At 71.7% G+C, this 50,116-nt stretch carries 31 protein-coding genes and 1 rRNA gene; 20 read left to right on the forward strand and 12 right to left on the reverse strand.

Going from position 1 to position 50,116, the window contains the following annotated elements; genetic code table 11:
• Together rrf and ACWDY5_RS35975 are read left to right on the forward strand one after the other, a co-directional pair.
• Positions 1-90, forward strand: a 5S ribosomal RNA gene (gene rrf / locus ACWDY5_RS35970); the annotation flags it as partial.
• 223 nt (positions 91-313) lie between these two features.
• Positions 314-1,909: a diguanylate cyclase domain-containing protein gene (locus ACWDY5_RS35975; protein ID WP_449726588.1), complete on the forward strand. Its 1,596-nt coding sequence runs from the start codon at positions 314-316 to the stop codon at positions 1,907-1,909.
• Between the two features lie 29 nt (positions 1,910-1,938).
• On the opposite strand, the gene ACWDY5_RS35980 is transcribed toward ACWDY5_RS35975, so the two are convergent.
• Positions 1,939-2,478, reverse strand: coding sequence for a hypothetical protein (locus ACWDY5_RS35980; RefSeq protein WP_449726589.1), 540 nt, complete (start codon positions 2,476-2,478; stop codon positions 1,939-1,941).
• A 137-nt stretch (positions 2,479-2,615) separates the two neighbouring features.
• On the opposite strand from ACWDY5_RS35980, the gene ACWDY5_RS35985 reads away from it, so the two are divergent.
• From ACWDY5_RS35985 to ACWDY5_RS36015, 7 genes are read left to right on the forward strand one after another with little or no spacing between them, the layout of a single operon-like run.
• Positions 2,616-4,121 (forward strand): ABC transporter substrate-binding protein, encoded by a 1,506-nt coding sequence (locus ACWDY5_RS35985; RefSeq protein WP_449726590.1) that lies wholly within the window; start codon positions 2,616-2,618, stop codon positions 4,119-4,121.
• An 8-nt stretch (positions 4,122-4,129) separates the two neighbouring features.
• Positions 4,130-5,077: an ABC transporter permease gene (locus tag ACWDY5_RS35990; RefSeq protein ID WP_449726591.1), complete on the forward strand. Its 948-nt coding sequence runs from the start codon at positions 4,130-4,132 to the stop codon at positions 5,075-5,077.
• Positions 5,074-5,901, forward strand: a complete 828-nt coding sequence (locus ACWDY5_RS35995) for an ABC transporter permease (RefSeq protein WP_449726592.1) — start codon at positions 5,074-5,076, stop codon at positions 5,899-5,901. Before ACWDY5_RS35990 ends, ACWDY5_RS35995 begins: the two co-directional genes overlap by 4 nt.
• Positions 5,898-6,722: an ABC transporter ATP-binding protein gene (locus ACWDY5_RS36000; protein ID WP_449726593.1), complete on the forward strand. Its 825-nt coding sequence runs from the start codon at positions 5,898-5,900 to the stop codon at positions 6,720-6,722. The genes ACWDY5_RS35995 and ACWDY5_RS36000 overlap by 4 nt, the downstream gene beginning before the upstream one ends.
• The gene (locus ACWDY5_RS36005; RefSeq protein ID WP_449726594.1) at positions 6,715-7,518 is read left to right on the forward strand and encodes an ATP-binding cassette domain-containing protein; all 804 of its coding nucleotides are present in this window, start codon (positions 6,715-6,717) and stop codon (positions 7,516-7,518) included. Before ACWDY5_RS36000 ends, ACWDY5_RS36005 begins: the two co-directional genes overlap by 8 nt.
• A 12-nt stretch (positions 7,519-7,530) precedes the next feature.
• Entirely contained in the window at positions 7,531-8,304 is a 774-nt protein-coding gene (locus ACWDY5_RS36010) for an SDR family NAD(P)-dependent oxidoreductase (protein ID WP_449726595.1), read from the forward strand.
• A 14-nt stretch (positions 8,305-8,318) separates the two neighbouring features.
• Positions 8,319-9,707: an amidase gene (locus ACWDY5_RS36015; protein ID WP_449726596.1), complete on the forward strand. Its 1,389-nt coding sequence runs from the start codon at positions 8,319-8,321 to the stop codon at positions 9,705-9,707.
• Here the strand turns inward: ACWDY5_RS36015 and ACWDY5_RS36020 are convergent.
• Positions 9,704-11,038 carry a salicylate synthase gene (locus tag ACWDY5_RS36020; protein WP_449726597.1) on the reverse strand — a complete coding sequence of 445 codons (1,335 nt, stop codon included), beginning with the start codon at positions 11,036-11,038 and terminating at the stop codon, positions 9,704-9,706. The two genes, ACWDY5_RS36015 and ACWDY5_RS36020, sit on opposite strands and share 4 nt — an antisense overlap.
• A gap of 197 nt (positions 11,039-11,235) precedes the next feature.
• On the opposite strand from ACWDY5_RS36020, the gene ACWDY5_RS36025 reads away from it, so the two are divergent.
• Positions 11,236-12,579 carry a lysine N(6)-hydroxylase/L-ornithine N(5)-oxygenase family protein gene (locus ACWDY5_RS36025; protein ID WP_449726598.1) on the forward strand — a complete coding sequence of 448 codons (1,344 nt, stop codon included), beginning with the start codon at positions 11,236-11,238 and terminating at the stop codon, positions 12,577-12,579.
• 77 nt (positions 12,580-12,656) lie between these two features.
• Here the strand turns inward: ACWDY5_RS36025 and ACWDY5_RS36030 are convergent, their stop codons facing one another.
• Entirely contained in the window at positions 12,657-13,391 is a 735-nt protein-coding gene (locus ACWDY5_RS36030) for an ABC transporter permease (RefSeq protein ID WP_449726599.1), read from the reverse strand.
• A 5-nt stretch (positions 13,392-13,396) separates the two neighbouring features.
• Positions 13,397-14,290: an ABC transporter ATP-binding protein gene (locus ACWDY5_RS36035; protein WP_449726600.1), complete on the reverse strand. Its 894-nt coding sequence runs from the start codon at positions 14,288-14,290 to the stop codon at positions 13,397-13,399.
• A 136-nt stretch (positions 14,291-14,426) separates the two neighbouring features.
• On the opposite strand from ACWDY5_RS36035, the gene ACWDY5_RS36040 reads away from it, so the two are divergent.
• Genes ACWDY5_RS36040 through ACWDY5_RS36050 form a run of 3 tightly spaced genes read left to right on the forward strand, consistent with a single transcriptional unit; the run spans position 14,427 to position 17,740 of the window.
• Positions 14,427-15,599 carry a sensor histidine kinase gene (locus ACWDY5_RS36040; RefSeq protein ID WP_449726601.1) on the forward strand — a complete coding sequence of 391 codons (1,173 nt, stop codon included), beginning with the start codon at positions 14,427-14,429 and terminating at the stop codon, positions 15,597-15,599.
• Positions 15,596-16,201 carry a response regulator transcription factor gene (locus ACWDY5_RS36045; protein ID WP_449726602.1) on the forward strand — a complete coding sequence of 202 codons (606 nt, stop codon included), beginning with the start codon at positions 15,596-15,598 and terminating at the stop codon, positions 16,199-16,201. The genes ACWDY5_RS36040 and ACWDY5_RS36045 overlap by 4 nt, the downstream gene beginning before the upstream one ends.
• Before the next feature lie 51 nt (positions 16,202-16,252).
• Positions 16,253-17,740 carry an amidohydrolase family protein gene (locus ACWDY5_RS36050; protein ID WP_449726603.1) on the forward strand — a complete coding sequence of 496 codons (1,488 nt, stop codon included), beginning with the start codon at positions 16,253-16,255 and terminating at the stop codon, positions 17,738-17,740.
• Between the two features lie 63 nt (positions 17,741-17,803).
• Here ACWDY5_RS36050 and ACWDY5_RS36055 read toward each other — a convergent pair whose 3' ends face one another.
• Together ACWDY5_RS36055 and ACWDY5_RS36060 are read right to left on the reverse strand one after the other, a co-directional pair.
• Positions 17,804-18,274, reverse strand: a complete 471-nt coding sequence (locus tag ACWDY5_RS36055; protein WP_449726604.1) for a hypothetical protein — start codon at positions 18,272-18,274, stop codon at positions 17,804-17,806.
• 125 nt (positions 18,275-18,399) lie between these two features.
• On the reverse strand, positions 18,400-18,822 hold the full coding sequence (locus ACWDY5_RS36060) for a winged helix-turn-helix transcriptional regulator (RefSeq protein ID WP_449726605.1): 423 nt from the start codon (positions 18,820-18,822) through the stop codon (positions 18,400-18,402).
• A 39-nt stretch (positions 18,823-18,861) separates the two neighbouring features.
• On the opposite strand from ACWDY5_RS36060, the gene ACWDY5_RS36065 reads away from it, so the two are divergent.
• Complete coding sequence (locus tag ACWDY5_RS36065; RefSeq protein WP_449726606.1) at positions 18,862-19,791, forward strand: NADP-dependent oxidoreductase; 930 nt, start codon at positions 18,862-18,864, stop codon at positions 19,789-19,791.
• On the opposite strand, the gene ACWDY5_RS36070 is transcribed toward ACWDY5_RS36065, so the two are convergent.
• The gene (locus ACWDY5_RS36070; protein WP_283664428.1) at positions 19,788-20,234 is read right to left on the reverse strand and encodes a hypothetical protein; all 447 of its coding nucleotides are present in this window, start codon (positions 20,232-20,234) and stop codon (positions 19,788-19,790) included. The genes ACWDY5_RS36065 and ACWDY5_RS36070 overlap by 4 nt on opposite strands.
• 290 nt (positions 20,235-20,524) lie before the next feature.
• Between ACWDY5_RS36070 and ACWDY5_RS36075 the strand changes: the two genes are divergently transcribed.
• Positions 20,525-22,207 (forward strand): fatty acyl-AMP ligase, encoded by a 1,683-nt coding sequence (locus ACWDY5_RS36075; RefSeq protein WP_449726607.1) that lies wholly within the window; start codon positions 20,525-20,527, stop codon positions 22,205-22,207.
• On the opposite strand, the gene ACWDY5_RS36080 is transcribed toward ACWDY5_RS36075, so the two are convergent.
• A complete protein-coding gene (locus ACWDY5_RS36080) occupies positions 22,183-23,388 on the reverse strand; it encodes a PucR family transcriptional regulator (RefSeq protein WP_449726608.1) in 1,206 nt (401 codons plus the stop codon). The genes ACWDY5_RS36075 and ACWDY5_RS36080 overlap by 25 nt on opposite strands.
• Before the next feature lie 265 nt (positions 23,389-23,653).
• Between ACWDY5_RS36080 and entS the strand changes: the two genes are divergently transcribed.
• The 3 genes from entS to panD are packed head-to-tail and all read left to right on the forward strand — an operon-like array spanning position 23,654 to position 25,652.
• Positions 23,654-24,937: an enterobactin transporter EntS gene (entS, locus tag ACWDY5_RS36085; protein ID WP_449726609.1), complete on the forward strand. Its 1,284-nt coding sequence runs from the start codon at positions 23,654-23,656 to the stop codon at positions 24,935-24,937.
• Positions 24,938-24,979: 42 nt separating this feature from the next.
• Positions 24,980-25,192 (forward strand): MbtH family protein, encoded by a 213-nt coding sequence (locus ACWDY5_RS36090; protein WP_305884042.1) that lies wholly within the window; start codon positions 24,980-24,982, stop codon positions 25,190-25,192.
• Between the two features lie 37 nt (positions 25,193-25,229).
• Positions 25,230-25,652 (forward strand): aspartate 1-decarboxylase, encoded by a 423-nt coding sequence (gene panD, locus ACWDY5_RS36095; RefSeq protein ID WP_449726610.1) that lies wholly within the window; start codon positions 25,230-25,232, stop codon positions 25,650-25,652.
• A 99-nt stretch (positions 25,653-25,751) separates the two neighbouring features.
• Here the strand turns inward: panD and ACWDY5_RS36100 are convergent, their stop codons facing one another.
• The 4 genes from ACWDY5_RS36100 to ACWDY5_RS36115 all read right to left on the reverse strand — a co-directional run bounded on the left by ACWDY5_RS36100 (position 25,752) and on the right by ACWDY5_RS36115 (position 44,650).
• Positions 25,752-26,621, reverse strand: coding sequence for an iron-siderophore ABC transporter substrate-binding protein (locus ACWDY5_RS36100; protein WP_449726611.1), 870 nt, complete (start codon positions 26,619-26,621; stop codon positions 25,752-25,754).
• A gap of 141 nt (positions 26,622-26,762) precedes the next feature.
• Positions 26,763-27,749, reverse strand: coding sequence for an iron-siderophore ABC transporter substrate-binding protein (locus ACWDY5_RS36105; protein WP_449726612.1), 987 nt, complete (start codon positions 27,747-27,749; stop codon positions 26,763-26,765).
• Between the two features lie 141 nt (positions 27,750-27,890).
• The gene (locus ACWDY5_RS36110; protein WP_449726613.1) at positions 27,891-37,304 is read right to left on the reverse strand and encodes an amino acid adenylation domain-containing protein; all 9,414 of its coding nucleotides are present in this window, start codon (positions 37,302-37,304) and stop codon (positions 27,891-27,893) included.
• Complete coding sequence (locus ACWDY5_RS36115) at positions 37,301-44,650, reverse strand: amino acid adenylation domain-containing protein (protein ID WP_449726614.1); 7,350 nt, start codon at positions 44,648-44,650, stop codon at positions 37,301-37,303. Before ACWDY5_RS36115 ends, ACWDY5_RS36110 begins: the two co-directional genes overlap by 4 nt.
• 122 nt (positions 44,651-44,772) lie before the next feature.
• Here ACWDY5_RS36115 and ACWDY5_RS36120 point away from each other — a divergent pair, with 122 nt between their 5' ends.
• Together ACWDY5_RS36120 and ACWDY5_RS36125 are read left to right on the forward strand one after the other, a co-directional pair.
• Complete coding sequence (locus ACWDY5_RS36120) at positions 44,773-48,201, forward strand: non-ribosomal peptide synthetase (protein WP_449726615.1); 3,429 nt, start codon at positions 44,773-44,775, stop codon at positions 48,199-48,201.
• Positions 48,202-48,208: 7 nt separating this feature from the next.
• Entirely contained in the window at positions 48,209-49,828 is a 1,620-nt protein-coding gene (locus ACWDY5_RS36125) for a (2,3-dihydroxybenzoyl)adenylate synthase (protein WP_449726616.1), read from the forward strand.
• The last annotated feature ends 288 nt before the right edge of the window (positions 49,829-50,116 follow it).

Below are 50,116 nucleotides of genomic sequence, written 5' to 3' on the forward strand. Positions count from 1 at the left end.
CCCGGTCCCATTCCGAACCCGGAAGCTAAGTCCTCCAGCGCCGATGGTACTGCATGCGTGAGTGTGTGGGAGAGTAGGACGCCGCCGAACTAAATTTGATGAGGCTTCCGGCCCCGTGGGTTCGCCCCGGGGCCGGAAGCTTTTTCACTTTTCCCATTTGTGCATTGAATTTATTGACCGAAATTCGCAGAGTGCATGTTGCACATTGCCGGTCATGGGTGTTCTTGTCACCCGATCAGGTCGACAGTTCTTGCGGGTATTACTACAGTGGTCCGGTCCCTGCATATCCGCGCTTTAGTCGACGGCTGGAGCAATGGCCGCACGAACGTTCCGTGTGCTGACCACGACGGCCCTGGCCGGGCTGGCGCTACTGGTGGTCGTCACCAGCTCGGGGATGCTCTCCTGGTGGGCATCGATGATCACGGACAAGGCGTTCCAGCTGGTGGCGGCGCTGTTCGCGGTGTTCGGATACGCCTGGACCGCACGCGGCCGCACCGGTGTCGGGCGCAGGTGGCGGTGGTGGATGGCCGCGGCCAGTGTCGGCCTGGCATTCGGGCTGGGGGCGCTGACCGTCGGCTCGGTGTTCGGGATGAGCCGGACCATCGCCATTCTCGCCTCGGTCGCCTTTGTCGTGGCGCCATTGCTCTCCATGGCCGGCGTGGTCGAGTTCGCCAGGGGCGAGCATTCCGAGGTGGCCGCGCCGGTGATGAAACGGCGCTACGGCGGCGCGATGCTGCTGGTGGACGCGCTGATCATCCTCGGTTCGCTGTCCTTCCTGGTCTGGGTGGCCTCGGCCATCCCGAGCGGGGCGCCGCGGTCCTGGTTCAACGGCGGGGCCGGGATGATCACGCTGCTGATCCACCCGGCCGCCTACGTGGTGCTGCTCGGTGTGGTGGCCACCCTGTCCCGGGTGCGCCTGCCGGCCCGGCAGCTGCCGGTGGTGTTCCTGAGCATCTCCTTCGCCTGCCAGTCCGCCTCCGGGTGGCTGTTCGCCTACCTGATCTCCAAGGGCACCGGGCACGTGCCGCCGATCGCCGACATCGGCTTCATGGCGGGCACGCTGGTCTTCGCGCTGGCGCCGTGGGCGCCGGTGGAGCAGAAGCCGGGCGCGCGGGAGTCGGTGCGGCTACAGGCCGGGGACTACCTGCACCTGGTGGTGCCGTACGTGCCGCTGGTGATCACCGGCGTGTTCATCGCGATCGGCACCGCACTGGGCATCCAGCTCGGCATCTGGCAGGTCTACCTCGGGCTGTTCTGCGTCGGGCTGATCATGATCCGTCAGCTGCTGACCTCCGCGGACAACATGCGACTGCTCAAGCGCCTGCAGGACAGCCAGCGACAGCTGGAGTACCAGGCCTACCACGACTCGCTCACCGGACTGGCCAACCGGGTCGTCTTCCGGGACCGGCTGGCCAAGGCGATCCACAGCCGGATCGAGGAACACCGGCCGCTGATGCTGCTGTTCATCGACGTGGACGACTTCAAGGCCGTCAATGACAGGTTCGGACATGCCGCGGGTGACGCGGTGCTGCGCGCGGTCGGCGAACGGCTCCGCGGCTGTGTGGTCGCCACCGACACGGTGGCCCGGCTCGGCGGCGACGAGTTCGGCGTGCTGCTCGACGGCACCGAGTACCCGCCGGAGGAAGTCGGCGAGCGGGTGCTGGCCGCGCTGCAGGTGCCGTACGCGATCGCCGGGCAGCAGCACGTGGCCAGGGCGAGCATCGGCGTGGTGTGCCTGACCGTGTTCGAGCACGACCTGACCGCGGACAAGCTGCTCGGCCTGGCCGACGCGGCGATGTACTCGGCGAAGCGGCGCGGCAAGGGCAGGCTCATCGTGCACGGCACCGGGATCGAGGTCACCGCCGCTGAAGGTCGGGGCCAGTCGCGCCCGCTGGGCATCAGCGGCTGAGGGCACCCGCCGGCGGCTGGGCGCGTGGTTCAGCAGCCGCCCAGATTTACCCGGAACGGGTCCAGCGAACCCACCGGCGCGGACTCGCCGAACTGGAGCAGCTCGACCATCCGATGCGACCGGAACGGCTCGCTGACCGGCGGGAACGTCCGGGCGCGGCCGAGCAGCTGCAATGGCGTGGCCGTGCGCAGGCGCAGTGGCCTGCCCGAGCCGGGGGAGCGTTCGATGTCCACCGCGCAGTGCAGGAACAACGCGCTCACGCCGGGGAGCTCGGCGCCGCCGTTGTCGACCAGGCTGGTGGGCGCGGAGTCCGGTTCGGTGCGGGTGATGGTCACCTTGCCCAGCTGCGGGTGGTCGGCCAGCAGGTGGAAGCCCAGCACGCGCAGCCGGGTGCGGCCGTCGACGGCGGGTTCGGCGCGCAGGCGCAGGCCGCCGGAGAGGAACAGGTGCAGGCAGCGGTGGCCGAGTTGCAGGCCGACCCGGGGTGCGAAGGCCAGCAGCGGCACCTCGGCGCCCGGCTTCGGCGGTGCGGACCGCCGGGCGAGCTGTACTGATGCGTTGCCCTCCACGATCAACCTCCCTACCCCAGTACTGACAACGCCTTCTCTGCGCAAGCTAACCCGGGATGACAGATGCCACCGGACTCACTGCGGATTTGCACCCGTTGGGGGCGGCCAACGGTCGGTGAAAGCCGTAGTGTGCCGACATGCGACGATCATCGAGCCGACTGCGCGGTGTCGCGTCGCTTCTCGTCCTCAGCCTCGTTTTCGCCGGTTGCACGGCAGGCAACCTGGCCACCGCGCCAGCCGATCCGAACACCGTCAGCATCGGATTCACCGCTGAGCCGCAGAACTTCGACTTCACCCGAACCGACGGCGCCGCGATCTCGCAGGTGCTGCTCGGCAACGTCTACGAGGGGCTGGTGAAGCGGGACGACAGCGGCCGGATCGTGCCGGGACTGGCCGAGAAGTGGGAGATCAGTCCGGAGGGGACGGTCTACGACTTCTGGCTGCGGCCCAACGTGCGCTTCGCCAACGGGGCGCCGTTCACCGCCGAGGACGTGAAGTTCAGCCTGGAGCGGGTGCGCACCGACTGGGCGGTCTCCCTGAAGTCCACAATGGACGTTCTGAAGCAGGTCGACGTGGTCTCGCCGCTGCACGCCAGGGTGGTGCTGCAGCGGCCGAGCAACGGCTGGCTGTTCGCGATGACCGGGCGGGTCGGCGCCATGTTCAGCCCGACCGGGGTCAACGAGCTGGGCACCCGGCCGGTGGGCACCGGGCCGTACGAGGTGCTCTCCCGGACCAGGGGTGACTCCATCGTGCTGCGGGCCAGGGACGGCTACTGGGGAAAGCGGCCTGCTTACACCACCGTGCAGCTGAAGTACTACCGCGATCCGACCGCGCTGAACAACGCGCTGCTGAGCAACGGCATCGACGTGATCTCCACCGTCGCCGCGCCGGACTCGATCCCGCAGTTCACCCAGGACCGCCGGTTCCGGGTGATCGAGGGCACCACCAACGGCGAGGTCGTGCTCTCCTTCAACAACCGCAGGGCCCCGCTCAACGACGTCCGGGTGCGGCGCGCGCTGACCCACGCGATCGACCGGGCCGCATTGCTGCGTCTGGCCTGGGGCGGCAAGGGCACGCTGATCGGCAGCATGGTGCCGCCGACCGACCCCTGGTACGAGGACCTCACCGGCGTCACCCCCTACGACCCGGACCGGGCGCGGACCCTGCTGCACGAGGCCGGGGTGAGCGGGCTGGACCTGCGGCTGCGCATCCCGAACCTGCCGTACGCGGTCTCCGCCGCCCAGGTGGTGAAGTCCTACCTGGACAAGGTCGGGGTGATGGTGCGGATCGAGCCGGTGGACTTTCCCTCGGTGTGGCTGAAGCAGGTGTTCACCGAGCATGACTTCGACCTGTCCATCGTGCAGCACGTTGAGGCCAGGGACATCGCCAGCTTCGGCAACCCGAAGTACTACTGGGGCTACGACAACCCGGCGGTGGGCCAGCTGCTGACCGTTGCCGACAAGGGCGACGCCGCGGCCCAGGACCGGGCGATGCGGCAGGTCGCGCGGACCATCGCCGAGGACGCCGCGGCCTGCTGGCTGTTCCTGTTCCCGATGCTGATCGTGGCCAGGACCAAGGTCACCGGCCTGCCGCTCAACGAGGTCGGTGAGTCCTTCGACCTGGCCCGGCTGGGCAGGCAGTGACCTCGGGCATGCTGCCGCGGCTGCTCCGGCGCACGACGATCCTGCTGCTCAGCATGGTTGTCGCCTCGGTGGTGGTGTTCGGCTTCCTGGCCGTGCTGCCCGGTGATCCGGCGCAGGTCGCGCTCGGGCTCAACGCCTCGCCGGAGCTGGTGGAGCAGACCAGGCGGGAGTTCGGCACCGACCGGCCGCTGGTCGCCCAGTACCTGGACTGGCTCGGCGGGTTCGTCACCGGCGAGTTCGGCCGTTCCTACGTGACCAGGGAGCCGATCGGGCCGCAACTGGTCGACCGGCTGGGGGTGACGTTGTGGCTGGTCGGGGCCGGGATGCTGGTGGCGCTGCTGATCGCGGTGCCCGCCGGGGTGTACGCGGCGGTGGCGCGGCGGCGGGCCGGTGGGGTCGCGGTGTCCTGGCTGAGCCAGCTCGGGCTGGCGGTGCCGGGGTTCGTCGCGGGCATCCTGCTGGTGCAGCTGTTCGCGGTGCGCTGGCAGCTGCTGCCCGCTGGTGGCTGGACGCCGCCGGTGCGCGATCCGGCCGAGTTCCTGCGCGGGCTGGTGCTGCCCGCGTTGTCGCTGGGCTTGATCCAGGGCGCGGTGCTCACCAGGTATGTGCGCTCGGCGGTGCTGGACGTGTCCACTGAGGACTACCTGCGCACCGCGCGGGCCAAGGGGCACACCAGGTTCAGCGCGCTGCTGCGGCACGGGCTGCGCAACGCGGCGGCGCCGGTGCTGACCGTGCTCGGCCTCCAGCTGACCACGCTGCTGATCGGCGCGGTGGTGGTGGAACGGGTGTTCGTGCTGCCGGGACTGGGCAGCCTGCTGTTGGACGGGGTGGCGGCACGGGACCTGCTGGTGGTGCAGAACGTGGTGATGGTGCTGGTGTGCGCGGTGCTGCTGGTCAACTTCGCGGTGGACGTGCTGTCCACGGTGCTCAACCCACGGCTGCGGCAGGCCACGTGAGCGCCCGCGCCGAACGCTCGGCCAGCCTGTGGGCCGGCACCGTCCTCATTGGACTGGTGCTGGCCGCCGCGCTGCTGTCGCTGGTGTGGACCCCGCACGATCCGCTGCTGGTGGACGCGACGCTGCGGCTGCTCGGGCCGGGTGCGGAGCACTGGCTGGGCACCGACCGGTTCGGCCGGGACGTGGTCAGCCAGCTGATGGTGGGCGCGCAGACCACGCTGCTGATCGGCCTGGTCTCGGTCGGCGCGGCCGCACTGGTCGGCACTCCGCTGGGGGTGCTGGCCGCGCTCGGGCCGCGCTGGCTGGACGAGCTGGTAATGCGGGCCAACGACCTGCTGCTGGCCTTCCCGACCCTGTTGCTGGCCATCATGTTCGGCGCGGTCTTCGGCGCGGACACCGGCACCGCGATGATCGCCATCGGCATCGCCTCGGTGCCCGGCTTCGCCCGGATCGCCAGGGCGGGCACCGCGCAGGTGCGCGGCACCGAGTTCGTGCTGGCCGCGCGGGCGGCCGGGCGCGGGCGGGCCGGGATCGCGGTGCGGCACGTGCTGCCCAACATCGGCGGGCTGGTGATCGTGCAGGGCTCGGTGTCCTTCGCGATCGCGGTGCTGGCCGAGGCCGCGCTGTCCTTCCTGGGTTTTGGCACCCGGCCGCCGACGCCGAGCTGGGGCCGGATGTTGCAGGAGTCGCAGGAGCTGCTCTCGGTGGAGCCGCGGCTGGCGCTGGCGCCGGGGATCGCGATCGCGGTGGCGGTGCTCGGGTTCAACCTGCTCGGCGACGGGCTGCGGGACCGGTTCGACCCCAGGCTGGTGAGCCGCCGATGAGCGTGTTGAGCGTCGATGGGCTGACGGTGTCCACTGTGGACCGGACGCTGGTGCGCGAGGTGTCCTTCACCCTGGCCAGGGGCGAGCGGCTCGGGCTGATCGGCGAGTCCGGTTCCGGTAAGAGCCTGACCGCCTCCGCCGTGCTCGGGCTGCTGCCGGAAGGGGTGTCGGCGAGCGGGTCGGTTCGACTGTCCGGTGTGGACGGTGATCTGCTGCGGCTGCGGGAGCGGGAGCTGGCCAGGGTGCGCGGGCGGCGGCTGGCCATGGTGTTCCAGGAGCCGATGACCGCGCTCAACCCGGCCATGCGGGTCGGCAGGCAGGTCGCGGAGGCGATGACCCTGCACCGCACCAGGGCCAGGCGGGCCGCGCGGGCGGCCGCGGTGGAGCTGCTGGACCAGGTGCGGCTGCCCGATCCGGCGGTCACCGCGCGGGCCTATCCGCACGAGCTCTCCGGCGGGCAGCGGCAGCGGGTGCTGCTGGCGATGGCCCTGGCCAACGATCCGGACGTGCTGATCTGCGACGAGCCGACCACCGCGCTGGACGTCACCGTGCAGGCCAAGCTGCTCGCGCTGATCCGCACGGCCACCGAGGAGCGCGGCACCGCACTGCTGTTCATCACGCACGACCTGGCCGTGGTCGCGGACATGTGCGAGCGGGTGCTGGTCATGCACGGCGGCCGGGTGGTCGACTCCGGCACGCTGCCCGGCCTGTTCACCAGTCCGCGGCACCCTTACACGGCGGGGTTGCTGGCTGCCTCCGACCTGGAGTCGCTGGACGAGCACGGGCGGCTGCGCACGATCCAGTGGGCTGGCAATGAGTGAACCGCTGATCCAGGTCCGCGACCTGCGCCGCACTTATCGGCGCGGGCGGACCTCGCTGCTGCGGCCGGGCGCGGAGATCCCGGCCCTGCACGGCATGTCCTTCGACATCGCGGCGGGTCAGCGTTTCGGCGTGGTCGGCGAGTCCGGTTCCGGCAAGTCGACCCTGGTGCGGCTGCTGGCCGCGCTGGACCGGCCCACCGGGGGCTCGATCCGGTTCCAGGGCAAGGAGGTCACCGGCCTGCCCGAGCGGCGGCTGGGTTTCCTGCGGCGTGAGCTGCAGCTGGTGTTCCAGGACCCGATGGGCTCGCTCAACCCGCGCCTGCGGGTCGGCGAGATCATCAGCGAACCACTGGTGGTGCAGGGGATTCCCGGCCGCGCGGCGCGGGTGGCCGAGCTGCTGGCCGCGGTCGGGCTGCCGGCGGATGCCGCGCGCGGGTATCCGCACCAGTTCTCCGGCGGGCAGCGGCAGCGGATCTCCATCGCGCGGGCGCTCGCGCCAAGGCCCAGTGTGCTCATCGCGGATGAGCCGGTCAGCGCGCTGGACGTGTCGGTGCGGGCGCAGATCCTCAACCTGCTCGACGATCTGGTGCGCCGGTTCGCGCTGACCCTGGTGTTCGTCTCGCACGACCTCGGCGTGGTCCGGCACGTGTGCGACACGGTGGCAGTGCTGCGCAGGGGCGAGCTGGTGGAGCTGGGACCGGTCGAGCAGGTCTACGGCGCACCGCGACAGGAGTACACCCGAGGGCTGATCGCGGCCGCGCCGAACCTGGCGCGCTCGCTGGCCCGCTTCGAGTGAGGAGTGTCCACAGTGGACTATTCGAGCCTGTTCCGGCTGGACGGCAAGACCGCGGTGGTGCTCGGCGCGGGCAGCGGCATCGGCCGCGAGTCCGCGCGGGCGCTGGCCGGGCACGGCGCCGAGGTGGTGTGCGCCGACTTCAACCTGGTCACCGCGCGGGAGACCGCCGAGCTGATCGGCCCCTCGGCCACCGCCCGGCAGGTCGACGTGCTGGACTCCGCCGCGCTGGCCAGTGCGGCGGAGAGCATCGGTGACATCGACATCGTGGTGCTCACCGCGGCCACCAACGTGCGCAAGCGGTTGCTGGACTACAGCCGCGCGGAGTTCGACCGGGTGATCGCGCTCAACCTCACCGCGACCTTCGAGGTGGTGCGGGCCTTCGGCGGGGCCATGGTGAAGCGCGGCCGGGGCAGCATCATCGCCTTCTCCTCCATCCGCGCGGTGACCGTGGAACCCGGCCAGGGCGCCTATGCCGCGACGAAGGCGGGGATGGTGCAGCTGCTGCGGACCGCGGCCGCAGAGTTCGGGCCGTCCGGGGTGCGGGTCAACGCGATCGCGCCGGGCGTGGTGGAGACGCCGCTGACCCAGCAGATCAAGAACAGCCCGGAGTGGTACCAGGCATACGCGGACAAGAACGCCCTCGGCCGGTGGGCGACGCCGCAGGAGCTCGCGGGCGCGGTGGTGTACCTGGCCTCGGAGGCGGCCAGCTACGTCACCGGCTCGGTGCTCAGCGTCGACGGCGGCTGGACCGCCGTGGACGGCCGCTTCGACCCGCCAGCCAGCTGAGAGGAACACCCGGGATGACAACCGAACTGCCCGACCTGACCGCGGTGGAACTGCTCGCGGGCTACGCCTCCGGCGCGGTGTCGCCGGTGGCGGTGACCGAGGCGGTGCTGGCCAGGATCGGGGCCTGGGAGCCGAGTGTCCAGGCCCTCTACGCCCCCGACCCGGCCGGCGCGCTGGCCCAGGCGCGCGAGGCCGAACAGCGCTGGCGGCGCGGTGAGCCGCAGGGCGCGCTGGACGGGGTTCCGGTCACCATCAAGGAGAACATCGCCACCAAGGGCGTGCCGGTGCCGCTGGGCACCGCGGCCACCGAGCTGGCGCCCGCGGCCGAGGACGCGCCGGCCGCGGCCCGGCTGCGCGAGGCGGGGGCGGTGTTGCTGGCCAAGACCACCATGCCGGACTTCGGCATGCTCACCTCCGGCTTGTCCAGCTTCCACCCGCTGACCCGCAACCCGTGGCGGCTGGACCGCAACCCCGGCGGCTCCAGCTCCGGCGCGGCGGCCGCCGCGGCCGCGGGCTACGGGCCGCTGCACGTGGGCACCGACATCGGCGGCTCGATCCGGCTGCCCGCCGGGCTGTGCGGACTGGTCGGGCACAAGCCGAGTTTTGGCCGGGTGCCGGTGGATCCGCCGTTCCCCGGCCGCACTGCGGGCCCGCTGACCCGCACGGTGGCCGATGCGGCGCTGCTGATGTCGGTGCTGGCCCAGCCCGACGACCGCGACTTCACCAGCCTGCCGCCGGCCCAGATTCCGTGGCAGGACTTGGACATCGAGGTCAAGGGCCTGCGGATCGGGTTGCTGGAGGAGGCGGGGGCCGGGCTGCCGGTGGAGCCGGAGGTGCTGACCGCGGTGCGCGCGGCGGCGGCCGCGTTCGAGGCGGCGGGCGCGATCGTCACGCCGGTGCGGCCGTTCCTCACCGACGAGATGCTGGCCGGGCTGAACCGCTTCTGGCGCACCAGGTTCGCCGCCGACCTGGCCGGGCTGCCGAAGGAACGGATCGAGCGGATCCTGCCCTACATCAGGGACTGGGTGTTCGGTGAGTCCGAAGTGGACGGTGTGTCGGTGTACCGGGGCTTCGCCCAGATGGACGTGATGAGCGCGGCGGCCACCAGGACCTTCCGCGAGCTGGACTTCGTGCTCAGCCCGGTGTGCCCGGTGGTCTCCTTCGGCGCGGACCAGGCCTCACCGGTGCACGATCCGGCGAAACCCTTCGAGCACATCGGGTTCACCGTGCCGTTCAACATGTCCGGGCAGCCCTCGGCCTCGGTCAACGCCGGGTACAGCGCGGACGGCCTGCCGATCGGCGTGCAGATCACCGGCAGGCGCTTCGACGACCTCGGCGTGCTGCGGATGGCGCGCGCCTTCGAGCAGCTCCGGCCGGAGCAGCGGCCCTGGCCGACGCTTTAGTTGCCGCGCACCAGGTGCGGGGCGACGCTGCGCAGCTTCTCGCAGGTCTCCTCCAGCTCGCGGTCCGGGTCCGACTGCTCGATGATGCCGGCCCCGGCCCGCAGCCAGGTCTGGCCAGCGCGCTGGAAGACCGTGCGCAGCACCAGCGCCGCGTCCAGGGTGCCGTCGCTGTCGGCGTAGAACACCGCGCCGCTGTAGAGCCCGCGCGGTTCGGCCTCGTGCCGGGCGATGGTCTCGTAGGCCGCGCGCTTGGGCACGCCGGAGGAGGTGACCGCGGGGAACAGCGCGGCGAAGGCTCCCCAGGGGCCCTCGCCCGCGGGCAGCTCGCCGGTCACCGTGGAGGCCAGGTGCTGGGCGCTGCCCCGCTTCTTCACGGACATGAACCCGTGCACCTCGACGCTGCCGGGGCGGCACAGCTCGGCCAGCTCGTCGTGCGCGACCTTCACCGAGATGGCGTGCTCGTAGATCTCCTTGCTGTCCTGCAACAGGTCCGCTTCCAGGCGCTGGTCCTCCTCGGCCGACCCGGTCAGCGCCCTGGTGCCGGCCAGCGGCTGGGTGGTGACCCTGCCGTTGGCGTCCACTTCCAGGACCGTCTCCGGGCTGAACCCGGCCGCGCGGATGTCGCCGAGGTCGAGCAGGAAGGAGCGGGCCGGGGTGTTGCCGCGGCGGCCGACCAGGTAGGTGCCCGCGAGGTCCACCGGCTGCTCGACCGGCACCACTCTGGAGAGGATCACCTTCTGCAGGTGGCCCTGGCGGATCTCCTCGATCGCGCCGGTGACCGCGGCCCGGTACTGGGCGGCGCCTGCTTCGCCGAGCTCCACCGGGACCGGCTGGTAGGCGGGTTCGGTCATCGGCTGGGCGAGCAGGTCGGCGACCTTGCGCAGCAGTGCGGGATCGGTGCCGCGGATGGTCGCCGCGCCCGCGCTGAGCCTGGCCTCGACGGCCGGGATGACCAGGTGGAGCAACGGTTCCTCGCCCACCTGGTCCAGCAGGCCGGCGTGCGCGTAGGCGAACTCGAACCCGGCCCAGCCGTAGGCGCGCCAGCCCGCCAGCGGCACCTCGGCGAGCAGTTCGCCGATGTCCTCCAGCGGGGTGCGCCGCCACGGCTGGCTGCGCCGCAGGCCGCCGGCGACCAGGCTGATCTGGCTGCGGGTGACGGTGATCCGGGCGACCGCGCCGAGGGCGACCGCGAACTCGCCGTCCCGCTCGTAGAGCACGTGCGTCTCGGTCAGTCCCGCCTCGGTCAGCCGGGTGGCGGCGAGCAGCGGATCGGCCACTAGGTCGACCGTGAGCTGCTCGTTGTCCTGTCTGGCTGGCGCTTCGAGCGGCACCGGCTGCCTCCACCACTCAAGATCGGACGGTTCTGGTAGGCAACGCTAACTTAGGTTAGGCTAAACACCTAGTTCGACAGGGCGACTGTGGTCTGCGCGGCATCTGGGCGGTGCGAGCTTGACAGGGGCGCGACTGATTGTTTCGGTAAGCCTAACCTAAGTTTCCAGTGCCGTGGCTCGGCAGTGAAGGGGCAAGTGTGTCGACTGCGACCGAGGAACGAGACATTCCGGTCCTGGACTTCGTGGGCATCGGTTTCGGCCCGTCCAACCTCGCGCTGGCCGTGGCGATGGAGGAGCGCAACCAGCAACAGCCCGACCAGCGGCAGCTGCGCGGCGCGTTCTTCGAGAAGCAGGCCCGCTTCGGCTGGCACCGCGGGATGCTGATCGAGGACACCACGATGCAGGTCTCCTTCCTCAAGGACCTGGTCACCATGCGCAACCCCACCAGCCCGCACAGCTTCCTGTGCTACCTGCAGGACAAGGGCAGGCTGGCCGACTTCATCAACCACAAGATGCTCTTCCCCACCAGGGTCGAGTTCCACGACTACCTGGAGTGGGTGGCCGGCCGGTTCGAGCACCTGGTCTCCTACGACAGCGAGGTGGTCTCGCTGCGCCCGGTGCACGCCGCCGACGGCGCGATCGAGCACTTCGACGTGGTGGTGCGGCAGGGCGGCAGGCTGGTCGAGCACCGGGCCCGCAACCTCGTGCTGGCCGCCGGTCTCCAGCCCAACCTGCCGCCGGAGGTCGTTGTCTCCGAACGGGTCTGGCACAACCAGCAGCTGCTGCACCGCCTTGCGGACCTGCCCGAGTCGGCGGCCAAGCGGTTCATCGTGGTGGGCGCCGGGCAGAGCGCCGCGGAGACCACCGAGTACCTGCACCGGCGCTACGCCGACGCCCAGGTGCACGCGGTGTTCGCCCGCTACGGTTACGCCCCCGCCGACGACAGCGCCTTCGTCAACGGCATCTTCGACCCCGAGGCGGTGGACTACTTCTTCTCCGCCAGCGACGAGGTCAAGCGCATGTTGCTGAACTACCACCGCGGCACCAACTACTCCGCGGTGGACATAGACCTCATCGACCAGCTCTACGCCAGGGTCTACCAGGAGAAGGTCCGGGGTGTGCACCGCATGCACATCCACAAGATCTCCCGGATGGCCGAGGTGCACGCCACGCCGAACGGGGTGCGCGCGGTGCTGCGCTTCCTGCCCACCGGCGAGCTCAGCGTGATCGAGGCCGACGTGCTGGTCTACGCCACCGGCTACCGCCCGGTCGACCCGCTGTCGCTGCTCGGTGAGCTGGGCGAGCACTGCCACCGGGACGAGCGCGGCGAGCTGCGCGTGGACCGGGACTACCGGGTGTCCACACAGGACGGTGTGCGGGCCGGGATCTACCTGCAGGGCGCCACCGAGAGCAGCCACGGCATCACCTCTACGCTGCTGTCCAACACGGCGGTCCGGGTGGGCGAGATCCTGGACTCGATCTTGCTGGCCACCGAACGTCCCACCGCGTCCCTGGTGACGGACCAGGCCGTGCCCGCCTGAGCAGAGGTCCTGAAGCAACGGGCAACGCCCGTGCGCCTGAGCTGTCCCAGGCGCACGGGCGTTGTCGCGTCTACTTCCTAGCGTGGTTCCCACTTGTAGAACTTCGCGGTGATGATCCCCAGCACCACCGCGGACAGCGCGATCCCGGCCGGCAGGACCAGGGGCAGCTCGGTCAGCTGGATGCCCGCCGTGCCGCCGCCCCAGCCCTTGGCCAGCATGTCGGTGGGGCCGTTGAGCGGCATCAGCATGCCCAGGGTGCGGGCCAGGTCGGAGTCGGAGAAGGTGGCGATCATGCCGCCCAGTGCGGCGACCAGCACCGGCATCGCGGTGATCTGGGTGACCTCCACGCTACTGCTGAAGCTCGCGGTAGCGGCACCCGCCAGCACCGCGACCGCGGTGCCCAGCAGGATGCCGCCCAGGGCCAGCAGCGGGTTCTCCGGCAGCGGGGCGCCGATGGCCAGGCAGAAGCCCAGGTACACCGCCATCTGCGCCAGGGTGATCACGATCAGCGGAGTGATCATGCCGGCCACCAGTGCGGAGTCGGTGATCTCGGCGGTGCGCATCCGCTTGAGCACCAGGGACTGGCGGCGGGCGGTGAACACCGTGGTGCTCACCAGGAAGGTGGACACCAGCAGCACGATCATGAAGGCGTGCGCGAAGATCGAACCCCAGCCGGCCGCGTTGTCCGGGCGGTCGTTGGAGTAGGCCACCGCGCACATCGCCACCGGCACCCCCAGCACCGATGCCGCGTTGATCTTCTTGCGCAGCACCAACTTCAGCTCGGTCAGGCCGAGCAGCACAGCGGCACGCATGCCGGTCATCCCTTCTCGGAGGTGGCCAGGAACACCTCGTGCAGCGAGGCGGGGCTGGCGTTGAGGTTCTCCAGTGTCAGCCGGTGCTGCCGGGCCCAGACCAGCAGCGTGGTGAGGTCTTCTTGCAGGGCAAGGGTTTCCACCCGCAGCCGGGAGAGGTCCACGGTGGCCGTTCCGTTCAGCTGGGGCAGGGCGGGGGCGCCGGGCGGCAGGTCGGCGACGATGCTGGCCGGCCGGCCGGAGAGCACCTCGTGCAGCGTGCCGGAGATCTGCGCGACCCCGCTGTGCATGATGGTCACCTGGTCGGCCAGCGCCTCGGCCTCCTCCAGGTAGTGCGTGGTCAGCAGGATGGTGCTGCCGCGCTCCTTCAGCTCGCCGACCCGGCTCCACAGCCGCTGCCGCGACTCCGGGTCCAGGCCGGTGGTCGGCTCGTCCAGCACCACCAGCTCGGGCGCGCCCCAGGTGGAGATGGCGAAGTCCAGCCGCCGCCGCTCGCCGCCGGAGAGCTTGACCACCTGGATGTCCGCCCGGTGGCTCAGGTCCACTCTGGACAGTGCGGTGGCCACCTCATCGGTGCGGCTGGACAGCTTCTGCCACAGCCGCAGCGTCTCGGCCACGGTCAGCTCCTCGACCAGGCCCGCGTTCTGCAGCATGATGCCGACCCTGGGCTGCACCTGGTAGCGGTCGGCGTGCGGGTCGAGGCCGAGCACCCGGACCCGGCCCTGCGCCGGGCGGCGGAAGCCCTCGACGACCTCCAGCGTGGTGGTCTTGCCCGCCCCGTTCGTCCCGAGCAGGGCGAAGGTCTCTCCTTTGCGCACGGTGAAGCTGATCCCGCGCACCGCGGCGAACTCGCCGTAGCGGTAGTGGAGGTCCTCGACCTCGATCACGTTGCCGTTCATGGCGACAAAGCTAGGCAGCCGGGGGCCGCGCGGGCAGTGTGCGCTGTCAGGGGGTGGGGTGACGGGTGTCGTGCCAGGGCATGACAGGTGTCATCAGCGCTGCTCGGCGGGCCGGTGGCGCTGCTAGTTTCTGGGTGTGAAGGGCAGTCGGGCACAGGAGCCGGAGTCCGCCGCGCTGGGGCACCTGCGGCGGCACAGCCGGGACTCGCTGTACAGCGTCGCGTTCCTCGCGGTGATCTTCCCGCCGGTGGCCGCGCTCAACGGCGGTCCAGGGGGCACGGTCGAGCTGGTGGTGCTCGGGGTGGGCTGGGCGGTGTTCAACGCGGTGTTCCTGCCCGGCGCGCTGAGCGTGCTGCGCGACCCGTGGCGGGTCCGGCCGCTGCGCACCGGGGTGCCGCTGCTGGTGCTCGGGGTGGCGCTCACCGTGCTGGCCGCGCTCTGGCTGAGTTCCGGCGTGCTGTGGGCGGTGCTGCCCGGCCTGGCCGCGGCCGAGCTGCTGGCCAACCGTCCGACCCGGTTGATCTGGCCGGTGATCGTGGCGGTGGTGCTGGTCACCGCGGGGCTGGTGCTGCTGGTCAGCCAGGCCAACGCGGTGCCGGAGATGGTCCGGGAGGCCGTGCTCGCGGGGGTGGTGATCGGCACCACCAGCTATATGCAGGAGACCTCGGTGCGGCTGTGGCGGTCCAGTCTGGAACTGGACAACGCCCGTCAGGAGGCCGCCGAGCTGGCCACCACCAGGGAGCGGTTGCGGCTGTCCCAGGACCTGCACGACATCCTCGGCCACGCGCTGGAGGTCGTCTCGCTGAAGAGTGAGCTGGCCGCTCGGCTGTCCACTGTGGACCCTGGACGGGCGCATGCCGAGATGGTGGAGGTGCAGGAGCTGGCGCGTGGTGCGTTGCAGGACGTGCGCACGCTGGCGCACGCGCAGCGGACCACGGACCTGGTGGCGGAGCTGGCCGGGGCGCGGAAGCTGTTGGCCTCGGCGGAGATCCGGTGCGAGGTGGATGCGCGGCCGGAGGAGCTGCCCGGTCCGCAACGGGAGCTGTTCGGCTGGGTGCTGCGGGAGGCGGTGACCAACCTGCTGCGGCACGCCGACGCCAGCCGGTGCTGGATCACCCTTGGCGCGCAAGGGGAGTCGGTGGTGCTGACGGTGGGCAACGACGGCGTGCTGGCGGCGGGGGAGTGGGGGTCGGGGCTGTCCGGGCTGGCCGAGCGGATCGCCGGCGGTGGGGGTTCGTTCGCGGCGGCGGCGCGGGACGGGGAGTTCGTGGTGACCGCGAGCCTGCCGAAGGTGGAGGTGGCCGGGTGATCAGGGTGCTGCTGGTCGACGACGAACGGCTGACCCGGCAGGCGGTGGCCGCGCTGCTCGGGCTGGAACCGGATCTGACCGTGGTCGCGGATGTCTCCGACGGGTTGCAGGGGATGGCGGCGGTGGCCGAGCACCGGCCCGATGTGGTGGTGCTGGACGTGGAGATGCCGGGGCTGGACGGGCCCGCGGTGGCGGCGCGGCTGGCCCGGGAGTTCCCGAAGGTGCGGGTGGTGATGCTGACCCGGCACGCTCGGCCGGGCGTGTTGCGGCAGGCGTTGTCGTTGGGGGCCAAGGGGTTCCTGGCCAAGAACGCGCCCGCCTCACTGCTGGCCGAGGTGATCCGGCGGGTGCACGCGGGGTTGCGGTATGTGGATCCGGAGTTCGCGGCGGACGCGCTGGCGGAGGCGGACTGTCCGCTGACCGAGCGGGAGCTGGATGTGTTGCGGCAGGTGCACGACACCGCGACGGCGGCGGAGATCGCGGCCGCGGTGCACCTGTCGGCTGGCACGGTGCGCAACTACGTGTCCTCGGCGATGGCCAAGCTCGGGGCGCGGACGAGGGCGGAGGCGGCGCGGATCGCGCGGGACCACGGGTGGCTGTGATGTGGGTTCTGGCTTGAACTTGACGTTACGTCATGGTGCAGCGTTGCGGGCATGAGCGAGTTGGGCACGAGCCGCCGGGAGTTCCTCGGGTGGCTGAGTGGGGTCGGGGCGGCCGCGGTTGCCGGGAGCTGGTTGGGTACTGGGGCCGCGGCCGCTGATTCCGTTGCGGTGACCGTGTTGCGGGGCGTGACGGTGGTGGACACCTCGGGAGCTCCGGTGCGGCGGAACGCCACGATGGTGTTGGGGGCGGATCGGATTCTTGCCGTGGGCGGGTGGGATCTGCCGGTTCCGGCGGGGGCCCGGGTGCTGGACCTGGCGGGGAAGTACGTGATTCCTGGGTTGTGGGACATGCACATGCACGGGGCCTACTTCGAGAAGATCACGTTGCCGTTGTGCCTGGTGAACGGAGTGGTGGGACTGCGGGAGATGTGGGGGTTCCCGCAGCACCACGATCTTCGGCGGCGGATTGAGGCCGGGGAGGTCTTTGGGCCTCGGTTGGTCATCGGGAGTGTGATCATCGATGGGCCGGACTCAGTGCTGCCGGGGGCGTCGATCGTGCGGACTCCGGGGGAGGCGCGGGCGGCTGTGCGGGCTGCGGTTGACGGGGGCGCTGACTTCGTGAAGGTGTATCCGTTCCTGGGGCGGGAGTTGCTGCGGGCTGTCGCGGATGAGTGCCGGGTCCTGGGGATTCCGTTTGCCGGGCACGCTTCCGACCATGTGCCGATGGCGGAGTCTAGTGAACTGGGGCAGCGGACGTTTGAGCACATGTTCGGGTTGAGCCTGGCGACGAGCACGCGGGAGGCGGAGTTTCGGCGGCGGATCGCGGCCCTGCCGTTGGATCCGGCGGACTCGTTCGCCTGGTTCAAGGCGGTGCGGGAGATCGAGCGGGAGGCGGTGGCGTCACACTCGCCAGTGAAGGCTCGGGTGCTGGCAGAGTTGTTGCGGCGCAACGGATCTTGGCAGTCGCCTACGTTGCGGGCGATGCTGGTGTACTCCTCGCCCGCGGAGGAGTTCGCGGGGGATCCGCGGATGAAGTACCTGCCGCCGATGTACAAGGAGTACTGGGCGAACTCGTTGAAGCGGTGGGTGCCGGTGACCGCGGAGGAGGTTCGGCAGCAGCGGGAGTACTTCGCGGCGCGGATGCGGATGGTGGCGGCTCAGCATCGGTACGGGGTGGGGACGTTGCTGGGGACGGACTCGGGGAATCCCTATGTGTTTCCTGGGTTTTCGGTGCATGAGGAGTTGGAGCTGCTGGTGCGGGCGGGGTTGACTCCTATGGAGGCGTTGCGGGCTGGCAGCCGGGATGTGGCTCGGTTCCTGGGGATGCCGGCGGGGGCTGGGACGCTGGGGGTTGGGCAGCGGGCGGATGTCGTTGTGGTGGAGGGGGATCCGTTGGCGGATATCAGGAACACGCAGCGGATCTGTGTGGTGGTTGCCCGGGGGCGGGTGATCACTGCTGCGGATCGAGTGCGGATGTTGGCTGAGGTGGAGAAGGCCGCGTTGGAGCCCTTGGGGGCTGCGGTGGCCGGGTGTTGCTAGTGTCCTGAGTCGGGTGGCAGGGCCGACGTTTCTCGAGCCCTGGTCGGTCTGCCCGGCGGTGCCTCAAGGGCGCTGGCGCACGGCGCCGTCGGCCGCGACGATCACCCCGGCCTGCGGTTGGCCGCCGCCGCAGTGCGCACCGGCCGGGAAGATCTCCTTCGGCGTGAGCTGGACGTCCTGCTCCACCAGCACGACGCCCGCGGCGTCGGTGAGCCGGACGCTGAGCCGCATCGGCTCCAGCTTCAGCCCCGCCTGGTCGAGGAAGCCGTTCTTCGCCCCGGTGCGGACCAGCTGGGCCGAACAAGCTTGCTCCGGTTGCCCGCTCGGGCAGGTGGACGGCACGGCCGCGGTGGACTCGTCCAGCACCACGTCCTTGCCGTCCAGCGTGGCCTTGGCGACCTTGGCGGCCAGCGGCGCCTCGATCTCCAGACCGATACCCGCCCGGGCGGCCATAGCCGGACAGGCGAAGCTGCCCGGACCGCCACAGCCGGTGAGCACGGCAAGCCCGGCCAGTGCCAGTAGCAACCTCCGCATACCAACCAGACGGTGTGAGCAGCTCACCTGGTTGCACGCGCCGTGTTGGCCGTTGGCGGGGTCGATCTGCCGGCCGGTCGGTCGCTGACCTTTGTCCATTGTGGACAGTCTGGTACGTGGCATGGCTAGACGACGGGCCGTGTGGGTTCTGCGGCTCGTTCGTCGAAGGCTTGGCGGGCGGTGACCACCTGCGGGAGGTTGGCGGTGGACCAGGCTCGGACGGCTGCCAGTGGCGCTGCGGCCGAGCGGCCCAGTTCGGTCAGCTCGTAGTCGACTCGTAGCGGGACGGTGGGGTAGACGGTGCGGGTTACCAGGCCGTCGCGTTCCAGGGTGCGGAGGGTTTGGGTGAGCATCTTCTGGCTGACGCCCTCCAGTTTCTGTCTCAGCTGGCCGAAGCGGCGGGGGCCGTCTTCCAGGGCGCCGATGGTCAGGGCGGTCCACTTGTCGGCGAGCATGTCCAGTAGGTCGCGGCAGGGGCATTCGCGGGAGTAGACGTCCCGCACCCCCTCCTCGGGGACCCAGTCCGGGTCAACCTGCATACTTCCCATAAGAGACTTGGTACCACATGGAGTGATGGGGAGAAAACGATGCGTGCGGTGCTGGTACGGGAGCCGGGCGGGCCTGAGGTGCTCGAACTGACCGAGGTCGAGCGGCCGGAGCCCGCGGCTACCGAGGTGCTGGTGCGGGTGCGGGCAGCCGGGGTCAACCCGGTGGACTGGAAGGTGCGGGCCAGCGGGGACCTGCGCGGGGCGCGGGCGACGGCGGTTGGCTGGGATGTCGCGGGTGTGGTGGAAGCCGTGGCGCCTGGGGTGACCCGGTTCCGGGTGGGGGATGAGGTGCTGGGGATGCCGTACTTCCCGCACACGGCGACCGCCTACGCCGACTACGTCACCGCACCTGCTCGGCACCTGGTGCGCAAGCCCGCTGGGCTGGACTTCTTCCAGGCCGCCGGGTTGCCGCTGGCGGGGCTGACCGCGTGGCAGGCGTTGGTGGACACGGCGGATGTGCAGCCGGGGCAGCGGGTGCTGGTGCACGCGGCGGCCGGCGGGGTTGGGCATCTGGCAGTGCAGATCGCCAAGGCGCGGGGGGCCTATGTGCTGGGCACCGCGAGTGCGGGCAAGCACGAGTTCCTGCGGTCGCTCGGGGTGGACGAGCCGGTGGACTACACGGCCGGGCCGTTCGAGGAGGCGGTGTCCAAGGTGGATGTGGTGGTGGACGCGCTCGGGCCGGAGACCAGTCTTCGGTCGCTGGAGCTGCTCGGCGCCGGTGGGTACCTGGTGTCGGTGTTGTGGGGCGTGGATGAGCAGGTGGCCGCCGAGGCTGGACGGCGCGGGGTCCGGGCGGACAACGTGATGGTCGAGCCGGACCACCTCGGGCTGGGGGAGCTGGCCGCGCTGGCGGACGCCGGGCAGTTGACCGTGCACGTGGACAAGGTGTTCCCGCTGGCCGAGGCCGGTGCGGCGCACGCCTACGGCGAGGCGGGCCGCACCAGCGGGAAGATCGTGCTGGCCGTCTAACCCTCGCGGTGCTCGGTGATCGGGGAGGGCACCATCGCCTCGGTCACCGCGTGGCCCATCCGGCGTAAGGCGGCCTCGATGGCCAGCCGGATGGAGCCGTTCATCGGCAGCAGCGGCAGCCAGGGCTGCGCGTTCCACTCCGGGCCGCGCAGTCCTGGGCTGACCGTCACGCTGGCCAGCTCGTCGTTGGGTAGCAACAACTCCAGCCGCGCCTGCCGGACCACCACCTCGGCGCTGTGCTCCGCTCGTGGCGGTGGCACCGGCTCGTACTGGGCGGCCACCAGCCACTCCAGGTCATCGCTGATCCGCTGCACGGCCTCGGCGATGCCGATCAACAGCTCCGCCCTGCGGTGCGGACAGGTCTCCTCGGTCGCCTGGGACAGCTGCCCGGCCACCTCGGTGAGGGCCACTGCGGCCTCGGACTCGGTTCGGCACTCCACCATGTCGTGATCAACGGCGCGCGCCCCGGAAAGTCGCGGCTTCCAATCGTTGTCACCCGATTGTGTAAGCCGACTTGTCACCTGGGTCACAAATTTCTCAGCGGGCGGGACTGAGCCGCGTTTGGGCTCGGCTTAATATCATCGGAGTTCACCTCCTGGGTATTGACAGTCTTCCTCGTTGATAAATAGCGTCCAGCTCCGGGGAAGTCGGAGGAGAAAACATTGTGATCGGGTCTTTTCGTGCTGCCTCACTAATTCCGCAACAGCTCTTCCATAAGCTGGACCAGGGCGGATTGTCCCTGCCGGACAACCTCAACCGCTGGGCGGCCGGGTTCGGGGACCAGCCGGCGCTGAGTTTCCTCGACCACCACGGGCCGCGGCCCGTCGGCGAGGCCAGCGTGCTCACCTGGGCCGAGCTGGACCGCAGGGTCAGCGCGGTCGCCGCCTGGATCCAGCGCCGCGCCTGCCGTGGCCAGCGGGCCGCGATCCTGGCCCCGCACGGGCCGGACTACGTGATCGCGTTCCTGGCCGCGCTGCGCGCCGGGATCATCGCCGTGCCGCTGTTCCCGCCCGGGCATCCGGGTTCGGTGACCAGGCTGGCCGCGATGTTCGCCGACTGCGGCCCGCGCCTGGTGCTGACCACCCGCGCCCAGCTGGCCGTGGTGGACGCCTTCCTGGAGGGCCATGGCCTGCGCAAACCCGAGGTGGTCGCGGTGGACGCGCTGCCCGATGCCATCGGCGCGGAGGTCGAACCGGCCTGGCACACCGGTGACGACGTGGCCTACCTGCAATACCCGCCCACCTGGACCGGCTCGCCCTGCGCGGTGCAGGTGACCTTCCGCAACGCGGTGGACAACGCGCTCACCCTGGTCGAGTCCATCGGCGCGCTGCCCGGCCAGTCGCCCTCGGTCAGCTGGCTGCCGCTGCACCACGCCGAGGGCCTGCTGCTCGGGGTGATCGCCCCGGTCGCGGTGCGCGCCCGCGCGGTGCTGATGGACCCGGCCGCGTTCCTGCTCAAGCCCGAGCGCTGGCTGCGCGCGCTCACCGCCAACCCCGGTGCGGTCAGCGCCGCGCCGGACTTCGCCTACGCCTACTGCGCCACCCGGATCGGCGCCCAGGAGAAGGCGCTGCTGCGGCTGGACCACGTGCGCGCGCTGTTCGTCGACGGGGCGGGCGCGCAGGCGGAGACGCTGACCAAGTTCCTGGCCGCCTTCGCCGAATGCGGGCTGCGGCCCGAGGCGGTGCGCTGCGGATACGGACCGGTCGGCGCGGCCGCCCTGGTGTCGGTGACCTCCGCCGCGCCCCGGCGCACCGCGTTCGACCGGGCCCTGCTGCGCCGGGGCCGGGCCACGCCCTGCGCGCAGGAGTCACCCGATGCGCTGACCCTGCTCTCCAGCGGAACTCCGACGCGGCACCGGGTGCGGATAGTGGCTGCGGACAACGGGCGGACGCTGCCGGATGGCTCGGTCGGCGAGGTGTGGGTCTCCGGCTCGCTCGGGCCTGGTTTCTGGGGCCGCCGGAAGCCGGGGGAGCGGCCCTTCGGCAACCGGCTGGAGGACGCCGCCGGGCCCGCGCACGGCTGGCTGCGCACCGGGGACCTCGGCGTGGTCGACGACGGCGAGCTGTACGTGCTCGGCCGGGTCGCCGACCTGCTGACCGTGCGCGACCGCCAGCACTACCCGCAGGACGTGGAGGCCACCGCGGCCGGCGCGCACTCGGCGCTGCGCGCGCACCAGCTGGCCGTGTTCACCGTGCGCGAGTTCGACCGGGTGCTCACCGTGCTGGTCGCCGAGCGGATCAGGGAGTGCTCGACCCAGCAGGTGGTCGGCCAGGTGCGCCGCGCGGTGACCGCCCGGCACAGCCTGGTGCTTGACCGGATGGTGCTGGTGGACGCCGGCCGCCTGCCGCGCACCCCCGATGGCGCGATCTGCCGCGCCACCACCCGCGAGCGCTACCTGACCGGCGGGTTCGACTGACGGAGCCGGGCGGCCCGCAGCACGAGCTCCAGCTCGAAGCGGGCCGCCGGGTCGGTCAGCGCCTCGCCGAAGAGGTTCTCCAGCTGATGCATCCGGTAGCGCACGGTCTGCGGGTGGATGCCCAGCCTGGCGGCCACCTCCGGCGCGCCGCTGCGGGTCTCCAGCCAGGCCAGCAGGGTCTCGGTGAGCCGCTCCCGCTGGCGCGGGGTCAGCTCGGCCAGCGGGGCCAGCACCCGGCGGGTCAGCTCGTCCAGCAGGAACTGCTCGTGCAGCAGCCACAGCGTGGCCAGGTGGTCCGCGCAGTGCTGCACCTCGGCGGCGGGCAGCGTGCCCGCGCGCATCAGCTGCAGCGCGTGCCTGGCCCAGCGCAGTGACTGGGCGGCGTCGGGCAGCTCCACGGTGGGGCCGACCGCGACCAGCCAGTCCTGCAGCGGCCGGTCCAGCAGCCGCTCCTGGTCCGCGCCGGCCGGGATGAGCAGGCAGGGGGCGCTGCCCTCGAAGTCGACCAGGATGGCCCGGTCCAGCCGGGGCTCGGCCCGGTGCGGGCGGTCCGGGCGCGGTTCCAGGGCCACCGCGCAGACCCGGTCCGGCAGTTCCCACTCCGCGGCCGCGGCCAGCTCGATCACCAGGTGCCGCGGGTTCGGCGGGTCGGCCAGCAGCACCTCCAGCAGGCGACGGCGGCGGCGCTCGCGGGCGCCGGTGGCCCGCTGCTGCGCGGACACGTAGCCCTCCACCGACAGCGCGGCCAGCTCGTCGATGTGCGCGAACACCGCCTCGCCGAGCAGCCGCATGGTGTCCACCGACAGGTGCACCCGCTCACCGAAGTCGGTCAGCCTGCGCCAGGCGATCCGCGCGCCCAGCCGGTAGGCCTGCTGCAGGGTGTCCAGGCTGCGGCCCTCGTGGAACTCGCCGCGGCCCAGCCGCCGGTACATCTCCGCCCGCTTCGGGTGCGCCGCGGCCGGGTCGGCCACCCGGTCCACGAACTGCATCAGCGCGTGCTCGATCCCGTCGCTGATGATCTGCCCGAACGCCTCGTCCAGCGGCCGGGAGTACTCGGGTATACCGCGTTGGATCTCGCCGAGTATCTGGTTCGCCACATCCGGCACCTCGGCCCGCATCAGCGGCGCGAGATCGCGGGAGAGGCCTTTCCACGGGTCGACGCCCGTGCGCAGCTGGTTCACGCCCGACTCCAATGGCGGAAGGAGCTCGAGGATTTTCCGAGGTGGTCAACAATGCTGCTGATCAGGGTGGTTGTCATCCTCCGAAGGAACTACATCCCATGATCGGCCCTGATTCCTGTGGAAAGCGCTCTCATTTGTTCCTCCCCGCTGAAAAACGCCTGGTCGGCGTCATCCGTCACTTCGACTAACGAGCGGGGTGGGCCGAGGGGAACGCAACCGTTCGCAGCGGTTCCTGGCTTAGGCAAGCCTAAGGTAAGTTCCGAGGGTGCGACTCGGACAGCTCGTCATCGACACCGCCCCGCTGCGCAGCAGCCCACCGTTCCGGCTGGTGTTCGCCGTGCAGGTGATCGCCATGGTGGGCACCAACCTCACCGTGGTCGCGGCCAACCTCCAGGTCTTCGCGCTGACCCGCTCCTCGCTGCAGGTCGGCCTGGTCAGCCTGGCGCTCGGGGTGGCCCTGCTGTTCGGGCTGCTGGCCGGCGGCGTGCTGGCCGACCGGGCGGGCAAACGGATGATCATCGTGACCACCCGGCTCGGCATGGTCGCGGTGCTCGGCGTGCTGGCCTGGAACTCCGCGCTGCCCGAACCGAGCCTGACCGTCATCTACGTGACCGCGGTGCTGGCCGGACTCGTCAACGGCCTCGGCGCGCCCGCGCTGATCGCGGCCACCCCCGCCCTGGTCGGCACGGACAACCTGGCCGCGGCCGGCGCGCTGACCGCGATCACCACCCAGATCGGCGCCATGGTCGGCCCGCTGCTGGCCGGGTTCATCGCCGAGGCCTGGGGTCTGGCGGTGTGCTTCGCCATCGACGCGGCCACCTTCCTGCTCGGCGCGCTGCTGCTGGCCTTCCTGCCCAAGCTCGGCCCGGACGGCTCGGCCGAGCACGCCCACCCCGTCCGCTCCATCGCCGAGGGCTTCGCCTTCCTGCGGCAGAGCCGGGTGGTCACCGGCCTGCTGCTGATCGACGTGTTCGCGATGGTCTTCGCCATGCCGTACGTGCTGTTCCCGGAGATGGGCCTGGCGGTCTTCGGCGGCGAGTTCGCCACCGGCCTGCTCTACGCCGCCCCCGCGGTCGGCGCCTTCCTGGCCGCGCTGACCAGTGGCTGGACCGCGACCGTGCGGGCCTCCGGCAAGGTGCTGATCGGCTCGGTCCTGTTGTGGGGCCTCGCGGTGATCGGCTTCGGGCTGAGCCCCGCGCTGTGGCTGGCGCTGCTGTTCCTCGCACTGGCGGGCGCGGCGGACACCATCTCGGAGATCCTGCGCCGCACCCTGTTGCAGCACTACACGCCGGAGCGGCTGCTGGGCCGGGTGGGCAGCATGTGGCTGGCCCAGGCCACCACCGGCACGGCGGCGGGCAACGCGGTGATGGGCGGGCTGTCCCGCGTGCTCGGCTCCGGCATGGCGCTGGTGACCGGTGGCGCAGCCTGCGTGGTGGGCGTGGTCGGCATCGCGATCGCCTTGCCTGAGCTGCGCAAAGCCACGCTGAGCGGACCGAGCGCGGAGGAGTCCGAACGCGTCACAGAAGGTTGCAAGGTTAGCTTTACCTAACCTAGGCTTCAGCTGTTCGGACAGTCGCGCAAGGAGTTGTGGATGAACCCGCTGGACGACGAGAACGGCACGTTCTACGCCCTCGTCAACGAGGAGGGCCAGTACTCGCTGTGGCCGGTCTTCGTGGACGTGCCCGCCGGCTGGACGATCGCCTTCGGCAAGGACACCAGGGCCAACTGCCTGGAGTTCATCGAGCGGACCTGGACCGACATGCGCCCGAGGAGCCTGGCCGAGGCCATGCGCGCGGCCGACTGACCCAGCCACTGACGTTCGCGAAGAGGAGAGCGCCAAAGTGCGGCGTACGTTGATGAACGGCAAGATCCACCGGGCCACCGTGACGCAGGCCGACCTGCACTACGTCGGCTCGGTGACCATTGACGCCAACCTCATGGAAGCGGCCGACATCGTCGAGGGCGAGGTCGTGCACATCGTCGACATCACCAACGGCGCCCGCCTCACCACCTACGCCATCACCGGCGAGCGGGGCAGCGGCGTGATCGGCATCAACGGCGCGGCCGCGCACCTGGTGCACCCGCAGGACATGGTGATCATCATGTCCTTCGCGGAGTTCACCGAGGAGGAGCGCGCGGCGCACGTGCCGCACGTGGTGCACGTGGACGCCGACAACCGGATCATCGCACTGGGCAGCGACCCGGCCGAGCCGGTGCCGGGCAGCGAGCAGCGCTCCGGCCGCGTGGTCGCCGCCGCGCACTGAGGACTCGCGGACGACACCGGTTCGGGGCCGGTGCCGAACGCCACCGAGGGCGGTCACCCGGGGTGCGGGTGACCGCCCTTCACTTGTGCGGCAACGGGATCAGCCGCCGGCGGCGGTGCGCAGCTTGGGCAGCACCTCGGTGATCAGCCAGGGGATGTTGCCCGGGGTCGGCGTGCGCAGGGCGTGGAAGGCCAGGCCGTCCAAGGAGATCCGGCCGCCTGCCTTGACCACGCGCAGGTTGCGGAACAGCGGGTTGGACTCCACCTCGCGCTCGTTGTCCGCCGAGCCGTCGTAGTTGATCAATAACAGGTCCACGTCCAGCTTGTCGTACTGCTCGGCGCTCAGCTCGGCCGCGAAGTTGCCGGGAAGTGCTTGCAGGGACTCCGGAATCCGCAGCCCGAACGCGCCGAGCTGCACCCCGGCCGGGTCCTTCGGCTCGCGCAGCGCGTACAGCTTGCCCGCGCCGGCGGCCTGGGCCATGGTGGCCCGTTTCCCTTGCAGCGCCGGGTTGTCCGCCCGGGTCTTGGCCAGCGCGGACTCGGTGCCGACGACCAGCTTGTCCGCCTCAGTGGACTTGCCAACCGCCTTGCCGACTTGGCGGGTCACCGCCTGCCAGCCGTCCTGGTAGGCGCCGAGCTCGAACGCGGTGGTCGGCACGAAGGCGCTCAGCCGCGCGTAGTACTTCTCCAGGTAGTAGTCGGTGTTGGCCAGGACCAGGTCCGGTTGCAGCTTGAGCACCTGTTCCGGGTCGAACCCGTTGTCGCCCGCGGTCAGCAGTTCCGGTGTGGCGCCGTTGAGCTTCGCCTTCGCCCACGGGGTGATGCCGCTGGGGTGCTCGTTGGACCTGGGCATGCCCACCGGCGTGATGCCCAGTGCCAGCAACGCGTCCTGGTCCACCTCGCCCAGCACCACGATCCGCTTCGGCGTCGCCGGGATCGTGGTGGTGCCGAGCTTGTGCGTCAGCGTCACCGGGTATCCGGCCGCCGCGGCAGGTGGGGGCGCCTCTGGCGCGCTGCTACACCCTGCCGCAACGACAAGGGCCGCGCTGACGAGCAGCGCGGCCCCGTTCCTGATCGCTGTGCTGGAAAGGCTCACCAGCTCAGTCTGGCATCAGGCGGTCGTCTTCTTCACCGCCTCGGACAGCTTCGGCACCATCTTGTCGATGGCCCACGGCACGCCCAGCGCGGACGGGTTGCGGATGGCGTAGAACTCGGGCAGGTCGACCACGATGTTGCCGCCCTTGCTGACCACCTTGAGCTTCTTGAACAACGCGTTCTGCTCGACGTCCTGCTGGTGCTGCTTGTTGTCGTTGTAGTAGGTGATCAGCACGCTCTGGTCCAGCAGGTCGTACTTCTCCGCACTCAGCTCGACCGCGAAGCTCTCCCCTGGCAGCTGCTGGATGGCGGGCGGCATGCTCAGGCCGAACTCGCCGAAGAGCTTGCTCGCGGAGTCCGCTGGCGACTTGAGCACCATGATCGTGCCCGTCTGCCCGGTGACGCCGAAGGCGAAGGTCTTCCCGCTCAGCTCCGGGTTGGACTTCTTCACGCCCGCGATCTTGCCCTCGACCTCAGCGACCAGCTTCTCCGCCTCGGCCGACTTGCCGACGGCCTGGCCGACCTGGCGGGTCACCTGCTGCCAGGTGTCCTCCACCGGACCGGTCTGGAAGGCCGTGGTCGGCACGATGTCGTTGAGCTTCTTCCAGTACTTGTCGATGTAGTAGTCGTAACCGGCCAGGATCAGGTCCGGTTCGAGCTTGAGGATCTGCTCGACGTCAAAACCGTTGTCCCCCGCGGTCAGCAGCTGCGGGGCCGCGCCGGTGATCTTGGCCTTGCTCCACGGCGAGATGCCGTCGGCCATGCCCGTCTTGACCGTCGCGATCGGCTGGATGCCCAGCGCCAGCAACGCGTCCTGGTCGGTCTCACCCAGTGTCACGATCCGCTTCGGCGCGGACTTGATGGTGGTGGTGCCGAGCTTGTGCGTGATGGTGATGGGGTATCCCGGCGCGGCACCGGCCGACGTGTCCTTCGGGGCGCCGGTGTCACCGCCGCCACCGCACGCGGACAGGCCCAGCGCCAGGGCCGCGCCCACCGCGAGCATACGAACGAGCCGACTCGACGACCTGTGCGTTCGCGTCGTCATACGGAGGTCCTTCTTTCGTAGTGAGCCGATTAGGTTAGCCAACCCTAATCCACTGGTGCGGTCGATCGATCACGGGACTGTCCGCTAGTGGTAACGGAACTACTCCACTTCCTCCAGCGCGGCGGTGAGCGCCGGGCCGAAGACCGCCACGGCGTCCGGGGACAGCAGCTCGTCGTGCGGGTACGGCAGCACCCGGTCATCGATCTTCCCCGCCACCTGCCCGGCCCAGCTCGTCGCGCCGGTCCCGGTGGACCCCTCGGCGCTGAACAACAGCAGCATGCCCCGGTGGGCGGGGTAGACCTGGCCGGGCAGCAGCCGGTCGTGCACCGTCCAGGCCCGGACCAGCGCCTCGGTGGTCGGCTCGTCCGCGCTCAGCCGCAGCCGGTCCCTGATCTGCCCGGCGTCGAGCGGCTCGTCCGGCGGCAGCGCGGGGTCGGCCGGCTGGGCGTCGAGCACCGCGAGCAGCGCGACCTGTTCGCCCTCGGCCTGGAGCAGTCCGGCCACGGCGTGCGCGAGCTGGCCGCCGAAGGACCAGCCGAGCAGGTGGTACGGGCCCTGTGGCTGCACGGTGCGGATCCGCCGCAGGTGTTCGCGGGCCAGCGCGTCGAAGCTGTCCACGGTCTCCCCGGCCACCACGGGCGACTGGAGGCCGTAGAGCGGCCGGTCCTCGTCCAGGTGCGGCACCAGCGCGGCGTAGGGCCAGGCCAGGCCGAAGCCGGGGTGGATGGCGAACAGCGGGGCCTTGCCGCCCTCGGCGCGCAGCGCGAGCAGCCCGGCCAGCGCCGGGTCGGCGCCGTCGGCCGCGCCGAGGCGTTCGGCCAGCGCGGCCACCGTGGGGGCGGCCATCACCGCGCCGACGGAGACCCCGTCGACCCCGGCCGCGCGGATCTGGCTGACCAGCCGCATGGCCAGCAGCGAGTGCCCGCCCAGCTCGAAGAAGCTGTCGTCCACGCCGACCTTGGGCACGCCGAGCACCTCGGCGAACACCTGGCACAGCACGGCTTCCCGCTCGGTGCGCGGTCCCCGGCCGGAGCCGCGCGCGCCGAAGTCGGGCGCGGGCAGCGCGGCCCGGTCGAGCTTGCCGTTGACGGTCAGCGGCAGCGCGTCCACCGCGATGAAGGCCGAGGGCACCATGTAGGCGGGCAGCCGCTGCCCGGCCCACTCGCGCAGCTCGGTCTCGCCCGCCGTGCCGACCAGGTAGGCGACCAGCCGCTTCACCCCGGCCAGTTCGCTGTCCACGGCGAGCACCGCGACCTGCCGGACACCGGGGTGCTCGGCCAGGGTGGCGTCGATCTCGCCGATCTCCACCCGGTAGCCGCGGATCTTGACCTGGTCGTCGGTGCGGCCCAGGAAGTCGATCGTGCCGTCGGCGCACCAGCGGACCAGGTCGCCGGTGCGGTACATCCGCTCACCCGGCGCGCCGAAGGGGTTGGCCACAAAGCGTTCCGCGGTGAGCGCGGCCCGGTCCAGGTAGCCGCGGGCCAGGCCGACCCCGGCGATGTAGAGCTCACCGGCCACGCCCGGCGGGACCGGCCGCAGGTACTCGTCGAGCACGTGCGCCCTGGTGTTCCAGATCGGGCGGCCGACCGTGGGCAGGTCCCGGTCGGTGGTGCCGCCGCCGAGGGTGTTGATGGTGTATTCCGTTGGGCCGTAGAGGTTGTAGCCCAGCACACCGGGGGTGTCCCGCAGGGTTTCCCACACCTGGTTGGACACCGCCTCGCCGCCGAGCAGCACCAGCAGCGGGCGGTGGCCGGGGTCCTGGTCGAGCAGACCGGCTTCGATGAGCTGCTGGCAGTAGGTCGGGGTCACGTTGACCACGTCGATGAGGTGCTCATCGCAGTAGGCGGTGAGCGCCTCGGCGTCCCTGCGCAGCTCCTCGTCGCACACGTGCACCTCGTGGCCCTCGACCAGCCAGAGGAGCTCTTCCCAGGACATGTCGAAGGAGAAGGACACGGTGTGCGCGATGCGCAGCCGCCGCCCGGCTTCGGCGACCACCGGGTCGAAGATCGCGGCCCGGTGGTTGAACTGCATGTTGGTCAGCCCGCGGTAGGGGGTGACCACGCCCTTGGGCTTGCCGGTGGAGCCGGAGGTGTAGATGACGTAGGCCGGGTGGTCCAGGCTGAAGACCGGTCGTTCCTCCGCGCTGAGATCGTTGCCGGACAAGGCGTTCAGCTCGTCCTCGGCGGTGTCCAGCAGCACCGCCGGCGCGGCCGTGGCGGGCAGCGTGGCGGCGACCTCGGTGGTGCTGACCAGGCACACGGCCCGCGCGTCGGCGAGCATGAAGGCCAGTCGCTCGGCGGGGTAGTCCAGGTCCAGTGGCAGGTAGGCGGCACCGGTCTTGAGCACCGCGAACAGCGCGGCCACCATGTCGGCCGAGCGCGGCAGGCCAAGGGCCACCACGGTTTCCGGCCCGGCGCCCCGGTTGCGCAGCAGGCGGGCGATCCGGTTGGCGCGCTCGTTGAGCTGCGCGTAACTCCAGCGGACCTCCCCTGGCAGCCCAGGGTTGGCCACCAGGGCGGAGGCGGCCGGGGTGCGCGCGGCCTGCTGTTCGAGCAGGTCGGCGATGGTGAGCTCGGGGAAGGCACGGCCGGTGTCGTTCCAGGCGGCCAGGCGGGCGCCTGCCGCGCCGAGCACGTCCAGCTCGCTCATCCGCAGCTCGGGGTCGGCGGTGACCCGGTCGAGCAGGTCGAGCAGCCGGTCCAGCAGGGTGGCCGCGGTGGCCTGGTCGAACAGGTCGGCCGCGTACTCCACGTCCAGGCCCATGCCGTCGGTGTCCGAGCCGTAGTCGCGTAGCACGAAGTCCAGGTCGAACTTGGCGGTCGGCGGGTCGAAACGGCCGTCGGCCACGGTCAGGCCGGGGAAGCTCGCGCCGCCGGTGCCCTGGTTCTGGTAGCCGACCATCACCTGGAACAGCGGGTTGCGGGAGAGCGTGCGGGTCGGGTTGAGCGCCTCGACCAGCCGGTCGAAGGGCAGCTCGGCGTGGCTGAGCCCGGCGATGTCGGTGTAGCGGACCCGGTCCAGCAGCTCGCCGAAGCTCGGGTTGCCGCTGACGTCGGCCCTGATCACCAGGGTGTTGACGAAGAACCCGATGAGGTCGTTGAGCTGTTCGTTGTCCCGGCCGGCCGCCGGGCAGCCCAGCGGGATGTCCACGCCGCCGCCGTAGCGGTGCAGCAGCGCGGCCACCGCGGTCTGGAACACCATGAACACGCTGGCGTCCCGGCTCCTGGCCAGCCGCCGCAGCCGCACCGCCAGCTCGGGGCCGATGTGCCGTTCGATGGTCTCGCCCTGGAAGCTGGCCACCGCGGGGCGCGGCCGGTCCAGCGGCAGGGACAGCTCCTCCGGGATGCCGGCCAGCGCCTGCCGCCAGTACGCGAGCTGCTTGCTGTGCAGGCTGTTCGGGTCCTCCGGCGAGCCGAGCAGGGCGCGCTGCCAGAGCGCGTAGTCGGCGTACTGCACCGGCAGCGGGGCCAGTTCCGGCGCCTGGCCGGCGTGCCGGGCGGCGTAGGCGGTGGTGAGGTCCTCGACGAAGGGCCGCATCGACCACTCGTCGAAGGCGATGTGGTGGAACACGGCCAGCAGCACCGAGTCCTCGGCGCCGAGGGAGAGCACGGCCAGCCGGACCGGGTGGCCGGTGGCCAGGTCGAAGGGCTCGGCGATGGTCGCGGCCACCGCGGCGTCCAGCTCGGCCTCGCTGACCGCGGTTACCGTGACCCGGGGATCGATCTCGGTGACCGGCAGGATGCGCTGGTACGGCGTGCCCTCGTGCAGTTCGATCACCGTGCGCAGGCTCTCGTGCCTGGCCAGCACATCGCCGAAGGCGGCGCGCAGCGCGTCCAGGTCGAGCACGCCGGTGAGCCGGATGCCGGTGGGCACGGTGTAGGCGGCGCTCGCGGTGTCCAGCTGGTCGAGCAGCCACAGTCGCTGCTGGGCGAAGGACAGCGGGACCCGCGCCGGCCGCTGGCCCGTGGCGAGCACCGGGACCGCGGAGCGGGGCGCGCTGCCCAGCGCCTTGGCGGCCAGCTCGGCCACGGTGGGCGCGGTGAACAGGTCCCGGATGGCCAGCTCCACGTCCAGCGCGGTGCGGGCCTTGCCGATCAGCCGGGCGGCCAGCAGCGAGTGGCCGCCGAGGTCGAAGAAGTTGTCGTGCACGCCGACCTTGGGCACGCCGAGCACCTGGGCGAACAGCTCGCACAAGGCTTCCTCGGTAGGGCTGTCGGGCGCGCGGCCGCCACCGGCGCCCGCGGCCAGGTCGGGGCTGGGCAGGGCGCGGCGGTCCAGCTTTCCGTTGGTGGTCAACGGCAGCCGCTCCATGGTGACCAGCGCGGCAGGCACCATGTAGTCGGGTAGCACCGTCTTGAGGTGCTCGCGCACCCTGGCCACCAGGCCGGTGTTGTCGCGGGCCGCCGACGGGTTGTTGGCGTAGCCGCTCAGCGCGGCCCTGCGGGTGCGGGTGGGCGCGTAGGCGTCCAGCAGGATCTCGTCGGTGGCCAGGGTGAACACCGCGTCGAAGCTGCCGTCGGTGGTGTCGGACCAGGTGAGCAGCAGCCGGTAGCCGGTCCGCTCGGCCAGTTCGCACAGGGCCTCGGGTTCCACCCCGGCGGCGGTGTCCGGGCGCAGCAGGCGCTGGGCGACCGCGATGGGCGATCCGGCCTCCAGCGCGCGCTGGGCGGCGACCTCGGCGGTGAGGCGGGCGTTGGGGATGCGGGTGACCCGCAGCGAGTCCGGTCGCTCGGCCAGCCGGGAGACCAGGTCCACGGCGCTGTCCCACACCAGCTTTGGACAGTCCACAACGGACAGTGCGTCCGCGCCTGCCTTGCGCAGCACCACGTCGTAGCGGTGCCGGGACAGCTCGTTGTGCATGTGCCCGCGCTTGATCCGCAGGTCCGCGCCGGCCAGCGTGGGCAGGTGGTCGGACAGGGCGGTGAAGTAGTCCGGGTCGACCAGCAGCTCCTTCTCCAGCAGCACCGCGCGCTCGATCGCCTTGCGCAGCGCGGCCTCCTCGGTCCCCTCGCCGGTGCGGCCGAGCTGGATCGCGGTGTGGAAGGTGCGGGCCAGCCGCAGGTTGCGCACATCGCCGATGAACAGCGCGCCGCCGGGGGCGAGCAGGTCCATCGCCTTGCCGATGACCTCGGTGAGGTAGTCGACGTTCGGGAAGTACTGGATCACCGAGTTGATCACGATGGTGTCGAAGTGCCCGACCGGCAGGCCGTCGGTGTCGTGCGCGGCCCGCACGCTCAGCTCGACCTTGGCGGCCAGGTCCGGGTCGGCCAGCAGGTCCCGGCGCAGCTTCTCGATCACCGGGGCGGCGAAGTCGCAGGCCCAGTAGGACTCGGTGTGCTGGGCCAGGCCGGAGAGCAGCAGGCCGGTGCCGACGCCGATCTCCAGCAGCCGCTTCGGCTTGAGCTCCAGGATGCGTTCCAGGGTGGCGGCCCGCCACTCGCTCATGTCGGTGAACGGGATGGGCGCGCCGTCGTAGCTGCTGTCCCAGCCCGCGTAGTCCTCCTCGAAGACCGCGGTCGGGATCTCGGTGTACTCGTCGCTGTAGATCTGCCGCCACTCGGCGATCTGCTCGGCCTCCACCTCGGCGCGGATGTCCTCGTCGGTGGCCTCGGCCGGCACCAGGTAGCCGAGAAGTCGTTTCACGCCGGGAAGATCGGTGTCCGCGGCGATCACCGCGGCCTGGGCGACCTCGGGGTGCGCGGCCAGCGCGCTCTCCACCTCGCCGATCTCCACCCGGTAGCCGCGGATCTTGACCTGGTCGTCGGTGCGGCCCAGGAAGTCCAGGTTGCCGTCCTGCCGTTCGCGCACCAGGTCGCCGGTGCGGTACATGCGCTCGCCTTGCGCGCCATAGGGATCGGCGATGAAGCGGTCCGCGGTGAGGCTGGGGCGCTTGAGGTAGCCGCGGGCCAGGCCCACGCCGGAGATGTACAGCTCACCGGGCACGCCCACCGGGACCGGGCGCAGGTAGGCGTCCAGGATGTAGGCGCGGGTGTTCCAGATCGCCTTGCCCACGGTGGAGGTCGCGCTGTCCTCGGTGCCGCCGCCGAGGGTGTTGATGGTGTATTCCGTTGGGCCGTAGAGGTTGTAGCCGAGCACGCCCGGGGTGTCGCGGAGGGCGGACCAGACCTGTTCGGAGACGGCCTCGCCGCCGAGCAGCACCAGCACCGGGCGGTGGCCGGGGTCCTGTTCCAGCAGCCCGTTGTCGATCAGCTGCTGGCAGTAGGTCGGCGTGACGTTGATGACGTCGATGAGGTGCCGGTCGCAGTAGGCGGTCAGCGCCAGCGCGTCCCTGCGCATGTCCTCGGTGAGCACGTGCACCTCGTGGCCCTCGACCAGCCAGAGCAGTTCTTCCCAGGACATGTCGAAGGAGAAGGACACCGTGTGCGCGATCCGCAGGCGTCGTCCGGCCTGCGCGACCACCGGGTCGAAGATGGCCACCCGGTGGTTGAACTGCATGTTGGTCAGGCCGAGGTAGGGGGTGACCACGCCCTTGGGGCGGCCGGTGGAGCCGGAGGTGTAGATGACGTAGGCCGGGTGCGCCAGCCGGTGCGGGTCGGTGCGGTTGAACCCGCGCCGCTCGGCGTCGGCCAGGTCCGTGCCGGGCAGCGCGTCCAGCTCGGCGGCGATCTCCGCGGAGTCCAGCAGGACGTGCGGGATCTCGGTGTGCGGCAGGGTCGGGTCGACGTCCACAGTGGACAGCACGTAGAGCGGCACGGTGTCGGTGAGCATGAACTCCAGCCGGTCGGCCGGGTAGTCCAGGTCCAGCGGCAGGTAGGCGGCACCCGTCTTGAGCACCGCGAACAGCGCGGCCACCATGTCCGAGGATCGGGGCAGGCCAAGGGCCACCACGGTTTCCGGCCCCGCGCCGTGCTGGACCAGCCAGCGGGCGATCCGGTTGGCCCGCTCGTTCAGCTCGGCGTAGGTGTGGGTGGTCTCGCCGAAGACCAGCGCGGTCGCCTCGGGCGTGCGTGCGGCCTGCTGCTCCAGCATGTCCGCGATGGTGATGTCCGGCACCGGGTTGGCGGTGCTGTCCCAGCCCGCGCGCAGCAGCGCCAGCTCGTCGCCGACCAGCACGTCCACCGCGGCGCAGGAGGCCTGCGGGGTGTCGGCCAGTGCGGTGAGGATGCTCAGGTAGCGCTCGGCCAGGCGCTCGATCTCGGTGCGGCTGAACACATCCCGGTGGAACATCACCCGCAGCTCGGTGGTGACGCCGGGGTTGACCACCATGGTGACCGGGTAGTGCGTGGCGTCGAGCACCTCGTGGTCGCGCACCCGCAGCGAGCCGTCCGGCCCGAAGCCGCGTTCCTTGGACGGGCGCGGGAAGTTCTGGAACACGAACAGGGTGTCGAACAGGGTGCCGATACCGACCAGGCCCTGCACGTCGGTGAGCCCGAGGTACGGGTAGTCGAAGAGCTCGGCCTGCTCCTCCTGCACCCGGCGCAGCACCGACTCCAGCGGGTCGGTCGCGCCCAGCTGGACTCGCACCGGCACGGTGTTGAACAGCAGGCCGACCGTGGTCTCCACACCGGCCACGTCGGGGTGGCGGCCGGAGACCGAGGCGCCGAAGACCACGTCGTCGCGGCCGGTGAGCCTGCCCAGCAGCATCGCCCACGCGGTCTCGTACAGCGTGCTCGCGGTGACCCCGGACTCGCGCATCCGCTTGGCCAGCCGGGCGGCCAGGTCGGCTGGCAGTTCCAGGTGGATCTCGTCCGCGGCGGTGAGGTCCACCGCGCGGCTGTCCGCGCCGGGCGCCAGCAGGGTGGGCTCGGTGAGGCCGTCCAGGTTGCGCCGCCAGGCCGCCCGGGCCTGGTCGTGGTCCTGCGCGGTGAGCCAGTGCAGGTAGTCCCGGAACGGGGTGGCCGGCCGGGCGGCCTCGGCGGCCGGGTCGGTGTAGAACTCCAGCAGGGTGCTCAGCAGCAGACCGCCGGACCAGCCGTCCAGCAGGATCAGCTCGGAGGTCATCACCAGCCGGTGCTCGCCCGCGCCGACGGTGGCCAGGCCGAAGCGGATCAGCGGCGGCCGGTCGGCGTGGAAGGGCCTGGACCGCTGCTCGGCGACGAAGGCCTGGAACGCGGCATCGTCCTGAGTGGACAGATCGGCGTACTCGAACGGGGTGTCGAACCCGGCGGGGATGAACTGCACGGCGGGGGCGTCGTCGGCGGTGGCGAACCCGGCGACCAGGTTGGGGTACTTGGCCAGGGACAGCCGCACCGCCTCGCGGAAGCGGTCCGGGTCCAGGGTGCCGGTCAGGTGCAGCACGGCCTGCTGCACGTAGACGTCCCGCTCGGCGCCGTCGAGCATCAGGTGGAAGAGCAGGCCCTCCTGCAACGGCGAGAGCGGCAGCGCCTCCACCGCGCCGGGCGGCAGCGCGACCGCGGGCGCGGCGGCGGGCTCGTGCGCCAGCAGTGCCTTGCCCCAGGCGGAGAGCAGCGCCTCGGCGTCGAGCTCGGGCAGCGCGGCCGGGTCCCAGGAGACCGTGGCGCGCACGCGCTCGCTGTTGCGGTCGAACCAGGCGCCGATCCGCAGCAGGTAACGCGCGGCGTTGTCCGGCACCGGCTCCCCAGCTCCGGGGTCCGGGTCGTCGCCGAGGTCGGTGATGCCGTACTCGATGAGGATCGCGGCCTCGGCCAGGTCGGCGAAGGTGGCCGAGGTGCTGCCGCTGAGGTACTTGGCCACGCCGAACTCGGTGGCCGCCGCGGCCTCGACCGCCACCGCGCGTGCGCCCGCACCGTCCACATCGGACAGCTCGCCCGGGCCGAACAGGACGGGGAACACCCGGCGCAGGTTGCCCAGCACACCGGGGCGGTCGCGGTCGGACTCGCTGACGTCCACCAGCAGGCCGTCGGTGGCGCCCAGGTGCGGGACCAGGTCGAGCAGCACCCGCGCGCGCAGGCCCTCGGTGACCGCCACCTCGTTCAGCGGCAGCACCCGCTCGACCGTGCGCTGCGGCCCGCTGGGCTCACCGTCGCTCACCCAGGGCGCGGCCAGGTCCAGCTCGTCGACCCGGTCGGCCAGCTCCAGCCACGGCTCCACCCGGTCGGCCAGACCCGGGTCGCGGGCCAGGGTGTCCAGCGCGGCCAGGTGCTCCCCGGTGCCGGAGGTGCTCGGCTTGCCACCGGCGAGCGCGGCGCGCAGGTCAGCGACCAGCACCGCCCAGCCCTCACCGTCCACATCGGACTCATGTGCGGCGACCACGAGCAGCCCGTCCCGCTCCGCGCCCCGGTCCACCCAGGCGGCGGCCAGCGCGGCGTCACTGTCGAGCGAGGCCGCGGTGCGCTGCTTCGCCTCGGCGAGCTCGGCGGCGGTCCCGGCCCAGCGCAGCTCGCCGCGGTGCCGCAGCACCTCGTGCGCCTCGATCACGGCGCGCACGGCGGCCTGCACCTCCGCCGCACCGCTGCCTGAGGGGCCGGCGACCACGCGCAGGGCGGGCGCGGGGGTGCCGGTGAACGCCTCGTCCAGCCAGGCGGCCGCCGGGGTGTCGGCGAGGTGGATCTGACCGGATGATGCGCTCAACTCTTCGGCTCCGATTCTGCTGGTGCGGTCACTGCGGCCGACCACAGCCCGAGCAGCGCGCTGGCGGCCGCCGGGTCGAGGTCGGGGGAGAACTGGAGGTCGAGCAGCACGCCATCCGCCCGGACCTGGTGGGTGGCCACGAGCACGCGCCCGGCCGGGAACAGCGGATCCGGCGCGCCGGCGCGCAGCAGCACCGCGGCGTCCCGGTGTCCGCGTAACGCCTTGGACCCGGCCCTGCTGGCGTGCCGGAGCAGGCCGAACTCGTGGCCGCGGTCGGCCCAGTAGCGCAGCTCCAGCTCGGTCTCCGCGCGCGGGGCGGCTGCGGCGGTGAAGGCGAACGGGTGGATGTGGCTCAGCGGCCCGACCGTGCCGGAGAGGTCACCGGCCGCGCCCTTCGCGCCGGTGCGCGGGTCTGCCTCGCGGTCGATCCGCAGCCGGGTCCCGTCCGCGCCGGACCAGGTGCGCAGCGCCTCGATGAAGGCCGCCGCCACCGTGTCCGGATCGGCTGCCACGGTTTCGCTGACCCGGCCGCCGTCGCTTGCTGCCAGTGCTGCGGCGGGAATCGGGTCGGTGGTCTCGTGCAGGGCGGCGGTCCACTCCGGCAGTGCGGCGGCCACCTCGTTGGCCTGCGCGGCCAGATGCTCGGTCCAGGCCCGGAAGGTGGTCGGCGGCGGGGGTAGCGTTTCCCCGGCCAGCACGGCGGTGAGCTCGTCCGCGATCAGTTCCAGTGAGGGCTGGTCCACCGCCAGCCCGTGCCCGGTCAGCGTGACGCCGTCCGGGGTCAGGTCGAGCCGGAGGGTGGCGCCCCTGGTGATGTCGACCTCGGTCAGGTCCGGCTCGCCGGGCTGGATCTCGGCCCGCCACAGGCGTTTGTTGCTCGGGTCCACCACCAGGTGCAGTGCCTCGTGCCGGGCCAGCACGGTGGCCGCGGCGGCCCGCAACTGCTCTTCGGTGGCCTCGATGGCCCTGGTGATGGAGACCAGCAGGCCGTTGACGCCCAGCTCGCTCTGCCGCAGCCAGTGCAGCAGCGGCGGCGGGGTCACCGGGCCGGTCGTGATCGCCGGGGGCGCGCACAGCTCGGCCAGCGCGGCCACCGTGCGGTGTTTGAACACCTCGCGCACCGACAGCGCCAGCCCGGCCTCCTTGGCCTTGGCCACCAGCAGCGCCGCGCTGATGCTGTCACCGCCAAGGCTGAAGAAGCTCTCGCGCACGTCCAGGGCAGCCAGGCCGAGCTGCTCGGCGAACAGCCGGGCCAGGGTGGCCTCGGTCGGCGTGGCCGGTTCGGTGGCCGCCGCGGCCTGCGGGGCGGGGTCGGGCAGCCGGGCGCGGTCGAGCTTTCCGTTGGGGTTCTTGGGGAACTCGGCCAGCGGCACCAGCAGCGCGGGCACCAGGTAGTCCGGCAGCCTGCCCGCGAGCCGCTCGCGCAGCACGGCCGGATCGGGCTCGGTGCCCGGCGCCGCGATGAAGTAGCCGATCAGCCGGAGCGCGCCGCCAGGTCCGGGCCGGGCAACCACCACCGCCTTGTCCACCTCCGGCTCGGCCAGCAGCGCGGCCTCGATCTCACCGGGCTCGATCCGGAAGCCGCGGATCTTGACCTGGCTGTCCGCCCGGCCGAGGAACTCGATCACCTCGCCGCGGCGGCGGGCCCGGTCGCCGGTGCGGTACAGCCGGGAGCCGGGCGGGCCGAAGGGGTTGGGCAGGAAGCGTTCCGCGGTCCGGCCGGGCTGGCCGAGGTAACCGCGGGCCAGTCCGTGCCCGGCCAGGTACAGCTCACCGGCCACCCCCGGCGGCACCGGCCGGAGCGCGTGGTCGAGCACGTAGGCCTGGGTGTTGGCCACCGGCACGCCGATCGGCACCGGGCCCGCGCCGGGGCTGCCGACCTGCGCGAGGCTGTCGCCCGCAGCCTCCGAGCAGCCGTAGAGGTTGACCAGCCTGGCCAGCGGCCAGCGCGCGGCCACCTGCCCGGCCAGCTCGGCGGAAAGCGCCTCACCGCTGGAGATCCAGGTGCGCACCGAGCCCAGCGTGCCCTCGGGCGCGGTGCGCAGCAGTGCGGAGAGCAGGCTGGGCACCACGGTTACCAGGTCCACCGCGTGCCGGTCGATCAGCTCGACGAGCGCGGCCGGATCGCTGACCGCGGCGTCATCGGCCAGCACCACGGTGTCCCCGGCGACCAGGCCGCCCAGCAGCTCGGTGGAGCCGTCGATGAAGCTCAGCGAGCTCTTCGCGATCCGCACCCCACCGGCCAGCTCCCGGCCCCAGTCCAGGCGGTTGGCCAGCGCGGTCTGGGTGCCTGCGACCGCCTTGGGACGCCCGGTGGAGCCGGAGGTGAACACCAGGTAGGCCGGATGCTCACCGTGGATCTCCACCGGTGGCCGGGCCGGCCCGGTGGCCTCCGGCGGGCAGGTGTCCGTGAGCCCGAACTCGGCGGCGAACTCCGGCCGGCACACCACCAGCGCGGGCCGCGCGTCGGCCAGCATCAGCTCGATGCGGTCCCGCGGGTAGCCCAGGTCAACCGGCAGGTAGGCGGCGCCGGTCTTGACGATCGCCAGCAGCGCCACCACCAGCTCCGCGGTGCGCGGCAGCGCCAGCGCGACGATCCGCTCCGGTCCGGCGCCCCTGGCCGCCAGCGCGTCCGCGAGCCGTTCGGCCCTCCGGTCCAGTTCGGCGTAGCTCAGCGACTCCGCGCCCGCCAGCACCGCGGTGGCTTCCGGGGTGCGCGCGACCTGCGCGGCGAACAGGGCGGCCGGGTCGGGCGCGGTCAGCTCGGTGGCGATGCCGGGCGCGGTCACGGCGGCCAGCTCGGCCCCGGTCATGATGTCCACTGTGGACAGTGCGCGGTCCGGTTCGGCCAGCGCGGTGCGCAGCAGCAGCTCCAGCCGGTCGATCAGGCGCTGCACGGTGCCGTGGTCGAACAGGTCCTTGGCGTAGACGGCGAACCCGTCCAGTCCGGCGGACTCGGTCTCGGTGAAGTACAGGTCCAGGTCGAACTTGACCCCGCCGGTGTCCGGCAGGAACGGCTGGGTGGTCAGGCCGGGCAGTTGGAGCTCCAGGTCGTCGGCGCGCTGGTGGATCAGCATCACCTGGAACAGCGGGTGCCGGGACAGCGAGCGCTCCGGCGCGACCCGCTCCACCACCCAGTCAAAGGGCACGTCGGCGTGCGCGAAGGCGTCCAGGTCGGTGGCGCGAACCCGGCCCAGCAGCTCGGTGAAGCTCGGGTCGCCAGAGAGGTCGGTGCGCAGCACCAGCGTGTTGGCGAACAGGCCGACCAGGGGTTCCAAGTCCGCGTCGCCGCGGCCGGTGATCGGCGAGCCGAGCGGGATGTCCGTGCCCGCGCCGAGTTTGCTCAACAGCGCGGCCAGCGCCGCGTGCAGCACCATGAACACGCTGGCGCCCTGCCGGGCCGCGAGCGCGCGCATCGAGTCCAGCAGCTCCTGGGGCAGCTGGAACTGGACCAGCCCGCCGCGGTGGCTGGCCTCCGCCGGTCGCGGCCGGTCGGTGGGCAGGGACAGCTCGGCAGGCGCGCCGGCCAGGGTCCGCGCCCAGTAGTCGAGCTGGCGACCGGCCACCGAGTCCGCCTCGGTGCGGACACCGAGGATCTCCCGCTGCCACACCGCGAAGTCCGCGTACTGCACCGGAAGCTCAGGCCAGCTCGGCTCCTGCCCGGCGGCCCTGGCGGTGTAGGCCTCGCCAAGGGTGGCCAGCAGCGGACCGAAGGACCACTCGTCCGCCGCGGAGTGGTGCAGCAGCAACACGAGCTCCCACTCCCGCTCGCCGGTCCGGGCCAGGCTCACCCGCACCGGCAGCTCGGTGTCCAGCCGGAAGGTGTGCTCAGCTGCCGTGCCGAGATCGTCCACAATGGACACCGAGAGCAGTTCACCGGCCTCGGCGGGGGAGAGGATCCGTTGCACCGGAAGGCCGTCCGGTCCTTCGATCAGCAGGGTGCGCAGCGCCTCGTGCCGGGTGACCACATCGCCGAAGGCCGCCCGCAGCGCGCCCAGGTCCACCGGCCCGCGCACCCGCACGCCCAGCGGCAGCCCGTAGGAGGTGGACGGGCCGCGCAGCTTCTCCTCGAACCACAACCCGGTCTGCGGGAACGAAGCGGGCACCACCTCGGGCCGCCGCACCTCGCGCACCGCTGGCCGGGTGTCCGTGGCCGAGGGCAGCCGGGCGGCCAGCTCGGCCACGGTCGGCGCGTCGAACAAGGCCCGCAGGTCCAGCTCCACCGACAGCAGGGCGCGCACCCGGCCGATCACCTTGGTGGCCAGCAGCGAATGCCCGCCCAGTGCGAAGAAGTCGTCGTCGATGCCGATCTTCGGCAGCCCGAGCACCTCGGCGAACACCCCGCACAACACCCGTTCCCGCTCATCCCGGGGGCCGCGGCCGGAGACCTGCGCGCCGAGGTCGGGCTCGGGCAGCGCGCGCCGGTCCAGCTTGCCGTTGACCGTGACCGGCAGCTCGTCCATGGCCACGAAGGCCGCCGGCACCATGTAGTCCGGCACCCGCTCGGCCACCCCGGCCCGTAGCGCCGCCAGGTCCACCTCGGCGGCCGGCACGAAGTAAGCGACCGGAAGTCCTTGGCGCACCACGACCACGCACTGCGCGACCTCGGCCTGCGCGGCCAGCGCGGCCTCGATATCGCCCAGCTCCACCCGGAAACCGCGGATCTTGACCTGGTCGTCTACCCGGCCGAGGCAGTCCAGGCTGCCGTCGGCCAGCCAGCGCGCCAGGTCCCCGGTCCGGTACATCCGGCTGCCCGCCGGGCCGTAGGGGTTGGCCGTGAAGCGCTCCGCGGTCAGGCCAGGCCGGCCCGCGTACCCGCGTGCCAGCTGGGTCCCGGCCAGGTACAGCTCGCCGGTGACACCCGGCGGCACCGGCCGCAGCCGCTCGTCCAGCACGTAGGCCTGGGTGTTGTGGAACGGCCGCCCGATCACCGGTGTGCCGGTCACCTCGGCCGAGGTGGCCCAGATGGTGGCCTCGGTGGGGCCATAGACGTTCGTCACCCGCGCGGCGACCGCGCGCAGCTCGTCCGCGGTAGCCGGGGGCAGCGCCTCGCCGCCGACCAGCACCCGCAGGCCGCGCAGCAAAGCCGGTTCCTGGGTCAGGATCGCGCCGAAGAGCGAGGGCGTGGCCTGGATGACGGTGGCCCCGGAGTCGGCGGCCAGCCTGGCCAGCCGGGCAGGGTCGCGCACGGCGTCCTTGGTGGCCAGCACCACCTGGGCGCCGGAGACCAGCGGCAGGTAGATCTCCAGGGCCGCGATGTCGAAGGCGATCGTGGTCACCGCGAGCAGCCGGTCGGACCCGGCGAGCGGCGTCAGATCGTCCATTGTGGACAGAAAGTTGGCCAGCGCGGAGTGCGGGATGGCCACGCCCTTGGGGCGGCCGGTGGAACCGGAGGTGTAGATGGTGTAGGCGAGCTGGTCCGGCCGCAGCCGCCCGTGCGGCTCCGCGTCCAGCGTGTCCCAGCCCGGCCGGTCCAGCACCAGCTGGTCAGGGCCGGGGACCCGGTCGGCCAGCGCGGCGGTGGTGAGCACGCAGGCCGCGCCCGCGTCGGTGATCATGTAGTGCAGCCGGTCGGCCGGGTGGTCGGCGTCCAGCGGCAGGTAGGCCGCGCCGGACTTGAGCACGCCGAGCAGCGCCACCACCAGCTCGGGGGTGCGCGGCAGCAGCAGCGCCACCACCGACTCCGCGCCGATTCCCTTGGCGCACAGGGCTGCTGCCAGTCGCTCGGCGCGGTGGTCCAGCTCGGCGTAGGTCAGGGTGGCCCCGTCCTCGCCGCGCACCGCCACCGCCTCCGGGGTGCGCCGGACCTGCGCCTCGAACCGGTCCACCACCGTGGTCTCCGGCACCACGCGCTCGGTGTCGTTCCACTCGGCGAGCTGGTGGAGCAGGTCTTCCTGTGGCAGCAGGGGAAGTGCGCTGATCGGAGTGTCCGGAGTGGACAGTGCGGCGGCGAGCAGGTGCTCCAGGTGGTCCAGCAGCCGACTGATCCGGTCCGCCTCGAACAGGTCCAGCCGGTAGGTGGCCTCCACCAGCAGCCCGTCCGGCCGCAGGAACGCCTCCAGCCACAGGTCGAACTGGGCGCCGTCGTTGCGGATGTGCTCCCAGTCCGACTCGATGCCCGGCAGGTCGAGGCCGCCGATGCGCTGGGCCAAGAACAACAACATCACGTCGAAGAGCGGACCGCGGCCGCGGCGGCGTTCCGGGCGCAGGTCGTCGATCAGCTTGTCGAAGGGCAGTCCCTGGTGGGCGAACCCGTCGGTGGCGGTGCGCCGCACCTGGCCGAGCAGCTCGCGGAAGGTCGGGTCGCCGGAGACGTCGGTGCGCAGCACCAGGGTGTTGCCGAAGTTGCCGACCAGGTGCTGGACCTGCGCGTGCCCCCGGTCCATCACCGCCGAGCCCAGCGGGATGTCGGTCGCCCCGGTGTAGCGCCGCAGCAGCACCGAACAGGCCGCCACCATGATCATGAACGGCGTGACGTTCTCACTGGCCGCGACCGTGCGCAGCCCCTGCGCCACCGCGGGGTCGAACCACTTCGCGACCAGCCCGCCGCGTTCGGAGCCACTGGCCGGGCGCGGGTGATCCGTCGGCAGGTCAAGGGGTTCCGGGGCGGGGGTGAGCTGCTCGCGCCAGTACGCCAGGTCGGCCTTGCTGCTCTCGGTCGGCCAGCGGGACTGCTCCCAGGCCGCGTAGTCGGCGAACTGCACCTCCACCGGCGGCAGCCCGCTGGGCTGGCCGGTGACCTCGGCCCGGTACAGCGCGGAGAGCTCGTGTGAGAGCACGCCCCAGGTGCCGCCGTCCCAGGCGATGTGGTGCACCACCAGGATCAGCGCCAGCTCCCGCTCGGCGAAGCGGAGCAGCGCCAGCCGGATCGACTCCTCTGCGGAGAGGTCGTAGGGCACCGCGGCCAGCCGCTCGGCCGCCGCCCGCCCGGCCGCGGCCCATTCGGACTCCGGCAGCGACGTGTGATCCGTCACGGGCAGCTCGACCCGGTAGTCCGCGGTGACCACCTGGTGCGCGGTCCCGTCGGCCTCGGCGAGGTAGCGGGTCCGCAAGATCTCATGCCGGTCCACCAGCGCTTGCAGCGCGCGGTGCAGCGCCGGCACGTCCACTGGGCCGGACAGCCGGACCAGCAGCGGCACGTTGTAGGTGGTGGAGTGCGGAAACGTCCGCTGGTGCACCCACATGCTCTGCTGCGCGAAGGACAGCGGGGTGCGCGCGGAGCGGTCCCTCGGGGTGATGCGGTCCGGTGACGAGTCCTCGGCGATGCCGGCCTTGGCCATCAGCTGGCGCATCAATGCGCGTCGCTTCGCTGCGGCGTCGGTCCGCGCGCCCGGTTCGTTCGTCATCAGTCGTTGTCCTCGGAGAGCGCGGGGAGCAGGGTCTATGAGGCTAACCTTGCTTAGGTTAGCCTTCCTTTTGCAAGAGGCCAGTGTGCCATGCAGCCTGGATCACAAGGGAGTACAAGCCCGTGCCGAGCAGCCCGACCGCCGATGACCTGCGCCGCGAAGTGGCACAACTGGTGGACCGCACCCCGGAGGAGCTCCAGGACGCGGACAACCTCATCGAGCTGGGGCTGGACTCGATCCGGCTGATGCGGCTGGCCGGGCAGTGGCGCAAGCGCGGCATCGAGGTGACCTTCGCCGAGCTGGCCGAGCGGCCGAGCCTGGGGGAGTGGTTCGACCTGCTCAGCGAGCGCCTCGCCCCGGCGGTTGCTCCTACCGCGCCCGCGGCCTCGGCGGCCCGGTTCGACAGCGCCGCGCCGTTCCCGCTGGCGTTGATGCAGCACGCCTACTGGGTGGGCCGTGGCGACGGGCAGGCCCTAGGTGCGGTGGCCGCGCACCTGTACGTGGAGTTCGACGGCGGAGACGTCGATCCCGACCGGCTGATCCCGGCGGTGCGCGCACTGGTCCAGCGGCACGGCATGCTGCGCGCCCGGCTCACCGACGACGGGCACCAGCGCATCCAGGACCAGCCCAGCGCTGACTCGCTCACCGTCGAGGACCTGCGGGAACTCGACGCGGCGGCGGTTGAGGCGCGGCTGGCGGAGCTGCGCGAGGCCTGGTCGCACCAGATCCTGGACATCGAGGGCGGGCAGGTCTTCGCCCTCCAGCTCACCCGGCCGCCCGGCGGGCGGACCCGGCTGCACGTGGACGTGGACATGGTGGCCGCGGACGCGCTCAGCTTCCGGGTGCTGCTGGCCGACCTCGCCGCGCTGTACCAGGGTGCCGAGCTGGCGCCGATCGACTACAGCTACCCGCAGTACCTGGCCGAGCGCGCGCCGCTGCGCCAGGACGCGTGGGAGAAGGCGCGCAGCTGGTGGCAGAGCCGCCTGCCCGAGCTGCCCGCCGCGCCCGACCTGCCGCTGGTGCCCGAACAGGACCGCGGCGACGCGCTGCGCACCGTGCGCAAGCACCTGTGGCTGGCGCCGGCGGACAAGCAGCGGCTGATCGAGCGCGCGCACCAGCACCGGATCACCCCGGCGATGGCGCTGGCCACGGTGTTCGCCGAGGTGCTCGCCGCGTGGAGCGGGCAGCCCAGGTTCCTGCTGAACCTGCCGCTGTTCGACCGGGAGAACACGCACGCCGACGTGGCCAAGCTGGTCGGCGACTTCACCGGCTCGGTGCTGCTGGACGTGGACCTGTCCGAGCCGCGTTCCTTCCTGGAGGACGCCCGGCGGCTGCAGGGCCGGATGCACACCGACGCCGCCTACGCCGACTACTCCGGCGTCGAGGTGCTGCGCGACCTCTCCCGCGCCAACGGCGAACAGGTGCTCGCCCCCGTGGTCTACACCAGCGCGCTCAACCTGGGCGAGCTGTTCGACGAGGCGGTCAAGAGCAGCTTCGGCGAGCCGGTGTGGATCATCTCGCAGGGTCCGCAGGTGTTGCTGGACGCGCAGGTCACCGAGGTCAACGGCGGTCTGCTGGTCAACTGGGACATCAGGGACGCGGCCTTCCCCGCCGGGCTGATGGACGCGATGTTCGAGGCCTACCGCACGCTGGTGCACTGGCTCGGCTCCGCTGACTCGGACTGGAACCAGCCGGTGCCCGCGCTGCTGCCGGAGTCCCAGCTGGCCGTGCGGGAGGCCGTCAACGAGACCGCCGCGCCGCGCTCCGGCCGCCGGCTGCACGAGGGATTCTTCAACCAGGCCAAGGAAACGCCGGACGCGCCCGCGGTGCTGTGGGGCGCTGACGGTTCGCTGAGCTACCGCGAGCTGGCCGAGCAGGCCCGCCGGGTGGCCGGGGCGCTGCTGACCCGTGGCGTCGAGCCGGGCGAGGCGGTCGCGGTCACCCTGCCCAAGGGGCCGGAGCAGATCGTGGCCGTGCTGGGCGTGCTCGCCGCGGGGGCGACCTACGTGCCGGTGAGCGTGGAGCAGCCGGCCGCGCGGCGGGAGCGGATCCACGCCCGCGCCGGGGTCCGGCTGGTGCTCGATGCCGACCGGCTGGCCGAGGCGCTGCGCGCGGAACCGGTGGAACCGTTGCTGGGCAACGAGGAAGTCCCCGCCTACGTGCTGTTCACCTCCGGCTCCACCGGCGAGCCCAAGGGTGTGGAAGTGCCGCACCGGGCCGCGATGAACACCATCGACGACCTCAACGCGCGCTTCGAGATCGGCCCCGCGGACCGCACGCTCGGGGTGTCCGCGCTGGACTTCGACCTGTCCGTGTTCGACATCTTCGGCCCGCTCTCCGTCGGCGGCGCGATCGTGCTGGTCGGCGAGAGCGAGCGCAGGGAGGCCGCGGACTGGGCCACCCTGGTGCGCGAGCGCGGGGTCACCATCGTCAACTGCGTGCCACCGCTGCTGGACATGCTGCTCAACGCGGGAAACCTGGGCGAGAGCCTGCGCCTGGTGCTGCTCGGCGGCGACTGGGTCACCGTCGACCTGCCCGGCCGCCTGCGCGCCCAGGCCCCGGCGGCCAGGTTCGTCGGCCTCGGCGGCACCACCGAGACCGCCATCCACTCCACCGTGTGCGAGGTCACCGGCGAGGTGCCCGGCCACTGGATCTCGGTGCCCTACGGCACTCCGCTGGCCAACGTGCGCTGCCGGGTGGTGGACGCGCGCGGCCGGGACTGCCCGGACTGGGTGGCCGGTGAGCTGTGGATCGGCGGCGACGGCGTGGCGCTGGGCTACCGCGGCGACCCGGAGCGCACCGCCGACCGGTTCGTCGTCCACAATGGACAGAACTGGTACCGGACCGGGGACCTGGGCCGCTACTGGCCGGACGGCACCCTGGAGTTCCTCGGCCGCCGCGACCACCAGGTGAAGCTGCGCGGGTTCCGGATCGAGCTGGGTGAGGTCGAGTCCGCGCTGGGCGCGCTGGACGGTGTCGGCCGGGCCATCGCCGGGGTGACCCGCGCCCCCGGTGCCGCCCTGGTCGCCGCGGTCGCCGCCAGTGGCGTCACCGGCGAGGAGCTGCGCGAGCGGGTCAGGGAGTCGCTGCCGCCGCACATGGTGCCCGAGCGGGTGCTGGTGCTGGAGGAGCTGCCGCTGACCGCCAACGGCAAGATCGACCGGCGCGCGGTGCAGAAGCTGTGGGCCGAGGAGGACACCGGCAGGCCGTTCGTGCCGCCGCGCACCGCGCTGGAGAAGGTCATCGCGGGCGTCTGGCACGAGGTGCTCGGCGGCGCGGAGTTCGGCCTCGACGACGACTTCTTCCAGCGCGGCGGCGACTCGGTACTGGCCACCACGATCGTCAGCAGGCTGCGCGAGGCGCTGGACACCACGGACGTCTCGGTGAAGCTGCTGTTCGCCACGCTGTCGGTGGGTACCATGGCCGCCCAGCTGGCCGAGCGGGAGAGCACCCCCGGCAGGCTGGCGCAGGTGGCCGAGATCTACCTGGCCGTGCAGGAGATGTCGGCCGATGAGGTCGAGGCCGAACTGTCCCGCACCGCAGGCGAATGAGGACAAGATGATCGAGAGTCAGTCCACATTGGACGGATTTGTGCCGTGGCCTGCCGAGTACGCCCAGCGCTACCGCGAAGCGGGCTACTGGCAGGACGTCCCGCTCGGCGAGCTGCTCCGCGACTGGAGCGCCCGCTACGCCGACCGGACCGCCTTGGTCGACGGCGAACGGCGGATCAGCTACGCCCAGCTCGACGCCGCCGCCGACCGGATGGCCGCGGGCCTGCGCGAGATCGGTGTGGGCCAAGGCGATCGGGTGGTCGTCCAGCTGCCCAACGTGGCCGAGTTCGTCGTGCTGCTCTTCGCCCTGCTCCGCCTCGGCGCGGTCCCGGCCCTGACCCTGCCCGCGCACCGCTCGCACGAGATCGGGCACCTGGCCGAGCTCTCCGAAGCGGTCGCCTACGTCATCCCGGAGACCTTCGGCGGCTTCGACTACCGCGGCCTGGCCCGCGAGGTGGTCGCCAGGGTCCCGTCGGTCAGGCACGTCCTGGTCCTCGGCGACCCCGGCGACATCGGCACCGCACTGTCCACAGTGGACGCGGAACCGGTCGACCTGCCCGAGGTCAACCCCGCCGACGTGGCCGTCCTGCTGGTCTCCGGCGGCACCACCGGCCTGCCCAAGCTGATTCCCAGGACGCACAACGACTACGCCTACAACGCCCGCGCCAGCGCCGAGGTCTGTCAGCTCACCCAGGACGACGTCTACCTGGTCGCCCTCCCGGTGGCGCACAACTTCCCGCTGGCCTGCCCCGGCGTGCTCGGCATCCTGGGCGTCGGCGGCACCGCGGTCTTCCTCTCCGATCCCAGCCCCGACAACGCCTTCCCGCTGATCGAGCGGTCCGGGGCCACGGTCACCGCGCTGGTGCCGCCGCTGGCCATGCTGTGGGGCCAGGCCACGGAATGGGAGGACGGCGACCTGTCCAGCCTCCGCCTGCTCCAGGTGGGCGGCGCCAAACTCGCCCCCGAACCCGCCAGGGAACTCCCGGGCCAGCTCAACTGCGCCCTGCAACAGGTCTTCGGCATGGCCGAGGGCCTGCTCAACTACACCCGCGCCAACGACAGCGAAGACCTGGTCAGCACCACCCAGGGCCGCCCCCTGTGCGCCGACGACGAGCTCCGCGTGGTCGACCCCAACGGCAACGACGTCGCCCCCGGCGAGACCGGCGAGCTCCTGGTCCGGGGCCCGTACACCATCCGCGGCTACTACCGCGCGGCCAAGCACAACGAAACCGCCATCACCCCGGACGGCTACTACCGCAGCGGTGACCTGGTCCGCCAGCTCCCCACCGGCCACCTGATCGTCACCGGCCGGGTCAAGGAGGTGATCAACCGCGGCGGCGAGAACGTCTCGGCCGAGGAGTTGGAAGAACACCTCCTGGCCCACGCCAACATCCGCCAGGTCGCGGTGATCCCGGTCCCGGACGACATGCTCGGCGAACGAGTCTGCGCCGTCATCGTCCCCGAAGGCGACGCCCCAGCCCTGCGCGACCTGAAGGCCTTCCTCACCGCGCGCGGCCTGGCCCAGTACAAGCTGCCCGACCTGCTGGAACTGGTCGACGACCTGCCGCGAACCGCCGTCGGCAAGATCGACAAGCGCGAGGTGGCAGCCAGGCTGACCAAGGCCTGACACAGACGAGGCTTCGCCCGGGGCACGGAATCCCCCCGGGCGAAGCCCGACCCAGGGCGCCGGGTTCGCAGCCGCAGGGCGAAGCCCGCGAACCAGGCGACGGGCTGGCTTTTAAAAAACCTGTCCGAAGTCTTGAGGTTCCCCATGCCCGTCAACCTGGAGAAAACGAACCACATCCCAGCCCACGGACGTTCACAGCAACCGCCGCCAAGGCCACGCAACGCAAGGGCGGCCGTGGGCTGGGATGTGGTTTGATTTCGGAGGGTTGACGGGCATGGGGAACCTCAA

Source organism: Crossiella sp. NPDC003009, assembly GCF_053591555.1.

Coding starts and splice junctions, on each gene's coding strand:
- ACWDY5_RS36030 (WP_449726599.1), bottom strand. CDS start 13,391: ATGCGTGCCGCTGTGCTGCTCGGCCTGACCGAGCTGAAGTTGGTGCTG.
- ACWDY5_RS36060 (WP_449726605.1), bottom strand. CDS start 18,822: ATGGGAAGTATGCAGGTTGACCCGGACTGGGTCCCCGAGGAGGGGGTG.
- ACWDY5_RS36055 (WP_449726604.1), bottom strand. CDS start 18,274: ATGCGGAGGTTGCTACTGGCACTGGCCGGGCTTGCCGTGCTCACCGGC.
- ACWDY5_RS36105 (WP_449726612.1), bottom strand. CDS start 27,749: ATGCTCGCGGTGGGCGCGGCCCTGGCGCTGGGCCTGTCCGCGTGCGGT.
- ACWDY5_RS36005 (WP_449726594.1), top strand. CDS start 6,715: ATGAGTGAACCGCTGATCCAGGTCCGCGACCTGCGCCGCACTTATCGG.
- ACWDY5_RS36015 (WP_449726596.1), top strand. CDS start 8,319: ATGACAACCGAACTGCCCGACCTGACCGCGGTGGAACTGCTCGCGGGC.
- ACWDY5_RS36035 (WP_449726600.1), bottom strand. CDS start 14,290: ATGAACGGCAACGTGATCGAGGTCGAGGACCTCCACTACCGCTACGGC.
- ACWDY5_RS36065 (WP_449726606.1), top strand. CDS start 18,862: ATGCGTGCGGTGCTGGTACGGGAGCCGGGCGGGCCTGAGGTGCTCGAA.
- ACWDY5_RS36050 (WP_449726603.1), top strand. CDS start 16,253: ATGAGCGAGTTGGGCACGAGCCGCCGGGAGTTCCTCGGGTGGCTGAGT.
- ACWDY5_RS36000 (WP_449726593.1), top strand. CDS start 5,898: ATGAGCGTGTTGAGCGTCGATGGGCTGACGGTGTCCACTGTGGACCGG.
- ACWDY5_RS35985 (WP_449726590.1), top strand. CDS start 2,616: ATGCGACGATCATCGAGCCGACTGCGCGGTGTCGCGTCGCTTCTCGTC.
- ACWDY5_RS36070 (WP_283664428.1), bottom strand. CDS start 20,234: ATGGTGGAGTGCCGAACCGAGTCCGAGGCCGCAGTGGCCCTCACCGAG.
- ACWDY5_RS36125 (WP_449726616.1), top strand. CDS start 48,209: ATGATCGAGAGTCAGTCCACATTGGACGGATTTGTGCCGTGGCCTGCC.
- ACWDY5_RS36090 (WP_305884042.1), top strand. CDS start 24,980: ATGAACCCGCTGGACGACGAGAACGGCACGTTCTACGCCCTCGTCAAC.
- ACWDY5_RS35990 (WP_449726591.1), top strand. CDS start 4,130: ATGCTGCCGCGGCTGCTCCGGCGCACGACGATCCTGCTGCTCAGCATG.
- ACWDY5_RS36115 (WP_449726614.1), bottom strand. CDS start 44,650: ATGACGAACGAACCGGGCGCGCGGACCGACGCCGCAGCGAAGCGACGC.
- ACWDY5_RS35975 (WP_449726588.1), top strand. CDS start 314: ATGGCCGCACGAACGTTCCGTGTGCTGACCACGACGGCCCTGGCCGGG.